This is a genomic window from Amycolatopsis heterodermiae (assembly GCF_034929455.1).
Classification (GTDB): domain Bacteria; phylum Actinomycetota; class Actinomycetes; order Mycobacteriales; family Pseudonocardiaceae; genus Amycolatopsis; species Amycolatopsis heterodermiae.
Genome location: NZ_JAYFSI010000021.1, coordinates 57672 through 115342 on the forward strand (window position 1 = coordinate 57672; position 57671 = coordinate 115342).

Here is a 57671-nt window from a genome sequence, read left to right on the forward strand (position 1 = left end):
GACGGAGTGGCCGATCAGGAAGTCCGGGACCACACCCCACGACTCGACGAGCCGGTAAAGCGCGACCTCCAGGGCGAACAGCGCGGGTTGCGCGTTCCCGGTGTCGTTCAGCGCGGCAGCGTCGTCGCCGAAGACGACGTCGCGGACGCCGGGCAGCAGCGCGCAGACCTCGTCGAAGGCCGCGGCGAACGCCGGGTACGCGTCGTACAGCTCACGGCCCATGCCGAGCCGCTGGGACCCCTGGCCGGTGAAGGCGACGGCGAGCTGCCCGCCGGTCGCTTCGCCGGTGGTGGCGCCGTCCGCGATCGCGGTCAGCCCGGCCCGCAGCTGCGTGAGGTCCGTCCCGGTGACGACGGCGCGGTGGCCGAACGTCGCGCGGGTGGCGGCCAGGGACCAGCCGATGCCGGCCGGGTCGCCGTCGACGTCCAGCAGCGCGCGGGCCTGGGCGCGCAGGGCCGCCTCGGTGTGTCCGGAAAGGACCCACGGCACCACCGGGACGTCGGGTACGTCCACTGTGGACTTGTCGACGGCGGGCGCCTGCTCCAGCAGGACGTGGGCGTTGGTGCCGCTGATGCCGAACGACGAGACACCGGCGCGGCGGTTCTCACCGTCCCAGGCGCGGGCGGCGGTCAGCAGCTCGACGGTGCCGGGCGACCAGTCGACCTGGGGGCTCGGCGCGTCGATGTGCAGGCTGGCGGGCAGGACGCCGTGCTGCAGGGCCAGGACCATCTTGACGATCCCGGCGACACCGGCGGCGGCCTGGGTGTGGCCGATGTTCGACTTGACCGACCCGAGCAGCAGCGGGCCGCGTTCGCCGCGGTCGCGGCCGTAGGTGGCCTGCAGGGCCTGGACCTCGATCGGGTCGCCGAGGGTCGTGCCGGTGCCGTGCGCCTCGACGACGTCGACGTCCTTCGTGGACAGTCGCGCGTCGGCCAGCGCCTGGCGGATCACGCGTTGCTGGGACGGGCCGTTGGGCGCGGTGAGGCCGTTGGACGCGCCGTCCTGGTTGACCGCGGTGCCGCGGACGACCGCGAGGACCGGGTGGCCGTGGCGCTGAGCGTCGGAAAGCCGTTCCAGCACGAGCATGCCGGCGCCCTCGCCCCACGCGGTGCCGTCCGAGGAGGCCGCAAACGCTTTCACCAGGCCGTCGCGGGCGAGGCCGCGCTGGCGGGAGAACTCGATGAACGCGTCCGGGCTCGCCATCACCGTGGCCCCACCGGACAACGCGAGGTCGCACTCGCCGGCTCGCAGCGCGCGGACGGCGAGGTGCAGCGTGACCAGCGACGCCGAGCACGCCGTGTCGACGGTGACCGAAGGGCCTTCCAGGCCGAGGACGTAGGAGATCCGTCCGGAAAGGACACTGCCGGAGATGCCGGTGCCGAGGTACCCCTCGACGCCTTCGACGCCCTTGGGCAGGTCGCGGCCGTAGTCCTGGCCGTTGGTGCCGACGTACACCCCCGCGCGGCTGCCGCCCAGCGACGCGGGATTGATCCCGCTGCGCTCCAGGGCCTCCCACGTCGTCTCCAGCAGGAGGCGCTGCTGCGGGTCCATCGAGACGGCTTCGCGCGGCGAGATGCCGAAGAACTCGGGGTCGAACTCGCCGGCGCCGTCGACGAACCCGCCGCGGTCGACGTAGCTGGTGCCGAGGTGGTCCGGGTCCGGGTCGACGAGCGCGCCGACGTCCCAGCCGCGGTCGCCGGGGAACCCGGTGATGCCGTGGTCCCCGGCGGTCAGCATCGCCCAGAACTGTTCCGGGGAGCGGACGCCGCCGGGGAACCGGCAGCCCATCCCGACGATCGCGATCGGCTCCGCCGCGCGTTCTTCCAGCGAGGCGAGGCGGCCGCGCGTGCGCTGCAGCTCACCGGTGACTCGCGTCAGGTAGTCGCGAAGCTTGTCGTTCTCACCCACGGTGTCCCCACTCATGTCAGGCGCCGAGTTGCTGGTCGATGAAGGCGAAGAGCTCGTCGTCCGAAGACGGCTTGAAGTCCGGCCGCGCCAGGTCCGCCAGGCGCGTGAGCGCCCGGGCGTGCTCTTCGCTGTCCGCGCCGAGGCGGCTCAGTGCGGCTTCGAGCGTGTCGAGCAGGCCGTCGACGTCGTCGTCCGCGCCCCCGGCCAGCTCCTGCCAGAGGTAGGCGGCGAGGGCCTGCGGTGTCGGGTGGTCGAAGACGAGCGTCGCGGGCACGGCCAGGCCGGTCGCGGCGTCGAGGCGGTTGCGCAGCTCGACGGCGGTCAGCGAGTCGAAGCCCAGCTCGGTGAACGCGCGGTCCGCACCGATCTTGCTCACGTCCGGGTGGCCGAGCACCCGCGCGACGGTCTCGCGGGCGAGCTGGAGCAGCAGCCGTCGCTGTTCGGGCTCGATCAGCCCGGTCAGCTGGGCCCGCAGATCGGGTGTTTCCTGGTGTTTCGTTTCCGGGCGCGGCAGCTCGGCGAGCGCCGGAGCCGGCCGGAAGTCCTCGAAGAACGTCGGCCAGTCGATGTCGGCGACGGTGACCGTGACGTCGTCGGCGGCGATCGCCCGGACGAACTCCTCCGCACCGGCCTCGGGGGTCATCGGGCGGAGGCCCTTGTGGTGGACGTTCTCCGCCATGCCGCCTTCGGCCCACGGGCCCCAGGCGATCGACACCGCCGGGACCCCCTCCTCGCGCCACTGCGCGGCGAGGGCGTCGAGTTCCGCGTTGGCGGCGGCGTAGGCGGCCTGGCCGCCGTTGCCGAGGACGCCGGCCACCGAGGAGAACAGGACGAAGGCGTCGAGGTCGCTGGTGAGGTCGCGCAGGTTCCGGGCGGCGGTCACCTTGGGCCGGGCGACGGCTGCGAAGCGCTCCGGGGTGGCGTCGTCGAGGAGGGCGTCGTCGAGGATGCCCGCGGTGTGGACGACGACGCGGAGGTCTTCGGTCTGGGAGACCACTGTGGACAGTGCGGCTTTGTCCGCCGCGTCGCAGGCGTGGATGGTGACTTTGACGCCCAGCCGTTCGCGCAGTTCTGCCGCACCCGGCGCGTCTTCGCCGCGGCGGGACAGCAGAACGAGGTGCTCGGCTCCGGCGCGGGCGAGGCGTTCGGCCACGATCGCGCCGAGGGCGCCGGTGCCGCCGGTGATCAGGGCGGTGCCGCTGGTGGTCCATTCCCTGGTGGGCGCGGGCTTCGCCGGGACGAACCGGCGGGCGAAGATCTGGCCGTCGCGGATGGCGACCTCGTCTTCCGGGCCGCCGAGGACGTCCGGCAGGCGGGTGACGTCTGCCTTTTGGTGCAGAGTGACGCAGCCGCCCCAGCGTCGGGGCTGTTCGATCGCCGCGACCCGGCCGACGGCGGCGACGCCGGGGTCGGTGGTGGCGCACCAGACCTTCGCCGGGGTCGCCCGGAGGATTTCGGCGAGGCCGGCGGCGTCCGCGGGGAAAGCGAGGATCGGGCCGTGCTCCGGGATCTCGGTCACGAGTGGCGCGTTCAGGGCTTTTGCGGCGGCTTCGGCCCACTCGTGACGTTCCGGCGCGTAGACCGTCCAGTCGGCTTCGGGTGTCGCCGCGGGTTCGATCGGGCGCCAGACCACCTCGTACCGCCGGGCCGGGGGCGTACTGCGGTCCGCGGCGGCGAGCCAGAAGCGGTCCCGCCGGAACGGATAGGTCGGCAAGTCGACACGGGCGGCGCCGGTGCCCGCGAAGATCGCGGCCCAGTCGAGCCGGACCCCGGCGGTGAAGAGCCGGGCCCGGGCCAGGTCAGCCGCCGCCGCTTCGTCTTGATCTTTCCGTTGTGTGGCAATGAAAGTCGCGTCGGTGACGCAGTCGGCGCCGAGGGCGGACAGGGAGGCGTCCGGCCCGAGCTCGAGGAACCGCCGGACGCCGCGTTCGCGCAGGCTGCGGACGCCGTCTGCGAACCGGACGGTGTCGCGCACCTGCCGGACCCAGTACGCCGGGTCGGTGACGTCCCCGGCGGCGAGCGGGATCCGCGGCTCGGCGTAGGTGACGCTCTCGGCGACCTCGCGGAAGTCGTCGAGCATGCCGTCCATGAGGGCGGAGTGGAAGGCGTGGCTGACGGCGAGGCGCTTGGCACGACGGTCCGGGAAGCCCTCGACCACCTTGGTGACGGCGGCTTCCTCGCCGGAGAGCACGACGGACGTGGGCCCGTTGACCGCGGCGATGCTCACCCCGGCGGGCAGGTCCAGCTCGTCTTCGGTCGCCTGCAACGCGACCATCGCTCCCCCGGCGGGCAGCGCCTGCATCAGGCGTCCACGGGCGGCGACCAGGCGGGCGGCGTCGTCGAGCGACCAGACGCCGGCGAGGTACGCGGCGGCGAGTTCCCCGATGGAGTGGCCGAGCAGGAAGTCCGGCTCGACGCCCCAGGAGCGGACCAGTTCGGCCATGGCCACCTCGAAGGCGAACAGCGCGGGCTGCGCGACCTCGGTGCGGTCGATCATCGCCTTATCACCGCAGGCCAGGACGTCGGTGAGCCGGAAGCCAGTGTGCACGTCCAGCCGCTCGGCGACCCGGGTGAAGGCCGCGCCGAAGACCGGGAACGCCGCGGCGAGTTCGGTGCCCATCGCGAGCCGCTGGGCGCCTTGGCCGGTGCAGAGGAAGGCGAGCTTGCCGCTGGTCGCGCGCCCGGTGACCACGCTCGGTGCGGCTTCCCCGGCGGCCAGGGCTTCGAGCCCGGTCTTGAGATCCCCGGTGACGGCCGCGCGGAACGGCAGCGCGGCGCGGCTGGTGGCAAGGGACCAGGCGATGTCGACCGGGTCGGCTTCGGTCCGGAGCAGGCGGGCCGCCAGCTCGGGCAGGGCGGCTTCATCGCGGGCGGAGAGCACCCACGGAACCCGCACGGCCGGACCCTCGACCTGCGGCGCCCCGGCGTGCGTGCTCAACCCGGCGGAGGATTTGGGCGATCCCGGCGCAGCCACCTCGGCGCGAGTTCCGGACGACTGCGCCCCGGCGACCAGGTCGGCGGAGGTCCGCGGCGCCCCGGCCGGTGCGGGCACCTCGGCGGAGGTCCGCCGCGACCCGGCGAGGGATTCGGCCGAGCCCGGCGCGGGCACCTGGGCCGAGGTTCCGGGCGACTGCGCCCCGGCGACCGGGGCGGCGGAGGCGTGCCGCCATCCGGCCGGGGCGAGCACCTCGGCGGGGGCCTGGCGCAGCACCACGTGGGCGTTCGTCCCGCTGATGCCGAACGACGACACCGCCGCCGCGCGGGGGCGGTCCACCGTAGGCCACGGCCTGTGCGACGTCAGCAGCTCCACCGCGCCCGAGTCCCAGGCCACGTGCGGGGACGGCTCGTCGGCGTGCAGGGTGCGGGGCAATTCTCCCCGGCGCAGGGCCTCGACCATCTTGATGATCCCCGCCACCCCCGCCGCCGCCTGGGTGTGGCCGACGTTCGACTTGACCGAGCCCAGGTACAGCGGCACCGTGCGGTCGCGGCCATAGGTCGCCAGGAGGGTGTCCGCCTCGATCGGGTCGCCCAGGCGGGTGCCGGTGCCGTGGGCCTCGACGACGTCGATGTCCGATGTGGACAGTCCGGCGCTCGCCAGTGCGGCGCGGATCACCCGTTGCTGGGACGGGCCGTTCGGTGCGGTGAGGCCGTTGGACGCGCCGTCCGAGTTGACCGCCGAACCCTGGACCACCGCCAGGACGCGGTGGCCGTGGGCGATGGCGTCCGACAGCTTCTCCAGCAGTAGGACGCCCGCGCCCTCGCCCCAGCCGGTGCCGTCGGCGCCTGCACCGAAGGACTTGCAGCGGCCGTCCGGGGCGAGGCCGCGCTGGCGGGAGAACTCGACGAACGTGTCCGGGACGGCCATCACCGTCGCGCCGCCGGCCAGGGCGAGCGTGCACTCCCCCGCCCGCAGCGCCTGCGCGGCCAAGTGCACCGCCACCAGCGACGACGAGCACGCCGTGTCGACCGAGACGGCCGGGCCCTCGAAGCCGAAGCTGTAGGCGACGCGGCCGGAGAGCACACTGCCGGCCGTGCCGGTGCCGAGGAAGCCTTCTACGCCTTCGGGCAGCTCACCCGCGCCGGAACCGTAGTCGTGGTACATGATCCCGGCGAACACGCCGGTGGCGCTGCCCTTCAACGCCGAGGCGTCGAGACCCGCCCGTTCGATCGCTTCCCAGCTGATCTGCAGCAGCAGCCGCTGCTGCGGGTCCATGGCGAGGGCCTCGCGCGGCGAGATGCCGAAGAACTCGGGGTCGAACTCGGCGGCGTCGTGGAGGAAGCCGCCTTCGCGCGCGTAGGACGTGCCGGGGTGGTCGGGGTCGGGGTGGAACAGCTCGGCGAGGTTCCAGCCGCGGTCGGCGGGGAACTCGGACACGGCGTCGCGGCCGTCGGCCACGAGGTCCCACAGCCGTTCGGGCGAGTCGGCCCCACCGGGGTACCGGCACCCCATGCCGATGATCGCGACCGGTTCGCGCGCGGCGTCGGCGAGTTCCCGGTTGCGCGCGGCCAGCCTGCTGTTCTCCTTGACCGATTCCCGCAGTGCGGCAACCAGTTCCTCGGGTGTCGCCATCAGATTCTCCGGACCGGACGAGACGGGCGAAGCTCGGGCATGCCCCCCATCCTGGGCGCGCCGCCGTCCTCCCCCGCGCGCCCTTCACCACGCCCCGGTAACCCGGCACCCACTCCCCCCGAACGCAGAAGTCCGTGAAGGCCACATCGAGGGACTCTGAGTCCCTCGATGTGGCCTTCACGGACCTTCGAGGTGGGGCGTCAGTCGCGGGAGGTGGACATCGCGCGGCTGATGAGGTCACCGACGTCCAGGTCGTCGATCGCGTCCTCGGACGCCGGTTCGGGGGTGTCGTCGGTGAGGCGGAGCAGCGCCTCCAGGACGCCCAGTTCGCGGAGCCGGTCCAGGGAAGCGCCGGCCAGGGCGCGTCGGAGGCGGGCCTCGTCGGGGACGACCACCTCCGGGAACAGCAGGGTGGCGAGGTGGGACGCCAGGGCCGCCGGGGTCGGGTGGTCGAACACCACCGTCGCGCCCAGGGGACGGCCGGCCGCGGCCGCCAGGCGGTTGCGCAGCTCCACCGACGTCAGGGAGTCGAACCCGAGGTCGGTGAACGCGTGCTCCGGGTCGATCTCGGACGCCGTCGCGAAGCCGAGCACCTGGGCCGTGTGGGTCAGCACCAGCTCCGGCAACGCTTCGCGGGTGAGCACCGGAGCCGCACCGCTGGAGACGGCCCGGCGCACCGGCAGCCGGACCAGGCCGGTGAGCAGCGCGGGCAGCACGCCCGCCCGGGCCTGGTCGCGCAGGCCGGCCAGGTCGAGCTTGACCGGCACCGACACCGGGCCGGGCGCGAGGTCGAACAGCACCGCGCCCTCGTCGGGGGACAGCGCGCCGAAGCCGTCGCGGCGCATCCGGTCGACGAGCGCCTGGTCCAGCACCCCGCCCATGCCCTCGGCCGCCCACATCCCGTAGGCCAGCGACCGCGCGGGCAGGCCGTCGGCGTGCCGCTGCTCGGCCAGCGCGTCGAGGTAGGCGTTGGCCGCGGCGTAGTTGCCCTGGCCCGGCCCGCCGAGCACCCCGGACACCGACGAGACCAGCACGAACTCCGTCAGCGGCCGGTCCAGCGTCAGCTCGTGCAGGTGCCGCGCGCCGTCCGCCTTCGGGCCCAGCACGCGGTCCAGCCGCTCTGGGGTCAGGGCGGTGACGACGCCGTCGTCGAGGACGCCGGCCGCGTGCACGATCCCCGACAGGCCGGGAATGCCGTCCACCAGCGCGGCCACGGCGTCCCGGTCGGCGACGTCGCACGCCTCCACCCGCACCTCGGCGCCCAGCTCACGCAGCCGCAGCGCCAGCTCCTCCGCGCCAGGCGCGGCGAGGCCGCGGCGGCTCGTGAGCACGAGGCTTTCGACGCCGTGTTCGGTGACGAGCCGTTCGGCCAGCTTGGCCCCGACCCCGCCGGTGCCGCCGGTGACCAGCACCGTCCCCGCCGGTTCCCAGTTCGGCTTGCGGCCGGGTTCGGTCTTGACCAGCCGCGGCACCTCGGCCCGGCCGTCGCGGACCCGGACGCGGGGTTCCCCGGTGGCCAGCGCGAGGTCCACATCGGACACTTCGCCGTCCAGCAGCACGAACCGGCCGGGGTTCTCGGCCTGCGCCGAGCGGACGAGCCCGGTGGCGGCCGCGTCGCCGAGCCCACCCCCGGTCACGACGACCAGACGCGAGCCGGAGAACCGCGGCTCGGTGAGGAACCGCTGCAGGACGCCGAGCACCGCGTGCACCCCGGACGCCGGCAGGACGACCACCGGCGGCACCGGCTCGGTCACCTCGTCCCAGCGCGCCCACACGACCGGCGACGCGGGCGGCGGTTCGACGGCGACGTGCTCGACCCGGAACAGCGACCGGTCTTCCCCGGCCCGGAGTTGCTCGCCGGTGACCGCGCGGACGACCAGCGACCCGACCGACAGCACCGGCGCCCCGGCGAGGTCGGTCAGCTCGACCGCGACCTCGCCGGGCCCGGTGAACCGCAGCCGCGCGCGGACCGCCGTGGCGCCGCTCGCGTGCAGGCTGACGTCGCTCCAGCTGAACGGCAGCGCGCCCGCCTCCTCGCCCGCGCCGAGGAACATGCCGTGCAGCGCGGCGTCGAACAGCGCGGGGTGCAGGCCGAAGCGGGCCGCGTCGTCGTGGGCCTCCTCCGGCAGCGCGATCTCGGCGTAGCGGTCTTCGCCGTGCCGCCAGGCCGCGCGCAGGCCCTGGAACAGCGGGCCGTAGGCGAACCCGCGGTCGGCGAGGTCGTCGTAGAACGAGCCGAGGTCGATCGGCTCGAGCCCGTCCGGCCAGGCGAACCCGGTGACCGGCGGGGCGGCCTCGGCCAGCAGGCCGGACGCGTTCAGTTCCCACTCCTCACCGGGGATCCGCGAGTGCACGGTGACCGCCGCGGCGGCGCTGACCGCGACCTGCAGCTCGACCGGCCCGGATTCGGGGATGACGACGGGCGCGTGCAGGGTCAGCTCGACCAGCCGCGGCCGCCCGGCTTCGTCCCCGGCCCGGACGGCCAGTTCGGCCAGCGCCGCGCCCGGCAACAGGACGGTGTCGTGCACGGTGTGCCCGGCCAGCCACGGATGACTGGCCAGGGACAACCGTCCGGTGAGGACGGTGCCGTCGCCTTCGGCCAGCGACAGCCCGGCAGCGAGCAGCGGGTGGTCCGAGGTCTCCAGCCCGGCCGAGGTGAGATCCCCGGTGGACGAGGGTTCGAGCCAGAAGTGCCTGCGCTGGAACGGATACGTGGGCAGGTCGAGCCGTCGTGCGCCCGGGAGGACGCCGCCCCAGTCGATCGGGACGCCCTGGACGTGCAAAGTCGCGAGCGCCGTCATCGCCGTTGTCGCTTCGTCGCGTCCCTTGCGCAGCAAAGGAACGCCCTCGGTGAGCGCGGACAGCACCGCGTCGGGGCCGAGTTCGAGGAACTTGGTGACACCGTAGCCGCGCAACGTCTCCACCGCCGCGGCGAACCGGACGGTCTCCCGCACGTGCGTCACCCAGTACTCCGGGTCGGTGAAGTCCGCGGTCTCGCTCACCGTCGACACGATCGGGATCCGCGGCTCGGCGAAGGTCAGTTCCCGCACCACCGCCGCGAAGTCGTCGAGCATCAGCTCCATCAGGACCGAGTGGAACGCGTGCGACACGTCGAGGCGCTTGGTCTTCCGTCCGGGGAACCGGTCCGCGACCGCGAGCGTCGGGCCTTCGACACCGGAGAGCACCACGGAGTTCTCGTCGTTGACCGCGGCCAGCGAGACCTCATCGGACAGGTACCCGGCGACCTCGGCTTCGGACGCCTGCACCGCGACCATGATGCCGCCCTCGGGCAGCGCCTGCATCAGCCGGCCCCGCGCCTCGACGAGTTTCGCCGCGTCCGGCAACGAGAGCACGCCGGCGACGTGCGCGGCGGCGATCTCGCCGATGGAATGGCCCGCCAGGAAATCGGGCCGGACACCCCACGACTCGACCAGCCGGAACAGCGCGACCTCCAGGGCGAAGATCGCGGGCTGCGCGAACTGCGTGCGCGCGAGGTCGCCGCTCTCCGGCAGCACCGCGGCCACCTCGTCGTAGGCCGCGGCGAACACCGGGAACTTCTCGTACAACGAGAGTCCCATGCCGGGTCGCTGGGAACCCTGGCCGGTGAACAGGAACGCCAGCTTGCCCGGCTGGGCCCGCCCGACGATCCCCTGCCCCTCGGCGACGGCTTCCAGCCCGGCTCGCAGCTCGGACGCGTTCGCGCCGACGACCGCGGCCCGGCGCTCGTGCACCGTCCGGGTCGTGGCCAGGGAGAAGGCGACGTCACGCGGGTCGGCGTCCAGCTCCAGGAGCGCGCGAGCGCGGTCGGCCAGGGCCTGGTCGGTCTTGGCCGAGACCACCCACGGCACGACCCCGGGCGCAGCCGGTTCGGCCGGAGCGGGCCCCGGGACCTGCTCCAGGACGACGTGCGCGTTGGTCCCGCTGATCCCGAACGACGACACCCCCGCGCGGCGCGGGCGGCCGCTGCCGGGCCACGGCCGCGGCTCGGTCAGCAGCTCGACGGCACCCGCGTCCCAGTCGACCTCGGCCGACCGCTCCGCGGCGTGCAGGCTGCGGGGCAGCACCCCGCGGCGCATCGCCTCGACCATCTTGATGATCCCGGCGACCCCGGCGGCGGCCTGGGTGTGGCCGAGGTTCGACTTGACCGAGCCGAACCACAGCGGTTCGTCGCGCTCGTCGCCGTAGGTCGCGATGAGCGCCTGCGCCTCGATCGGGTCGCCGAGGCGGGTGCCGGTGCCGTGCGCCTCGACGGCGTCGATGTCCGATGTGGACAGACCGGCGTCGGCCAGGGCGGCGCGGATCACCCGTTGCTGCGATGGGCCGTTCGGGGCGGTGAGGCCGTTGGACGCGCCGTCCTGGTTCACGGCGGAACCGCGGACCACGGCCAGCACCGGATGCCCGTTGCGGCGGGCGTCGGAGAGCCGTTCCAGCACGAGCACGCCGGCGCCTTCGGACCAGCCGGTGCCGTCGGCGTCGTCCGAGAACGACTTGCAGCGGCCGTCCGGGGACAGGCCGCGCTGGCGGGAGAAGTCGAGGAACGTCTCCGGCGTCGCCATCACGGTGACGCCGCCCGCGAGGGCCATCGTGCACTCCCCCGCCCGCAGCGAGCGGGCGGCGAGGTGCAGCGCGACCAGCGAAGACGAGCACGCCGTGTCGACGGACACCGCCGGGCCCTCCAGGCCCAGCGTGTAAGCGACCCGACCGGACAGGACACTGGCGGACGTGCCGGTGCCGAGGAATCCCGCGACGCTGTCGGGCACGCTCGCCAGTTTCGCCGCGTAGTCGTAGTACATGATCCCGGCGAAGACGCCGGTCGCGCTGCCCTTGAGCGACGCCGGGTCGAGCTGGGCGCGTTCCAGGGCCTCCCAGCTGATCTCGAGGAGCAGGCGCTGCTGCGGGTCCATCGCGAGGGCTTCGCGCGGCGAGATGCCGAAGAACTCGGGGTCGAACTCGCCCGCGTCGTGCAGGAAGCCGCCGTGGCGGGTGTAGGTCTTGCCGGGCAGGCCGGGTTCGGGGTCGTAGATGCCGTCGACGTCCCAGCCGCGCCCGCTCGGGAACGGCGAGATGGCGTCGGTGCCGGCGTCGACGAGGTCCCACAGGTCCTCCGGCGACCGGACACCGCCGGGGTAACGGCAGCTCATCGCGACGATGGCGATCGGTTCGTCGGTCTGCTTGCGCCGGGTCGAGGCGGGGCGGGTTTCCGTTGGCGCGCCGAGCAGTTCGGTGCCGAGGAAGGCGGCGACGGCGGCCGGGCTCGGGTGGTCGAAGACGAGCGTCGCGGGCAGCCGCAGGCCGGTCTCGGCGCCGAGTTCGTTGCGCAGTTCGACGGCGGTCAGCGAGTCGAAGCCGAGTTCGGTGAACGGCCGGGACGCCTCCACGGTGTCCGCGCCCGCCCGGCCGAGCACGGCCGCGACGCGGGCGCGGACCAGGTTGACGAGCAGGGCTTCGCGGTCGGCTTCGGACAGCCCGGCCAGCCGTCCGGCGAGGCCGGTCTCGGTGCGCCGGGCTTCGCGGCGGGTCTTGACGCGGACCAGCCCGCGCAGCAGCGGCGGGACCCCGGCCCTGCGTACGGCCGCGAGGTCGAGGTGCACGGGCACCAGGACCTCACCACCGTCGGCGACGGCGGCGTCGAAGAGCGCGAGGCCGTCGTCCGGGGTGAGGGCGCCGAAGCCGTCGCGGCCGATGCGGTCGCGGTCGGTGCCGGTCAGGGTGGCACCCATGCCGTCCTGCCAGAGGCCCCAGGCGAGCGACTGGGCGGGTTTCCCCTCCCCGCGCCGTTCCCGCGCGAGGGAGTCGAGCGCAGCGTTGGCGGCGGAGTAGGCGGCCTGGCCCGGGGAGCCGAAGACGCCCGCGATCGACGAGAACAGGACGAAGAAGTCGAGGTCGCCGGTGAGGTCGTGCAGCACCCGGGCGGCGGTCGCCTTGGCCCGGAAGACACCGTCGAGCCGTTCGGGGGTGAGCGAGGTGAGGACGCCGTCGTCGAGCACCCCGGCCGCGTGGACGACCCCGGTGACCTGCGGCTCGGCCCGGTCGAGCAAGTCGCGGACCTGCTCGCGGTCGGCGACGTCACAGGCTGCGATACGAACCGCGGCGCCAAGATCAGCCAGCTCGGAGGCCAGCTCGGCGGCCCCGGGCGCGGCCTCACCACGGCGGCTGACCAGCAGCAGGTGCCGGACGTCGTGCGTGGTGACGAGGTGCCGGGCGAGCCGAGCGCCGAGACCGCCGGTACCGCCGGTGATCAGGACGGTTCCGCTGGTGTCCAGTATGGACGGTTGGGCGGCCGCGACGCGAGCCAGGCGTGGGGCGAACAGGGCGCCGTCGTGGGCGTGGACCTCCGGTTCGCCCGTGGCGAGTGCCGCCTCGACGTCTGAATGGGCGCCGCGGAGCAGGACGATGCGGTCCGGGTTCTCCGCCTGCGCCGCCCGGACCAGGCCTTCGACGGCGCCGTCGGCCGGGCCGGTCAGCACGACCAGCGGGTCCGGCTCGTCCGTGGCCAGGAACTCCTGCAGCGCCGCGAGGGTGGCGTCGAGGGAGCCGGCCGCCACGACCGTGGCCGGGGTGGAAGCAGTAACGGCAGAGAGCGGGACCTCCTCGATGCGGTAGAGGCCCTCGAGGGACCGCGTGGTGGTCACCGCGCGGACGCTCAGCCCGCCGATCGACGCCACCGGGGCGCCCGTTCCGTCGGCCAGGTCCAGGGCCAGACCGTCGGCGCTCGGGCGGGCGTGGACCCGCAGCTCCGTCGCGCCGCGGGCGTGGAGCACGACGTCGCGCCACGCGAACGGGATCGAGCCCTGGTCCTCGCCGTGCACGGCGGTGGCCTGCAGCGCCGCGTCGAGCAGGGCCGGGTGGAGGCCGAAGCCGCCGGCCGCGTTCTCGGGCAGGGCCACCTCGGCGAAGATCTCGTCGCCGCGGTGCCAGACCTCGCGCAGCCCCCGGAACATCGGGCCGTACGCGAGGCCGGCCGCCGCGAGACGGTCGTAGGCGTCGTCGAGGGGAACCTCGGTCGCGTCCGGGGGCCACGGGATGTCCACAGTGGACGCCGGGGGCGTGCCGAGGAAGCCGGTGGCGTGGGTGGTCCACGGGTGCTCCGGCCGGCGCGAGTGGATCGACACCGGACGGCGGCCGTGCTCGTCGGCCGCCCCCGCGACGACCTGGACCTCCGGCGCCGAGCCGGGTTCGAGGACCAAGGGCTCCTGCAGGATCAGCTCCTCGATCCCGGTGCAGCCGGCCTCGTCGCCGGCGCGGATGGCCAGCTCGGCGAACGCCGTGCCCGGCACCAGCACCCGGCCCGCGACGACGTGGTCGGCCAGCCACGGGTGCCGGTCGAGGGAGAGCCGGCCGGTGAGCAGGACGCCGTCGTCGGCGGCCACGGACACCGCGGCACCGAGCAGGGGGTGGTCGGCGGCGGCGAGCCCGGCGGACGTGACGTCGGCGTCGCTCTCCTGACCGAGCCAGAAGTGCTCGTGCTGGAAGGCGTAGGTGGGCAGCTCGACGAACCGGCCGCTGCCGCCGAAGTACGTGGCCCAGTCGACGGGCACGCCGTGCGCGTGCAGGGTGCCGAGCGCGGTGACCAGCTGGTGCGGCTCGTCGTGGTCACGCCGCAGCGCGGGCACGGCGACGTCCGCGTCGACCAGGGTGCTCAGCACGGCGTCCGGCCCGAGTTCGAGGAACTTCGTGACGCCCTTCCCGCGCAGCTGGTCCACCGCGCCGGAGAACAGCACGGTCTCCCGGACATGCGTCACCCAGTACTCGGGATCGGTCAGGTTCGCACCTTCGCGGACCGTCGACACGATCGGGATCCGCGGCGCCGAGAAGGTCAATTCCCTTACCACCGAGGCGAAGTCGGCCAGCATCGGCTCCATCAGCACCGAGTGGAACGCGTGCGAGACGTCGAGGCGCTTGGTCTTGCGGTCGGCGAACCGGGCCGCCGCGGCAAGGGTGGCTTCCGCCGCGCCGGAGAGCACCACGGACGTCGGCCCGTTCACCGCGGCCAGCGACACCTCGTCCGACAGCACCTCGCGGACCTCGTCCGCCGATGCCTGCACCGCGACCATCGCGCCGCCTTCGGGCAGCGCCTGCATCAACCGGCCACGCGCCGACACCAGCTTCGCCGCGTCCTCCAGCGACAGGACACCGGCGACGTGCGCCGCCGCGATCTCACCGATCGAATGCCCGGCCAGGAAGTCCGGCCGGACACCCCACGACTCGACCAGCCGGAACAACGCGACTTCCAGGGCGAAGATCGCGGGCTGCGCGAACTCCGTCCGGGACAGGTCCCCGATGTCCGGCAGCAACGCCGACACCTCGTCGTAAGCCGCCGCGAACACCGGAAACGCCTGATACAGCGAAGCGCCCATGCCGACGCGCTGCGAACCCTGCCCGGTGAACAGGAACGCCAGCCCGCCTTCGGTGACCCGGCCGGTCACCCGGTCCGAGCCGACGACGACCGCGCGGTACGGCAACGCGGCCCGGGTCGTCGCCAAGGTGAACCCCACGTCGACCGGCTCCGCGGTGACCGAAGCCAGCCGGGCGAGCTGGCCGGCCAGCGCGGGTTCCGTGGCCGCGGACAGCAGCATCGGGACGACGGCGGGCGGCGCGGGCCGCTCCTCGACCACTTCGGCGGGCGCCTGCTCCAGGACCACGTGCGCGTTGGTCCCGCTGATCCCGAACGACGACACGGCACACCGCCGCGGGCCCTCGGGCCAGTCGGTGCGCTCGGTCAGCAGCGACACGGGCCCACCGGCCCAGTCGACTTCCGTGCTGGGGGTGCCGACGTTCAGCGTCGGCGGCAGGACGCCGTGGCGCATCGCCTCGACCATCTTGATGATCCCGGCGACCCCGGCCGCGGCCTGGGCGTGGCCGAAGTTCGACTTCACCGACCCCAGGAACAGCGGGCGCGAGCGGTCACGGCCGTAGGTGGCCAGCAGGGCCTCGGCCTCGATCGGGTCGCCGAGGCGGGTGCCGGTGCCGTGTGCTTCGATCGCATCGACGTCCGCTGTGGACAGTCGCGCGTCGGCCAGCGCGGCGCGGATCACCCGTTGCTGGGACGGGCCGTTCGGGGCGGTGAGGCCGTTGGACGCGCCGTCGGAGTTGACCGCGGAACCCTTGACCACGGCGAGGATCCGGTGCCCGTTGCGCTGGGCGTCGGACAGCTTCTCCAGCACGAGCATGCCGACGCCCTCGGCCCAGGCGGTGCCGTCGGCGTCGTCGGAGAACGACTTGCACCGGCCGTCCGGCGCCAAGCCGCGCTGGCGCGCGAAGTCGACGAAAATCCCGGGTGACGCCATCAGGTTGACCCCGCCGGCCAGCGCCAGGGTGCACTCCCCCGCGCGCAGACCGCGGACCGCCGCGTGCACCGCGACCAGCGAAGACGAGCACGCCGTGTCGATCGAGACGGCCGGGCCCTCCAGGCCGAGCTGGTAGGCAATCCGTCCGGAGTGGACACTGCAGGTGGTGCCGGTGAGCAGGTAGCCGTCGACGGCGTCGCCCGGGTTGTGCAGGCGCGGCCCGTACTCCTGCGCCGACACTCCGATGTAGACGCCGGTGGGGCTGCCGCGCAGCGCGGCCGGGTCGAGACCGGAACGCTCGACGGCCTCCCAGCCGACCTCCAGCAGCAGCCGCTGCTGCGGCTCCATCGCGAGGGCCTCGCGGGGCGAGATCCCGAAGAACTCGGCGTCGAACCCAGCGGCGCCGGGCAGGAACCCGCCGGTGCGCACGTACGTCGTGCCGCGGTGGTCGGGGTCGTCGTCGAACAAGCCGGAGGTGTCCCAGCCGCGGTCCGCGGGGAACTCGCCGATGCCCTCACGGCCGTTGTCCACCAGGTCCCACAGCGCGGCGGGGGTGTCGGCGCCGCCGGGGAACCGGCAGGCCATGCCGACGATGGCGACCGGTTCGTGCCGGCCGTCCTCGGCGTCACGCAGCCGTTCGCGGGTCCGGTGGAGGTCTCCCGTGACGCGCTTGAGCAGGTCGAGGAGCTTGTCTTGGTCCGCCATCACACACCTTCGCTGTGCTCGTTCTGGGGTCAGAAGATCTCGTCGGCCAGGAAGTCGAAGACCTTGTCGACCGCGGCGTCGAAGAGCAGGTCGTCGAACTTCTCGTCGCCGTCCCCGGCCGCGTAGGCCAGCAGCAGCTTCTTCAGCGGCTTGGCGACCTTCTTGCGGTCGTCCTTGTCGAGCTCGCGCAGGTTCTCGCTCAGCTTCTCGATCTCGCCGAGCACCCGCTTGACGGCCTTCTTGTCCGGCATCAGGAGATCCCCAGCTCGGTGGCCAGGAAGTCGACGACCTCGTCCGCGGTCGCGTCCTCCAGCCGGGAGCTGACACCGGGCGCGGCGAAGCCGTCCAGGAGGGCCCGGAGCCGGGCCGCGATCCGGCCGTCGTCGTCCACTGTGGACAGGCGGGTCTCGAAGCGGTCCAGCTCGGCCAGGAGCGCGTCGGCCGGGTTCACCGACGGGGGCGCCAGCTCGGCGAGGAGGTGCCCGGCCAGCGACGCGACGGTCGGGTGGTCGAACACCGCGGTGGCCGAGAGCCGCAGGCCGGTGACGGTGTTGATGCGGTTGCGCAGCTCCACCGACGTCAGGGAGTCGAACCCGAGGTCCTTGAACGCGCGGGCCGGATCGATCGCGCCGCCGGCCTCGTGGCCGAGGACCGCGGCGGCGTTGTGCCGCACCAGGTCGATCAGCAGGGTCGAGCGTTCCTCGTCGGGCAACGTCGTGAGCCGGTCGCCGAGGTCCGGCCCGGCCGCCGCGGGCCCGGCCGCGCGGCGCGTGGTGACCTTCGCGAGGCCACGCAGGACCGGCGCCACCTCGGTGGTCCGGGCGTGGGCGCGCAGGGCGGCGCGGTCCAGCTCGATCGGCAGGACGGTGGTGAACCCGCCGTCGAGGGCCGCGTCGAACAGCGCGAGCCCGGTCTCCGCGGTCAGCGGCGGCAGGCCTTCGCGGGCCATGCGGTCGACGTCGGTGCCGGCCAGCCCGCTGCCCATGCCCTCACGCCACAGGCCCCACGCGAGCGAGACGGCGGGCAGGCCCTCGTCACGTCGGTGGGCGGCCAGGCCGTCGAGGAAGGTGTTCGCGGCCGCGTAGGACGCCTGGCCGGCGGAGCCGACGATCCCGGACACCGACGAGTACAGCGCGAACAGCGCGAGGTCGTGGCCACGGGTCAGCTCGTGCAGGTGCCAGGCCGCGTCCACCTTGGGGCGCAACACTTTTTCGAGCCGCTCGGGTGTCAACCCGGTCAGGACGCCGTCGTCGAGCACCCCCGCGGTGTGCACGACTCCGGTCAGTTCGACGCCGTCCAGCAGCTCGGCCAGCGCCGCGCGGTCCGTGACGTCACAGGCGACCACCTCGGCGTTCAGCTCGGCGGCCAGCTCCCGCGCACCCGGCGCGTCCAGGCCACGACGGCTGGTCAAGATCAGCTTGCGGACGCCGTGCTCGGCCACGAGGTGCCGGGCGATCAGCGCGCCCAGCCCGCCGGTGCCGCCGGTGATCAGCACCGGCTTGTCCGGGTCGAGCGCTCGTGGCAGCGTGAGCGCGACCTTGCCGATGTGCTTGGCCTGGCTGAGGAATCGGAACGCTTCGGGGGCTTCCCGGACGTCCCAGGTGCGCACGGGCAGCGGGGTGAGCGCGCCGGACGCGAACAGCTCGGTCAGGGCGTCCCAGATCTCCGCCGTCCGCGCCGGGCCCGCGTCGATCAGGTCGAACGCCTGGTAGTGCACCCCTGCAGGCTCGCGGATGTCGGTCTTGCCCATCTCCAGGAACCGGCCGCCCGGCGCCATCGTGCGCAGGGACGCGTCGACGAAGTCGCCGGAAAGCGCGTTCAGGACGACGTCGATGCCGCTGAACCGCTGCTCGAAGTCGAGGGTGCGGGAGGACGCGATGTGGTCGTCGTCGAGCCCGGCCGCGCGCAGGACCTGCTGCTTGCCCTCGCTCGCGGTGCCGAACACCTCGGCGCCGAGGTGGTGCGCGAGCTGCGTCGCGGCCATGCCGACGCCGCCCGCGGCCGAGTGGACCAGGATCGACTCGCCTTGCCGTAGAGCGGCCAGGTCGACCAGGGCGTAGTACGCGGTCAGAAAGACCAGCGGCACGGTGGCGGCCTGCTCGTCGGTCCAGCCGCCGGGGACGCGGGCCAGGAACGGGCGCTCGCCGACGGCAACCGGGCCGATCCCGCCGTGCACCATGCCCATCACGCGGTCACCGGGGGCCAGGTCGGTGACGGCGGTGCCGGTGGCGAGGACCGTCCCGGCGACCTCGCAGCCCAGCGGCCCGGCCTCCCCGGGGTACATGCCCAGGACGTTGAGCACGTCCCGGAAGTTGAGCCCGGCCGCCCGCACGGCGATCCGGACGTCGAGCGGCCCGAGATCCGGCTCCTCTGCTGGGACCAGAGCGAGGTTCTCGACCGTGCCCTCGCCGTCCTTGTCCAGGCGCCACGGGCCGCGCGGTGGGAGGAGCCCGCCTGCTTCGGCGATCCGCGGGACCAGGGGGACGCCGTCGCGGACGGCGACCTGCGGTTCGCCGGTGGCCACGGCCAGCGGGACGTCCTCGAGGTCGCCGTCGACGAGGACGAACCGCCCCTGGTGCTCGGCCTGGGCGCTGCGCACCAGGCCCCAGACCGCCGCGGCCGCCGGGTCGGTGGCGCCGGGTCCGGCCGCGTGTCGCGTGTGGACGACCAAAGTGGACTCGTCGCGGGTCACCCAGTCCTGCAGCACTTCCAGGACCCGGGCGGCCAGGCCGTGCGCCGAGGCGACGGGGTCGCCTTCGGACGTCACCGACAGCACGACGGGGCGCCCGGGGACGACCTCGGGATAGGTCGTGCAAGGCGCGGGTTCCGCGGCCGCGATCGGCGTCCAGTCGAGCGTGAACAGACCCGACGGGACCTCACGGCCGCGGGCAGCGGGGCGGCGGACGACGAGGGACTCGACGCTGAGCACCTCGGCGCCCGCCGGGTCGACGGCGACCAGCGACACCGTGTCGGCCGCGCGGAACGAGATCCGCAGCCGCAGGCTGGTCGCGCCGGTCGCGTGCAGCCGGACACCCGACCAGGAGAACGGCAGTCCCCCGGCGGACTCGGCCGATTCGCGCAGGAACAGGGCGTGCAACCCGGCGTCGAGCAGCGCCGGGTGGATCCCGAAACCGGCCACCTCCCCGGGCAGGGCGACTTCGGCGTGGACGTCGTCGCCGTCGACCCACACGGCTTGCAGGCCGCGGAAGACGCCGTCGTAGGTGAAGCCGGGCAGATCGTCGTAAAAGCCTTCGAGAGAGTGGGCTTCCCCCGGCGGCGGCCACGGGACCGAGGCGGCACTTTCACGTGAAAGTGCCGCGAGGGTGCCGGTCGCGTGGCGGGTCCAGTCGTCGCCGTGCTCCGGGCGGGAGTGGACGGTGACCGCGCGGCGGCCGTCGTCGTCCGGGGGTGTCACCACGACCTGGACCTCGGCCGGGGCCGACAGCACCAGCGGTGCGCCCAGGGTCAGCTCCTCGACGGCCGGGCAGCCGGTCTCGGCGCCGGCGTGCAGGGCCAGCTCCAGGAAACCGGTGCCGGGGAACAGGACGTCGCCGCCGACGACGTGGCCGGCCAGCCACGGCTGGTCGGCCACCGAGAGCCGGGCGGTGAACACCGTGTCGCCGCCGGGGACCGGGACGACGGCGCCGAGCAGCGGGTGCTCGGCGCCGCGCAGGCCGAGGCCACGCGCGTCCTTGCCCGCGCCGGGCGTGAGCCAGTAGCGCGACCGCTGGAACGGGTAGGTGGGCAGGTCGATCCGGCGGCCGCCGGGGGCGAGGGCCGCGAAGTCGACGTCCACACCGCGCACGTAGGCCGTGCCCAAAGCGGTGAGCGCCTCCGGGACTTCCGGGCGGTCGCGGCGCAGGAGCGGCCGGGCGACGCCGTCGTCGACCAGGGCCGAGAGGACACCGTCCGGGCCCAGCTCCAGGTAGGTGCCGCAGCCGGCGTCGCGCAGGACGTCCAGGGCGTCGGCGAACCGGACGGTCGCCTCGACGTGCTCGATCCAGTACTCCGGCGTGTCGTGGCCACCGATTTTGCCGGTGACCGTCGAGACGATCGGGAAGCGCGCCGGGTGGTAGTCGGCGAGGCGGCAGATCCGCGCGAAGTCGTCGAGCATGCCGCGCATGAGCGGCGAGTGGAAGGCGTGGCTGACGTTGAGCCACTTGGTCTTGCCGTCGAAGCCGGCGATCGCCGTCTCCAGGACGTCACCCGCGCCGGACAGCACGACGGCGTCCGCGCTGTTGACCGCGGCGAGCCCGGCGTACCGCTCGTGTCCTTTAAGGAGCGCCAGCGCGGTTTCCTCCGACGCGCGCAGCGAGACCATCGCGCCGCCTTCGGGCAGCTCGCGCATGAGCCGGCCGCGCGCGGTCACCAGCATCGCCGCGTCGGACAGCGAGAGCACCCCGGCCACGTGCGCGGCCGCGAACTCGCCCACCGAATGCCCGCACAGGTACGCCGGGGTCACCCCCCACGACTCCAGCAGCCGGAAGAGGGCAACCTCGACGGCGAACAGCGCGGGCTGGGCGTAGTCGGTGCGGTCCAGCAGCTCCGAGCCGAACACGACGTCACGCAGCGGGGTGTCGAGCTGGACGTCCACGTGCGCGCAGACCTCGTCGAAGGCGTCCGCGTAGACGTCGTAAGTGTCGTAGAGACCGCGGCCCATCGCGATCCGCTGGGCACCCTGGCCGGTGAACAGGTACGCCAGTTCCGTCTGCTGATTGCCGTGGAGGACGCGGTCGTCGAACGCGGCCAGGGCGTCCGCGAGGGCGGCGGAGTCCGGGGCCACGACGAAGGCGCGCTCGGGGAGCGTGGCCCGGGTCGTCGCCAGGGAGAAGGCCAGGTCAGCGGGGTTGCCGTCGAGGGCCGCGAGCTGGGCGGCCTGGGCGCGCAGCGCGTCCGGATCGGCGGCCGAGAAGCCGAGCGCGATCGGGGACGGCGGTGCCGGCTCGGGCTGTTCCGGGGTGACAGCGGGCTCTTCGAGGATGACGTGGGCGTTGGTGCCGGAGATGCCGAACGACGACACCGCGGCCCGGCGCGGCGCCGAACCGCGGGGCCACGGCACCGTCTCGGCGAGCAGTGAGACAGCCCCGGACGTCCAGTCGACGGCCGGTGAAGGATCGGCGCCGTGCAGCGTGCGCGGCAGCCGGTCGTGCTGCAGGGCCATGATCATCTTGATCACGCCCGCCGCGCCCGCGGCCGCCTGCGCGTGCCCGATGTTGGCCTTGATCGACCCCAGCCACAGCGGTTCCGCACGGTCGCGGCCGTAGGTCGCGAGCAGGGCCTGCGCCTCGATCGGATCGCCCAGGGTGGTGCCGGTGCCGTGGGCCTCCACGACGTCCACAGTGGACGCCTCGACCCCGGCGTCGGCCAGCGCCGCACGGATCACTCGCTGCTGCGAGGGGCCGTTCGGGGCGGTCAGGCCGTTGGACGCGCCGTCGGAGTTGACCGCGCTGCCGCGGACCACCGCGAGCACCGGGTGGCCGTGGCGCTCGGCGTCGGACAGCCGTTCCAGGACGAACATCCCGGCGCCCTCGGCCCACGCCGTGCCGTCGGCGGCCGCCGAGAACGGCTTGCAGCGGCCGTCCGGGGCGAGGCCGCGCTGGTTCGAGAAGGCGACGAACGGGCCGGGCGTGCCCAGCACCGCGACGCCGCCGGCCAGGGCGAGCGTGCACTCCCCCGCCCGCAGCGCGCGGACCGCCAGGTGCAGCGCGACCAGCGACCCGGAGCACGCGGTGTCGACGGTGAGCGCCGGCCCCTGCAGGCCGAGGGTGTAGGCGATGCGGCCGGAGACGACGCTGGGCGCGCTGCCGGTGAGCAGGTGCCCGTCGAGGCCCTCGGGCGCGTCGGCCAGGCGGGTGCCGTACTCCTGCGGCTCGGCGCCGACGAACACGCCGGTCGGGCTGCCGGACAGCGTGCCGGCGTCGATCCCGGCGCGTTCCAGGGCCTCCCACGCCGTCTCCAGGACGAGGCGCTGCTGCGGGTCCATGGCCAGGGCTTCCCGCGGTGAGATGCCGAAGAAGCCCGCGTCGAACTCGGCGGCGGCGTGCAGGAACCCGCCGTGGCGCACATAAGTACGGCCCGGGGTGCCCGGGCGGGGGTCGTACAGGCCGTCGACGTCCCAGCCGCGGTCGCGCGGGAACTCCGTGACGACGTCCCGCCCTTCGTCCACAATGGACCAAAGGGCGGCCGGGGAGTGCGCGTCGCCGGGGAAGCGGCAGCCGATGCCGACGATCACGATCGGCTCGCTGTTCACCGGGCCGGCAGCTGCGTCAGCGGGAGAAACCGCGCCGAACAAGCACTCGTCCAGGAAGTCCGCCAGCGCTTCGGGGCCCGGGTGGTCGTAGGCCAGCGTCACCGGCAGGTCGAGCCCGGTTTCGGCGGTCAGCCACGCGTGCAGCCGCACGGCGAGCAGCGAGTCGAAGCCGAGGTCGGCGAACGTGCGCCCGGACGGCGGCGGGCCGTCCAGCACCGCCGCCACGGCCCGGCGCACCAGGGCCAGCAGCGTCCGGCGTCGCTCGGGGCGCGGCCGGCCTTCCAGCCGTCGCAGGGAATCCAGCTCGGTCATGCGCGCACTCGCCACCTCGGGTCGCCCGGCACAGGGAATTCGCTGCTCCAGCTAGCCACAGTGGTGTGTGCACCCGGGGCGGAACTGTTCCACCGGCGGGTAATCGGCCGCCCCGCGAGCCGGTTTCCGCTCCGTGGGCAGGCGGTGGAAAAGGTATCCCGTGGACCGCGACGGAATCGTTAACGTGGCTCTCGGCGAACCGGATTTCAGCGCCGAGACCCGTGGCCGCACGACTGCCGGGACGCACCGGCGACAGCGTAAGGGCGCTCCTCCCCGGGCGTCCGCCGTGCCGGCCGGGGGCCGCCTGCGCGACGCCAGAACTAGTGCCGGAGGTAACGCCGATGACCATGTCTCCCGTCGAAGAACGCCCGCTGCCCGGCCTCCCGGCCGAGGCCGGTTCGGCGAGCATGCTGTGTCCCGACTTCCCGTTCGCCTACGACGACTGGATCCGGCACCCGGCCGGCCTGGGCCGCGTGCCCCGGCACGCGCACGGCACCGAGGTCGCGGTGATCGGCGGCGGCCTGTCCGGGATGGTGGCCGCCTACGAGCTGATGAAGCTCGGCCTGAAGCCGGTGATCTACGAGGCCGAGCAGCTCGGCGGCCGGATGCGCTCGGTGAGCCTGCCCGGGTACCCGGACGCCGTCGCGGAGCTGGGCGCGATGCGCTTCCCGCCGTCGGCCGGCGCGCTGTTCCACTACATCAATAAACTCGGGCTGGAGACGACGCCGTTCCCGAACCCGCTCTCGCCCGCGTCGCCGAGCACGGTGATCAACCTGCACGGCGAGAGCCACTGGGCCCGCACGTCCGCCGATCTACCGTCGGTGTACCGCGAGGTCAACGACGCCTGGACGAAGACGCTGCAGGAGCAGGCCGACCTGTCGCTGATGGAGGACGCCATCCGGCGCCGCGACGTCGGCACCATCAAGGCGCTCTGGAACCACCTGGTCACCAAGTTCGACAACGTGTCGTTCTACGGCTTCCTGACGTCGTCGCCGCTGTTCTCCTCCTTCGAGCACCGCGAGATCTTCGGCCAGGTCGGCTTCGGCTGCGGCGGCTGGGACACCGACTTCCCCAACTCCGCGCTCGAGATCCTGCGGGTGATCTGCACCGACACCAGCGACGAGCACCACCGGATCATCGGCGGCTGCCAGCAGCTGCCGCTCGGCCTGTGGTCCGACGAGCCGGCCGACCTGGAGTACTGGCCGGCCGGGACGTCGCTGGAGTCGCTGCACGGCGGGCAGCCGCACCCGGCGGTCGTCCGGATCGACCGGACCGGCCGCGGGTTCACCATCGAGGACGCCGACCGCGACGTGCGCACCTACCCGGCCGCGATCTTCGCCGCGCAGAACTGGAACCTGCTCTCGGGCATGAAGAGCGACGACGCGCTGCTGCCGCAGAAGGTCTGGACCGCGCTGGAGCGCACGCACTACATGGGCGCGTCCAAGCTGTTCGTCATCACCGACCGGCCGTTCTGGCTCGACCAGGACCCGGAGACCGGGCGGGACGTGATGAGCACGACGCTCACCGACCGCATGCCGCGCGGGGTCTACCTCATCGACAACGGGCCCGACGAGCCCGGCACGATGCTGCTGTCCTACACGTGGAACGACGACTCGCTGAAGGTCGCCTCGCTCACCCCGGACGAGCGGCTCGACGTGATGCTGTCCGCGCTGGGCAAGATCTACCCCGGCGTCGACATCCGCTCGCACATGATCGGCCCGCCGATCGCGATCACCTGGGAGACCCAGCCGCACTTCAAGGGCGCCTTCAAGTCCTGCCTGCCCGGCAGCTACCGCTACCAGCGCCGGCTGTTCACCCAGTTCATGCAGCGCGACGCCGCCGAGCGCCACCGCGGTTTCTTCCTGGCCGGTGACGACGTCGCGTGGATCGCCGGGTTCTCCGAGAGCGCGGTCACCACCGCGCTGAACGCCGTGTGGGGCGTCGTCGAGCACCTCGGCGGCGGCACCCACCCGGACAACCCCGGGCCCGGTGACGTGTTCGACGAGATCGCCCCGGTGAGCCTCGACTGACCAGCGGAAAGGACTTCCCATGTTCGCGAAGATCTATTCCCCCGACGCGGTCACCGGGGGTGAAGCCTTCGAACAGCACGCCCTGCGCGTGGCCGAGGTGCTGCGCGACCGCGGTGTCGGTTCCGGTGACCGGGTGCTGCTCAAGGCCGACAACACCCTGGCCTACCTGACGATCCTCGTCGCGCTGATGCACGCCGGCGCGTCGGTGGTGCTCGTCGACCACATGGAGCACGCCGACCGGACCGCCGAGACGATCGCGGCGTCCGGGGTCGTGCTGGCGGTCGTCGACGACGACGCGCCGCTGCCGCCGGACGCGCCTTCGGCGTTCACCTACGAGATCATGGTCGCCGCCGCCGACCGGACCCCGGCTGACGACCACCTGCGCTTCGACGTCTGGGAGAAGCTGCCGGACAGCCTGGTGATGTGGTCGTCCGGCTCGACCGGCGTCCCCAAGGGCGTCGCGAAGAACGGCGCGCGGTTCCTGAAGAACCTGGAGCGCAACGCCGACCTCGTCGGGCACGTCGCCGACGACGTCCTGCTGCCGCTGCTGCCGTTCAACCACCAGTACGGCCTGTCGATGGTGCTGATCGCGTGGCTGCGCGACTGCTCGCTGGTGATCGCGCCCTACCGGCGTCCCGACCGGGCCCTGCGCCTGGCCGGGCGGGCCGGGACGACGGTCGTCGACGCGACGCCGTCGACCTACCGCAGCCTGTTCAACATCGTCGGCAAGCGCCCGGCCCTGAAGGACGAGTTCTCCCGCGTCCGGATGCTGTGCAGCGGCGCGGCGCCGCTCGAGCCCGCGCTGGTGGCGCAGGGCGTGGAACTGTTCGGCATGCCGCTGCTCGACAGCTACGGCAGCACCGAGATGGGCAACGTCGCCTTCGCCAACATCGAGAACCCCTACGGCTGCGGGCAAATCGTCGACGGCTTGACCCTGGAGGTGCGCGCCGACGACGGCACGGTGCTGCCCGCCGGCGAGGTCGGCGAGCTGCACGTGCTCGACCCGGACCTGATGGAGGGCTACCTCGACGGCGCCGGGCGGGTCGTGCCCGCCGACCGCGGCTGGTACGCCACCGGCGACCTCGGCCGCCTCGACGCGTCGGGGAACCTGTTCCTGGTCGGGCGCAAGCGGGCGGTGCACCGCAACGGGCACACGCTGCACCCGGAGGTGATCGAGCACCGGCTGGCCGAGGAAGGCTGCTCGGCGAAGATCGTCGCGCTGCCCGACCAGCGGCGCGGGTCGAGCCTCGTGTTCGTCGTCCAGGACGACGCCCAGCGCGATCCGCGCTACTGGCGCGACCGGATCTGCGGGGTGCTGCCCCCGGCCGAGCAGCCGAACCGGGTGCTCGTCACCGACCAGTTCCCGTTGAACCGCAACGGGAAACCGGACCGGCAGCGGCTGGAGAAGTTCGCCGCCGCCGAGCAACTCTGAGCTGGGTGTGCATTGTGGACAATTCTGCGGACGCCGTCCTGTTCCCCGGCATGGGCCCGGCCCGTGCCGGGGAGCTGGGCCGGTTCCTCGTCGTCGACCCCCGGGCGCGGCGCCTGCTCGGCATCGCCGAGCGGGCGCTCGGCCGGTCCCTGCTGGACCCGCTCGCCCGCGAGGGTGAGGAGTACACCGAGCACACCCAGATCGCCTTCGCGCTCGCGTCCTTGGCGCTCGCCGAGCGGGCCGAGGCCGAGCACGGCCTGACCCCGGTCGCCGTCGGCGGCGCGAGCTTCGGGGAACGCGCCGCCGTCGTCCGCGGCGGCGCCCTGCCCCTGGACGAGCTGGTGCGGCTCGTCGACGGCGTCGCCCGGCTCGAACGTTCATATTTCGAGACCACGCACCGGGATCTGGTGAGCCAGTTCGTCTACCGCACGCCGGAAGCGGCGCTCGAGGAGATCCTCGACGGGATCGAGCACGAGCGGTCCGGGCGGTTCGACGACGAGGTTCACCTGGTGACGCTGCGGGAGTCCACTTTGGACGAGTTCGTCCGGCGGGTCCGGGCGGCGGGCGGGTACGCGCTCACGACCATGCGGCCCGCGGCGCACGCCCGGGCGCTCGGCGGGCTGCGCGACCGGCTCGCGGAGGAAGTCTTTGGCAGCTTCGGTTTTTCCGACCCAGTGCTGCCGATCGTGTCCGATCAGGACGGAGAGCCGGTCCGGACCGGCGACGAAGCGAAGTCGCTCCTGCTGGAGTCGACGGTCAACGCGGTGCGGCTGCCCGAGCTGGTCCACCGGTTCGCCCGGCTCGGCGTCGGCCGGGTCCTCGTCGCCGGTCCGGACCACCTGCTGCACCGGCTGCCGGGGCTGAAGGCGGCGGTCACCCTGGTGTGCGCCGACGTCAAGGACGTGCTGAAACCGCAGCCCCGGCCGAGGCTGGCGGTGGCGGCGTGAAGGCCCGCGACATCGCCACGATCATGGTGTCCTGCCTGGCGCAGCTGATGGTCGCGATCGACATGACCGTGCTGCACCTGGCCGTGCCGGCGCTGACCACCCAGCTCGGCGCGTCGGCCGAGGAACTGCTGTGGATCGCCGACGTCTACGGGTTCGCCATGGGCGGGCTCCTGGTGACCATGGGCAACCTCGGCGACCGGTTCGGCCGGCGGCGGGTGCTCGTCGTCGGCGTGACGGCGTTCGCCGTCGGGTCGCTGCTGGCCGCCTACGCCCCGACCGCCGAGCTGCTCATCGGCGCCCGCGCGCTGCTCGGCGTCGCCGGCGCGGCCGTGCTGCCGTCCACGACTTCCTTGCTGCGCGCGGTGTTCACGACGCAACGGTCGCGGACCGCGGCCGTCGGGGCGGGGGCCGGGGTGTCGGCGGCCGGGTTCGCGATCGGCCCGATCGTCGGCGGTGTGCTGCTGGACCACTTCTGGTGGGGTTCGGTGTTCCTGGTCAACATCCCGGTGGCCGTGCTGATCCTGGTGGCGGCCCGGCTGGTGCCGGAGTCCCGTTCCGGTGGCCGGCTGCGGCTCGACGCGCTCAGCGTGCTGCTGTCTATCGTCGGGCTGGTCGCGGTGGTGTACGCGCTGAAGGGCGCGTTCTACGCCGGGATCTGGTACCCGGAGGTGCTCGGCGCGTTCGCCGTCGGCGGCGTCTCGCTGTTCTTGTTCGCCCGCCGCCAGCGCCGGCTGACGCAGCCGCTGATCGACCTGGACCTGTTCCGGCGCCGCGGGTTCTCGGCGTCGGTCGGCTCGAACCTGGTGTCGGTGTTCACGATGTCGGCGTTCGCGCTGATCAGCAGCCAGTACTTCCAGCTCGTGCTGGGCTGGAGCCCGCTGCGCTCGGGGCTGGCGTTCGTGCCGGGCGCGGTCGCCGCGCTCGTCGCGGGCGGGATCCTGGCGGCCAAGGCGGTCCGCCGGTTCGGCCGCGCGCCGACCGTCTCGGGCGGGCTCGCCTTGGCGGCGGTGGGGTTCGGGCTGTTCGGCGGGGTGGACACGGATTCGCCGTACGTGCTGGTGCTGGCCGCGCAGGTGGCGTTCGGCGCGGGCGCCGGGCTCACCCTGACGGTCACCGGCGACACGATCCTGGGCACGGTCCCCCGCGACCGCGCGGGCGCGGCGGCCGCGATCTCCGCGACGGCGTACGAACTGGGCGGTTCCCTGGGCATCGCGGTGGTGGGCAGCGTGCTGTCGGCGGTCTACCACGCCGAGCTGGTCCTGCCGTCCGGCGTGCCCCCGGCCCTGGCGGCCCAGGTCCACGAGTCGTTCAGCGCCACGGCGGCGGTGGCGGCGGGCCTCCCGGAGCCGGTCGCGAGCGCCGTCCGGCTGGCGGCGGAGGAGTCGTTCGTCGGCGGCATCCGCACGAGCATGCTGGGCAGCGCGGCGGTGATGACGATCCTGGCGGTGGTCGCGTTGCGCAGCCTGCGCGGAGTCCCGAAGGTGATCGAGACGGACGTCCCGGCCCCCGACCCCGACCCCGCCGCGGAGGCCCGCACCTGAAGTCCGTGAAGGCCACCTTGAGGGACTCTGAGTCCCTCAAGGTGGCCTTCACGGCGTTGGACCGGACCAGCGGCCGGACCATTGCTCGGCGCCGTAGGCCTCGAAACGCTTCACCTCGGTGAAGCCCAGCTTCGCGGCCAGGCGCATCGACGGGGTGTTGGCCGTCTGGGTGACCAGGGTCAGCGGCTCGCCGGGGCGGGCGGCCGCGAACCAGGTGAGGACCGCCGCGCACGCTTCGGTGGCGTAGCCGTGGCCCCACGCCGTCGACAGGAACAGGTAGCCGAGTTCGCGGCGGTCGAGCGTGATCATGCCGATGAACGACCCCTCCCGCTCCACCACGAACAGGCCGAACCGGCGGCCGGGCACCTCGGCGAGCGTGCGCTCCAGCTCGTCACGCGGCTGGGGGCCGCCGATGTAGGTGCCCACCTCCGGTGAGGCGAACAGCTCGACGAACCCCGCGCGGTCGCGGGCCTCGGATGCGCGCAGCACCAGCCGCTCGGTCCGGATCGGGGCGGGTGGCCAGCCGGGTTCGGTCATGACCGGCCAACCTACGACAGGTACTCCCCCGTCAGGATCGCGGCCGCCAGTTCGACGCGGGAGCCGTACCCGATCCGGGAGAACATGCGCGTCAAGCGGCCTTCCACGCTCTTCTCACTGGCGTCCAGCACGACCGCCAGCTGCCGGTTCGTCAACCCCTCGGCGACCAGGATCGCCAGCAGCCGCTCGTTCTCCGACGTCGTCTCCGCGCGTCCCGGGCCCGGGAAGCCGTTGTCCCGCAACAGCTTCCGCAGCCGGGCCCGCCAGAACCACGCGCCCACCTCGCCGTACAGCTCGTACGCCTCGGTGAACGACCGCTCCGGCTCGTGCCCGGCGAGGCCGGCCCACAGGAACGCCATCGCCGTCTCGTACGGGACGTCGCGGCGCTCGCGGGCGATCGCCACCGCGCGGCGGGCGGCGGCCGGGTCGCGGTAGACCGCCGCGCGGGCCAGGTGGTGGCACAGGTGCGCGCGGGCCGTGTCGAGCCGCATCGCCGTGCGCGCCGAGCGGTTGACCCAGTGCTCGGCCTCGCGCCGGTTCTTCCGCAGCAACGCCGAGCGCGCCAGGTCGGCCCACAGGTCTTCGGTGCCCAGGAGGTAGCCGCCGCGGTCGGCGCTGCGCGCGGCCGAGAACAGCAGCTCGTCGGCGCCCTCGTCGTCGCCGAGCTTGCGCAGCACGGTGAACTCCGCGTGGTCGACGACGTGGGACATCGGCAGGTCACGCCCCTCGGCGGCCAGCGACCGGGCCCGCGCCAGCCAGCCCTGCGCGCCGAGGATCCGGATCGCGCCGTGCATCATCATGTTGTGCATCGGCCGGGCCGGGTCGGTGCCCTCCAGCAGCGTCCGGCGGGCCAGCTCCATCGCCTCCGGCCAGTCGCCGCCGAGGTAGCTCAGCGCGAACCGGTCCGGGCCGCTCAGCTGCTCGACGGTGACGCCGGCGTCGAGCATCCGCCGGTGCGTGTGCTGCAGCTCCCCCAGCTGCAGCAGCATGTCCACCTCGAACCGGCGCTGCTCGAACCAGTGGTTGGGCAGGTGCCCCGACCGCCACAGCTCCGGGTGCGCCACCAGCGTGAACAGCTGGGACGAGTCGCCGAGCACGACCCCGCAGCCGGCCAGGAACATCGTGCCGAAGTCCGCGGTCACGGTGTTGCCGCCGCTCCAGACGTCGCGGCCGTTCTCCAGGAGGTCGCGCGCCTCGGGCCAGTGCCCGCTCATCATCAGCGCGAACGCGCGGTTGATCACCGCCAGCCCGGGGTCGTCCGGCAGCACCGGGGACACGCCGGCGGCGATCTCGGCCAGCTCGCCGAGCTCCCCGCGGGCGGTGAGCCCGGTGATGAACACGATCGACAGCTCCTGCGCCTGGGCGGGCGAGAGGTGCGCGACGTGGTCGCGCAGCACCTGCCGGGCGCACTCCCCCGCCTCGGCCTGCCGCAGGTGCAGCGCCCGGGCGCCGCTGAGCAGCAGCAGCGCGCCGGCGCGCTCCTCCGGCGTCGTCACGCGGGACACCGCCGCGCTGAGCCACCGTTCCGCCTTGGCGCCGTCGGTGAGCAGGACGCGGCGGCCGTGCTCCAGCAGCTCCTTCGCCGCGCGCCGGGCGTCGACCAGCGCCCCGGCCTGCGCGACGCGGTCGAGCACGAAGTCGTCGTCGGGCGCGGTGACTTCGCCGTCCCAGACGGCGTTGACCGCCCGCGCGGCCAGGCTGCGCCAGGCGTAGGGCCCGAGCCGGGACAGCAGGGCGTCGCGGACGGCCGGGACGCGGAACCGGACGCCGCCGTCGCGCCGCCGCACCAGGGCGCGCCGCGCGACGAGCCGGTCGAGGGCCGAGGCGACCACGGCCTCGTCCCGGCCGAGGGCGGACGCGGCCAGCGCGGGCGCGTCGGCGCCGAGCGGGGCGAGCACCGCCATCGCCTCGGCCACCTCGCGGACGCCGTCGCCGGCCTCGGTCACCGCGCGCAGCAGCGGGTGGTCCGCGGTGGCGACCGGCGGCTCGACCCAGCCCGCGCGGTAGGCCGTGCGGTCCACGATCCGCATCGCCCCGGCCGCGCGGTAACCGCGCACGAGCGCGGTCAGCGCGGCCGGGTTGCCCCGGGCCGCCGCGTGCAGCTCGCCGGCCAGGTCGGCGTTCGGCCGGGCCGAGACCAGCCCGGCCAGCAGGGATCGCGACTGGGCCAGGGAAAGCGGCCGCAGCAGCCGCAGGCGGGCGCGGCCTTCGGCCTGTAGCCGGGCGAACGTCGCGCGCAGGGCCGCGCCGCCGGGCACGTCGTCACCGGCGCCGAGCCGCAGGGTGGCCACGACGCTCGTCCGCGAGTCCCCCGAGCAGTGGTGCACCAGGGAACCCAGCAGGAAAGCGGTTTCTTCGTCGATCCACTGCGCGTCGTCGACCAGGAGCACCAGCGGGCTCCGGGCGCGCAGCAGCGGGAAGACGGCCTTCGCGACCCTGGCCGCGGTCTCCGGGCTCCGCGGCGGGGCCGTGGCGAGCCGCCCGATCAGGGCCCGCAGCGGCTGCCCCGCCGGGTCGTCCGCCCGGCCCGGCTCGAGCTGGTTGAGCAGCCGGAACACCGCGCCGTAGGGCAGTTCGCGGTCGAGTTCGGCCAGCCGCAGGACGAGCACGGTCGCGGATCCGGCCAGCTCCCCGGCCAGCCGGTCGAGCACCGTGCTGCGGCCGCTGCCCGGCTCGCCCGCGACCACCGTCAGCGGCGCGGTGCCGAGCCACGCGTCGTCGCGCAGGACTCCGACCTCCTCGGCGCGGGCGTCCGCCCGCAGCCCGCTCCCAGCGCCCATGGGACCAGTGGACCAGCTCTGGCACACCCGCTGTTTCTCCCGATCGCTCGACCGGGTGTGCCGGGGCAACAACGATGCCTGAAGGTGACCGGCCGCCGGGGGCCCGCTGGACGAAGCGGACACCCGTTGCCACGCTCGGGGTGAGGGGATGAACCCACCGCCCGTCCGCGCGCGCCGCTGACGCCCGTGCCGGTGCGAGGAGGGAAATGGCAGCGACGGCCGTCTCGAACGCCGGACCGGACGACGCCCACGCGGCCCTCGACCGGCTCCTGTCCGGCCCCGGCGCGGTCTGGGTCGTACAGGGCCCGGCCGGCAGCGGCCGCAGCACGGCGCTGGCCGCGATGGCCCAGCGCGGCCGCCGCTCCGGCGCCGCCGTGCTGCCCGTGCCCGCCGGCACCGAACCGGGCGCCGTCCTGCTCCGGCTGGCGACCCAGCTGGCCGAGCTGATCACCGCGCTGGACCGGACGGAACTGGTCAGCATGCTCAGCGCCGTCGCGTGGCTGCGCACGCGGCTGGACTCCGGCACCGGCGGCGGCCCGCTGACGGTGGCCCACGACCTGGTCACCGTCCTCGCCACGCTCGCCCCGCGCAGCCGGATCGTGCTGCAGTTCGACGACTTCGACCTGGTCCCGCCGGACGTCGCCGCGGTGCTCACCCTGGTCGCCGAAGGCGCCCGCGCGGCCGGGACGGTCACCGTCGCGACCGCGCTCGGCCCGGACGCGGCCGGCAGGCCCGTCCGCAAGCTGCTCGCCATCGCCGACGGCACCGTCGAGCTGCGGCCGCTGACCGACGCCGAGACGACCGGGCTGCTGCCGTCCTGGACGACACCCGCCGGGCGGACGGCGAGCGACCCCGGGCTGGTCACGGCGTTGCGCACCGCGCTCGGCCCGCTGTTCGGCAACCCCGGCACGGTCCGCGCCACCGTCGCCGACCTGCGGGCCCGCGGCCGGCTGGCGGTCGTCGACGAGCACGTCTGCCTGGCCGGCACCGGGCTGCCGATCGTGCTGCCCGCCAGTCACCCGCTGGCCCTGCGGCTGGGGCGGCTCGGGCCGGCCGCCCGGCGGCTGGCCGCCGTCGTCGCGGTGCTGGGCGAGCGGGAGACCCCCTCGATCGACGCGCTGCCCGGGCTCGCGGCGTCGGCCGGGCTGGCGCTGCCGGCCGCCGGGCCCGGCCTGGACGAGCTGGTGCGGGCCGGGATCCTGCACGTCGGCGGCGACGGCGCGGTGGAGTTCACGGTGCCGGCCCTGGCCGACCGCCTGCGGCTGGAGCACGGGGCACGCTGGCGCGACGTGCTGCACCGCGGGATCACCCGGCGGCCTTCCGCCGGTACCGCGGAGATCGCCCGGCACCTGGCCGAGCTGCCGCCGTCACCGGATCCCGAGGCGGCCGCGGTGCTGCTCGCCGAGGCCGCGCGAAAGGACACCGACCTGCCGACGGCCTGCCGCTACCGGGTGACGGCGCTGCGGCTGCTCGATCCGGCGGACGAGCGGTTCCCCGGCGTGCTGCGGGCCCTGCTCACCGGCAGCCTCGCGGCCGGCGGGTACGGCTTGCTCGCCGACGACCTCGCCACCGTCGTCCTGCCGCGGCTCGGCGAAGCCCGGCCGGCCGAGCGCCTGTCGGCGACCACACTCGTGTGCTGGCTGGCCGCCCTCGCGCACGAACAGCGGCTGGTCGAACTCGACGTCGTGCGCCCGCTGGCCGCCCTGGTCACCGGGGCGGGACCGCTGCTCGACGCCGTCCGCGGGGGCGACCGGACGGCGGCCGCTTCGGCCGTCGCGGAGTTCGCACGCGCCTGCGGGGCCGAGGACGACGACCTGCTCTCCCTCGGCGCCGGGATCCTGCTGGGCGCGCTGCCCGGCGACGGCTCCCGGCTGGACTCGGCGTGGCCGGTGCTGGCCGGGGTGCCCCCGCGCGAGGACGTCTCCGAAGCGGCCGACGTCCACGACTCGGTGAGCGTGCTCCAGGTCGTGCTGCCCGGGCGCTACCGGCCGCCGTCGACCGGGTTCACGGCCGGCTGGCACGCCGTCCGGCAGGCCTACCGCGACGGCGAGTGGGACACCGCGCTGTCGCTGGCGCGGCAGCTCGAAGGCGAGCGCCCCTGGTGGGAACCACCGCGGCGGCACCGGTTCGCGAGTATGCTCGCCGCCGAGATCTGCGCCCAGCGCGACGAGCCGGACCGGGCCGCGGACTGGTTGCGGCGCCTGCCTTTCCAGACGTCGGCGGGGGCCTACGTCGCGTGGGTCCGTTGCCGGCTACGCCTTTCCGCGGGCCAGCACGCCGAGGCCGTGGAACGGGGTTGGCAGGACTACGTGGCCTGCCGCGAACGCGGGGTGCGCGCGGGCCTGGAACGCTTGCTGGCGCGGCTGTTGCGGGCCGCGCGGGAGCAGGCCGACGCGCCGGCCGCGGACCGGGTGCTGGCCGAGCTGGAGGGCCTCGCCGTCCGCCGCCCGACGGCTTCGGTGCGGGAAGCCTCCCTGGTGTACGGCGGTCTCGTGCGCGGCGACCTGGAGTCCGTGCGGGCGGGCGTCGAGCTGGCCCGCCGGTCCGGCGACGCGTTCCGGGTCGCCGAGGCCTGCGCGGCGTTCGGGGAGCTGAGCCCGGTGCCCGGGCCGTGGCTGCTGGAAGCGCACCGGACGCTGAAGCGGCTGGAGGCCGCCGCGACGCTGGCCTCGGTCGAGGACCTGCTGGACCGCCGCCGGATCACGGTCCCGCCGGACCGGGCGGACCGCGCCGGGCTCGACCCGCTGGAGCGTCACATCGCCGGCCTGGTCGCGAGCGGCCGCACGAACCGCCAGATCGCGGCGGCGCTGAGGGTGAGCGAGAAGCGCGTCGAGGCGCGGCTGACGTCGTTGTTCGAGCGCACGGGCTGCCAGTCCCGGGTGGAGCTGGCCGCCGCCTGGCTGCAGGGCCGCCTGGGCACCGCCGCCGCGGTCTGACGGCCCGCGGCTCAGCCCGCGCGGTGGCCGCGCATCGCCGCGGCCAGTTGCGCCCGGCCCGAGATGCCCAGCTTGCGGTACGAGCTGGTCAGGTGCTTCTCCACCGCCCGCACCGTGACCTCCAGCAGCTCCGCGATGTCCCGGTTGCGGCGCCCCGACACCGCCAGCTCCACCACCCGCTGCTCGGTCGCCGTCAGCGGGCCGCCGTCGGACGAGTCGGACGGTTCCGCGGCGGAGCCGGACAGCCAGTGCGCGCCGCACGCCGCCGCCAGGCGGCGGCCTTCCTCGAGGTGCTCCGGCGCGTCCGGGCCGGTGTCGCGTTCGCCGAGCAGGATCAGCGTGCGGGCCAGTTCGAGCCGGTCGCCCGAGCGGGCCAGCGCTTCCGCGGCCTCGCGCAGCAGCGGCACCGCGTCCTCGTCGCGGTCGAGCAGGGTCGCGCGCACGCGCAAAGCACGTCCCACGGCGGCCGGCGCGCCCCAGGCCAGGGCCCGCGACGCTTCGTCCAGCGCGACCGCCTCGGCCCGCACGGGATCGTCGGTCGCCGCCAGCAGCAACGCTATCCGGCCGCGCAGGGGCAGCAGGACGCCGTTGACGCGCCCGGAGCGTTCCAGCTGGTGCGCGCAGTCCAGGAAGTACTCCGTGGCGGCCGTGTGGTTGGCCTCGGTCAGCGCCAGCGCGCCGTGGGCCAGCGACCGCAGCCACGGCTCGTGCTCCGGCTCCAGGTGGTCGACGACCAGCCGCGCCAGCGCCGGATCCCGTTGCTCCACGGCGATTTCGGCCAGCACGCGCATCGCCGTCGACGTGATGCCGATCCGGCTGGGCCCGGCCGAGGCCAGCACCGCCTGCGCCCGCTCGCGGGCCGTGCCCAGCTGGCCCGACGCGGCGGCGACCACGGCCTGTCCCGTCCACGCGACCAGCGTCGGCAGGTCCGGGTCGGCGGCCGGCCCGCAGGCCGCGGCGAGCCACGACTCGACACCTTCGAGCGCGTCGGCGGCCACCAGCACCAGCACCGTGAGCGGCAGGGTGGTGTACATCTGGTTCGGCGAACCGGGTTCCCGTTCCAGCACCTGCCGCGCGATGTCCACAATGGACTCCCGCGGCGCGGCGTCGGCGACGGTCGCCAGGTACAGCAGGACCGCCACCAGCTCCCGCTGGGCCGGCGACCCGTGCGCCGGCGCGTCGCCCAGCTCGGCCAGCCGCTTCGCCGCTTCGGCCCCCGTTCCGGGCACGCCCCGCTCCGCGTACCGCAGCCGGGCCTCCAGCCGCAACGCCGCTTCGGCCGCGTCCGGCCCCGGGTCGCTGCGCAGCTGCGCGAGCACCTGCCGGACCTGGCGGACGTCGGGGGCGAACCGGGCCCCGGTCACCACCGGCAGCAGGCCGAGCGCGAACGCCCGGTCGGCCGGGTCCCGCAGCAGGCCCAGCGCCTGGTGCAGGTGCCGGTGCGCGGCGGCCAGGTCGTACCCGCGTTCGACGGCGGCGAGGTCGACCAGCAGCTCCGCGCGGTCGGCGCCCGGGTGGGCCAGGGCGTGGCGCAGGTACTGCGCGGCGGTGCGCGGCTCGGCCTTCGTCAGCGCGGCACCCGCCGCGGTCCGCAGCACCTCCGCGGCCCAGGGCTCGGGTTCGGCGACGGTCGCCAGCAGCTGCCGCCCGATCTGCTCGACGGGACGCCCGTACCGGTAGAAGACGTTGGCCGCGCGCAGGTGCAGCCGGTCCTGCTCCCCCGCGGTCAGCTGGTCGGCGACGAGGTCGCCGACCATCGCGCCGGCGAACCGCAGCAACCCGCCCGCCGGGTCCTCGACGAGCCCGAGGCGCCGCAGCGCCCGCGCCACCGCGTCGAAGTCCGGCAGGTCGAGGCCGGCCACCTCGGCGACGACGTCGGCCTCGGTCGCCTCGCCGAGCGCGGCCATCGCGTTCGCCACCGCACCGACGGCGGGCGGCTGCGCACGCAGGCACCGGGTCAGCCGGGCCGCGGCGGGTGAGGGCCGCAGGGCGGCGAGATCGGCGGCGGCCGCGGCGATCGGGTGCAGCCCGTGCCCGAGCATGGTGTTGACCAGCGCGTCCAGCAGCATCGGCGAACCGCCGGTGCGGGTGTGGCAGGCGTCGGTGAACGCGTCCTCGGGCGGGACGCCGCAGCGCGCGGCCAGGTAGGCCCGCACGCCGCCGGCCGAGAGCGGGGTGGCGTGCACCGTGCGCGCCGCGGTGTGGGCGATGTCCTTGACCACGACGTCGTCCGCGGCGTCGTCGCCCTCCAGCAGCGTCGCCACGACGAGGACCCGCAGCCCGCCCATCCGGTTGGCCAGGTAGGCGAGCCACCGCAGCGACGCCGCGTCCGCCCACTGCAGGTCGTCGACGAGCAGCGCCACCGGGCCGGTGTCGTGGACGACCTCGGTGAACAGCTCCAGCAGCTCGTGCAGCACGAGGTGCGCGCGCCGCGGGTCGGGCGGCGCGGGCGGGTATTCGAGGTCGGGCCGCACTTCGGCGGGCAGCTCGCGGCGCCGCCCGGCCTCCAGCAGCGGTTCCAGCAGCAGCCAGACGACGCCGTGCGCGACCTGGCGCTCCAGCGGCGTCGCCACAGCCCTCACGACACGCAAGCCGCGCGCCGCGGCCTCTTCACCCGCCGCGTGCAGCAGGGCGGAGCGGCCGGTGCCGAGCCCGCCGCGGACGACGACGAACTCCCCCGCGCCGCCGCGCACCCGGGCGACGGCGGCGGCGAGCGCGGCCAGCTGGTCCGCGCGCTCGATCATCATGACGACGGATCAGAGCTCCTTGTCCAGCGCGGCGAACAGCTCGCGCAGCTCGGTCCGCCCGGTCACCTCGAGCTGCCGGTAGATCGCGGTCAGCCGCAGCTCGACCGCGCGCTTGCTGATCCCGAGCTCGGCCGCCAGCTCGGCGTTGGACGCGTCGGCCAGCACGCGGCGCACGAGGTCGGCCGCCTTCGGGGAGAGCGCGCGCCAGCGCCGGGACGCCGTGCGGTGCGACGTCAGCGGCCGGGGCCGCTCGGAAAGGCGTTTGCCGAGGTCGGCGAGGCGGGCGGTCGCCCAGCCGAGCTGGTAGGCCGTGGCCAGCCGCTCGGCCTCGCGCAGCAGGCGCGCGACGCCGCCGGTCTGGCCGCGGTTGAGCTGCGCGGCGGCGAGCAGCAGCTGCGCCTCGACGTAGAGCACGCGGGCCGGGGACTGCTGGAGCGCGTTGACCGCCTGGGTCAGCCGGAACACGGCGTCCTCGGACCGGACCGCGACCCCGGCGCCCAGGTGGGTCCGCCCGATCGCGGTGCGCGTGCCCCACGCCTGCGCCAGCTGCCACTCCTCGCTGATCATCGCGGCGGCGGTGTGCTCGTCGCCGAGGGCCTGGGCCGCGATCGCGACGTGCGAGCGCCACGGCACCAGGCCGGGGTTCGTCCAGCCGACGGCGTTCATCCGCCGGCCGCACTCCTGGAACAGGCCCAGCGCCCGCTGGTGGCGTTTCAGGTCGAGCTCCAGCAGCCCGCGCATGAACAGCAGGTACGGCGAGGAGAACCGCAGGCTGCCGTCGCCGGCCGTCGCGTCGACGGCGCACTGGGCGGCCGCGAGGTCCCCGCGGGTGAGCGCGGCGGCGATCGCGACGGTGCCGAGCGACCCGGCCACGGTCGGCGGCCAGCCGCCCGGCGGACCGGCCGCGGTGGCCTCGGCCAGCGCCTCTTCGGCGTCCTGGACCCGGCCGCGCTGCAGGTGGATCCAGGCGCGGCCGGTCAGCGCCAGCGCGACGGGCACCCTGGCCCCGGCCGCGCTGGCGTCGGCCAGCACCCCGTCGTAGACGGAAAGGGCCTCCAGGACGTCGTCGGTCTGGGCGAGGGTGGCGGCCAGCGCGAGCCGCGGCGAGTACAGGGAAATCCGCTCGTGCGGCGACTCGCAGGCCCGGCGGGCCAGGCGCCGGGCCGCCTTGGCGTCCCGGCAGGCCGTCGTCGTCAGCCACGACGCGGCGGCCGCCTGCGCCGGGCTCATCGCGGCCGGATCGACGTCCGCCGCGGCCGGGATGCCGAGGGTGGCGGCGCCGCTGCCGGCGCCTTCGGCCAGCCAGTGCAGCGCCGCGAGGTCCGCGCGGTCGCGGTCGCCGAGCGCCGCGCCGCTCAGGCCGGCCAGCTCGCGCAGCGCGTCGTCCTTGGCGCCCCGCTGCATCATCAGGTCCACTGCGGACAGTCGCGTTCGGACAGAGTCGCCGTCGGCCGACACCCGGGTCGCGCGGGCCAGCCGCAGGTCCCCGGTGAAGTGGCACGACGACGCCTCGACCGTCTCGAGCTCGAGACGCAGCCGCGCCGACGTCCCGGCGGCCACCGGTTCGGCCAGCGCCCGGCGGTAGTAGCGGGCCGCGCCGGCGTGGTCACCGACCTCGCGGCGGCGCAACGCGGCCGCCCGCAACGTCTCCAGCGCCCAGGCCTCGCCGACCGGCTCCGAGCCGAGCAGCAGCCCGGCGACGTCCTCCTCGGGCGCGGCCCGGCGGTGCCCGAGCTCGGCGGCGCGGCGGCGCGTCGCGGCCCGCTCGGCCGGGCCGGTCGCGGCCAGCACCCAGGTGACCACCTGGGGGTTCATCGGCTCGGCCGGGTCGGTGCCGACCAGGCCGGAGTCGGCCAGCACGCGCAGCGCGCGGCTCAGCGGCATGCCGAGCGGGCCGGCGAGCGGCCGCAGGTAGGCCTCGTCGAGGGTGCCGACCGCGGCGATCGTCCGCACCAGCGCGGCGAGGTCGGCGGGCAGCCGGGCGAGCAGGTCGAGCACGACGTCACGCCGGACGTCCGCGGTGATCGCGTCGATCTCCGGCCCGGGGCCGGCGGCCGCGCGGGCGAGCACCTCGGTCAGCAGCGCGGGGTTGCCGCGCGTGGCCTGGTACACCTCGGTGACGGGCGGGCGCGGCGCCGGCCCGGCGTGCACCACCCGCCGGACGGCGGCCTCGCTCAGCGGCCGCAGCCGCACGACGTGCCGGTTCTCCCAGGGCAGGCCCCCCACCGGCTCCTCGCCGTCGGACCCGGCCGCCCCGGAGTGGGCGGCGAGCAGCAGCACGGGATCGTGCCCGCGACGCCGCTGCAGCGCGGCCAGCCAAGCGGCGGACTCCTCGTCGGCGAGAGTGAGATCGTCGACGACGAGCAGGACGGGCCGCCGCCGCGCCGATTCCAGAAGCCGCTGGCAGAGCAGTTCGTGCAGCACGGGCAGATCGGGCCCGCCTTCGAGCGCGGCGCGCAGCCACGGGAGGTCCGCCAGCTCCGGCACGGGGGTGAGCAGCTGGGAGAGCAGGCCGTAGGGCAGGTCGGCTTCGGTGGCCGACCCGCGAGCGGCGAACACCTGCAGCCCTCGTTCGGCGGCCCGCGCGGCGATTTCGCCGAGCAACGCGGTCCGCCCGCTCCCAGCGGGGCCGAGGACCAGGGCGGACCCGGCGCGGCCGAGTTCGAGGTCCCCGAGGAGATCGGTGAGGAGCCGCAGCTCGGTTTCCCGTTCGACGAGCAGATCACCACCGTCGGCTTCGAACCGCCGCACGGCGCTCACCGGACGGCTCCGAGCCACGAACCCTCGGTCCGCAAGGCAAGCGGGCGTACCGACCGTCCTCCGAGAACGGGCACGTTGCCAGAAAAACGTTCTGCGGCAAGGAAAGCGTCACCGGGTGCCGTGGTCATCGGACACCGCCGAGCACACCCGGGCGGCCGTCATCCGTCTGGTCGAGCGCCGCCGCCAGCTCGGCGCGGCCCGTGATGCGCAGCTTGCGGTACACGCTCGTCAGGTGGGTCTCCACCGTCCGGACCGTCACGAACAGCCGCTCCGCGATGACCCGGTTGCTTACCCCGCGGCCGGCGAGCCCCGCCGTGAGGCGCTCGGCCGGGCTCAGCGTCGCCACCGGCTTCACCTGGCTTGGGATGCCTGCCTCGGCCGCCGTCTGCTGGGCGCGGTGGAGCAGCCGGCGGTCGCCGCTGCGGAGGCTCAGCTCCGCTGCGCGTCGCAGGCGGGCGCGGGCCGCCGCCGTATCCCCCGCCTCGACCAGCGCGCGGCCGAGCTGGAACTCCGCCAGCGCTTCCTCCAGGCGGGCCGGCGAGCCGGCCAGGATGGCGGCCGCTTCCTCGAGCAGGCCTATCCGGTCGTCGCCGGGGGTGGCGACCGCCGTGGCGAGGCGGGCCATGCCGACCGCGCGCGGGGTGCCCCAGCGCAGCGCCGGGCCGGTGCCGTCGGCGGCCAGGTCGGCCGCGGCGTCATACTGCCCGTCGTCGGCCAGCAGGCACGCGGCCTCGAACCACCACGGCGCCAGCAGCGGGTTACCGATGCCGACCTCGTCCAGGCTTTCCCCACATCGGCGGAACAACGCCAGCGCCGCGTCGAGGTCCCCGGACGCCCAGTGGACCCGCGCGTCGACGAGCTGGAACCACGGCCGCATCACCGTGTGCTCCCACAGCTGCGGCGAGTCCGCTTCCCGCAGCAGCTCCGCCGCCTTCGCGGTGTCGCCCTGCTGCGCGACGACCGTAGCGAGGGCGATCCGCGGCACGACGCCGCCGGTGCGGCCGTCGGCGCGGCGGCCGAGCGCGTAGGCCTGCCCGGCGTCCGCGGCCGCCGCGGTGAGGTCGCCGCACCAGTGCCCGAGCAGGCCGCGGAAGGCCAGGTACTCGCTGCGCTGGGCCGGGACCAGCTCGATCACGCGGCTCAGCTCGTCGCGCGCCACGTCGACCTCGTCGGCCAGCAGCAACGCCAGGACGGTCGCGCTGACCGCCGAGTCGTCGGCGATCGGGTCGTACCCGCGGATCGCGCGGATCGCCCACTCGGCCGACTGCCGCGAACGGGCGCCGTCGAGCGCGGCGACGACGGCGCAGACCGCCAGGTGCCCGGCGTCGACGACGTCGTCCCCGGGACGCAGCCGGGCGCCGAGTTTCGGCAGGCTCTCGCGGTCCTCGATGCCGACCAGGCACAGCAACGCCTCGAGGGACACCCGCAGCTGGGGATCCGACTCCGCGCCGAGCTCGGAGAGAGCGCTTTCCAGCACGGTCACCGCGGCGGCGCACCGCCGGGCGACCAGCGCCAGCCGGCCCAGCTTCACCGCGGTGCGGGCCCGCTCGGCCGGGTCCCGCTGCAGGTCGAGGGCCCGCAGCAGCAGGTCGAACCCGCCGGCCGGCTCGAGCAGCGCGACGGTCTCGGCGAGCTGGACGGCCAGCCCGGCGTCGGACGGACGGGCGGCGGCCGCGGGCCGCAGGTAGCGCACCGCGTCCCAGGGCGCGCCCCGGTCGCAGGCGCTGCGCGCGGCGTCGCGCAGCAGGTCGCCCATCCACGGTTCCAGCGCGTCGAGTTCGAGCAGCTGCTCGGCCACCTCTTCCGGGGACCCGGCGGCGTCGCTCAGCAGGGTCGCGGCGGCGCGGCGCAGCCGGCTCAGCTCGGCGGGATCGACGGCGCCGAGCAGGCCGTCGCGCACCGGGTCGTGCCGGAAGGCGAGGCCCTCGGGCGCCAGGATGTGCTGGCTGCGCAGCACTTCCACGGCGGTCTCGGCGGTGCGCACCGGCACTTCGGCCAGCCGCGCGACCATCCACAGGTCCTGGCCGCCGAGCACCGCGACGGCCGTCGCGACGGTCCGGGCGTAGCCGGGGACGCCGGCGAACAACGAGCGGATCAGCGCCGACCCGGCCGCGGACCCGGCCACCGGCGCCACACCGGCCGCGACCTTGCGCAGCTCGTCGAGCATCTCCCGCAGCAGCAACGGGTTCCCGCCGGACTGCTCGACGCAGTGCCGCACGAACCGCTCCCCCGGCTCCGAGCCGACGGCCTCGCGCGCCAGCGCGGCGACCGCCGAGGTGGGCAGCGGGCCGAGGTCGAGGACTTCGGTGCCGTACCAGGATTCGAGGTCGGAGAGCCGCTCGGCCGCGCCGGCCGGGCCGTCGGCGGCCGACCGGACCAGGATCATCCGCAGCGGCAGCCGGGTGGCGCGGCGGGCGAGCAGGCTGAGCCACCGCAGGGTCGGCTCGTCGCACCACTGGACGTCGTCGACGGCGAACACGATCCCGGGTTTCCCGGCCGCCCAGGCGGCGAAGTCCTCGTACCACGCGGCGAACGCGTCCGGTTCGGGTTCCGGGTCCGCGACCGGGGCGCCGGCTTCGCGCAGCGCGGCGAGCAGGCCCCGGGACGCCGCGGCGGCGTCACCGGCCACGCCCGCGCTCCGGCAGACGACGGTGTCCGAGCGGGCGGCCAGTGCGGCGTCGAGCAGGCTGGTCTTGCCGATGCCGGCCCGGCCGCGCAGGACGACGACGGAGCTTTCCCGGGGTGCGCCGGCGCTCAGGCGTGCGGCGAGCCAGCTCAGCTCGGCGTCGCGTCCGGCCGGCGTCCGCCCGGCTGTCCCGGCGTCCCGGTCTGCCATCCCGTTTCCCCGTCCTCCCATCGGACCCGTTCCCGTCACACAGAGCGAACAGTCCTTCACGTGCTTCCATCTCATCGCGTGATCGTCTTACCGAATAGAGCGACCACACCCGGCAGGGGTTATCCCTCACTACCGGGATCCCCGTGCTCATCTGAGCAGTACGGTGGGTGCCGAAGGAGATGCGAAGTCGGGCATGAATGGGGCTTTCACCAGCGGTTTTGCCCCAAAGGCCACGAAGCAGGGACAGGTTGTCCGCTCAAATGTGCACTTGGGGCGACACAACGTCGTTGCGTAACCACCCGGGAGGACCACGGTGACGGCCCGGCGGGCCGGAACCGGTTACGAGGACCGCACCGTGACCATGCGGGAGCTTCACCGCACGGCCACTTCCGCGTCATGATCGGCGGCGGCGTCAGCTCGCGCGGCGGCACTCCGGCACCCGCGGCGGCCACGCCGTGGAGTCGAGCAGCCCGGAGGCGAAGGCCCGCGAAATCAGCTCGACGCGGTTGCGTGACTTGAACTTCCGCTGCAGGCGGGCGACGTGGTAGTCGATCCCCTGGCGGCTCAGGTAGAACTTGTCGGCCATCTCCAGGCTGGACATGCCGCTCGCGATGCCCTGCAGGATCTTGGCTTCGATGCCGGTGACCGAGCCGGCGAGCTCCGCGCGGGCCCCGGCGAGGCCCGCCGGGGCCGTCTCCGGCAGCACGGTCAGCAGGATCGCCGCACCGGGCGCCCGCATCCGGCCGGCCACGATGGTCACGCGGTCGGCGCCGGCCGGCACCAGGCCGCTGACGCTGCCGCGAAAGCGCTGCTCACGCCCTTCGGCGACGCGGTTCAGCCGCTCGCGCAGGTAGTCCGGGCCGGTGGCGACGAGCTCGGGGAACGACTCGCCGAGCACCTCGGCCGGGCGGCGGCCGAGCCAGCGGAAGAAAGCGGCGTTGCCCCCGCCGAGCCGCAGCCCGGCGCCGAGCGCGGCCAGCGGCATGTCCGCGCTTTCCACGAAGTCGCCGATGATTCCGGTTCGTGCGTCACGGGCCGCGTCCAGCGTGCGCGGGCCGATCGGGGAAATGGTTCGGATGCCGGCCATGGAAAGCCCCCTTCTTCCTGAGCTTTGCGTGTCCACCAATGCTCGTCCCCTGATGAGGACACGGCAGACACTACGAAGGGGTTATCAGCACGGTCAACGAATTCCGGGTGAGTGGAAGAGAAGTTCGTGGCCACCGAACCCGCCTTGCGGGACGGGCCGCACCGAAGGTTCGGTATCGACGGTCCCGCAGGAAAATCCCCTGGTCAGCGACCCGATCCCGGCACCGGCGGGACCGTACCCCGCCCCCACGGGGCGAATTCCGCACCGCGCACCGGCGAACAATTCGCGAACGGCCCGGAGGGGAGTTCGGGCAACCGCGTTGCCCGTTTACCCGGGCCGCACGGCGCGTTTCCCTTGTCAAGATAGCACCAAAACTCCCGGTTCTTGACCTGAACTTAAGGTTGATTCGGTTTGCTGTTCCGTGCTAAAGCGCTCAGGTGACACGGTTCGCGCGAAAGAACCTTTGGTGAACCTTAAGCCCGGCACGTCCGGCACGGTGCCAACGGGCGGTCGGCTCCCGCGAACAGCCTCGCCCACGCCCGGACTGAAGGTCATCTCCCATCGTGGGCAGCTCCGAACGCAAGAAGCTCCGCGGCGCTCGATGCGCCGCGGAGCAACCAGCTTCACCGGCAGGGCCCGCGAGGAGCCCCTCCCGATCACCTTCAGACCGTTCTCCCGGCTAGCCACCGGCTTCTTCACCCGACCGCGAGCTGTCACCGGAGAACTGCTACCTCTTCGGGCTGTTCTCCCGGCCCGCGACCGGCTCCACACCGGCCGCGAACCTCGACGAAGAACCACTTCAGGCCGTTCTTCCGGCCCGCGGACCGGCTTCACACCGGCTGCGAACCTCAGCGAAGAACCACACCGCTTCAAGCCGTTCTCCCGGCTCGCCACCGACATCACACCGGCCGCGAAACTCAGCGAAGAACCACTACCCCTTCAGGCTGTTCTCCCAGCTCACCACCGACATCACACCCGCCGCGAACCCGACGAAGAACCACTACCCCTTCGGGCCGTTCTCCGGGCTCGCCGCCAGCTTCACACCGGCCACGAACCTCGACGAAGAACCACTACCCCTTCAAGCCGTTCTCCCGGCCCGCCACCGACATCACACCAGCCGCGAAACTCAGCGAAGAACCACTACCGCTTCGGGGTGTTCTCCGGGCTCGCCGCCGGCTTCTTCGTGCCGTTGTCCGGGGCGGCCGTCGGCTTCGCCGGGGGCTTGGCTGCGCCGACCGCCGGCTTCGGCGGGGTCACCGGGGGCTTCGGTGCGGTGCTCGGCGGGGTCGCGACCGGTGTCACCGGCGGCTTCGGCGCCTCCTGGGGAGTGGCCGCGTGGCCGTTCACCCGGGCCACCGCTTCTTCCTTCGGCGTCGCACCCTCGAACTTGTCCTGCTCGACCAGCGGGTTGGTGCGCTTGGCCCGCAGGATGACCGCCACCCCGGCACCGACGACCGCCACGGCCACCAGCCACGGCCAGCGCGGCTTGCGGTCGCGCTCGCCCTTGGCCGCGCTCTTCGCTTCGGCCAGCGCCGCCGTCAGGTCCTTCTTCGCCGTCGCCACCGTCTTGCGGCGCTTGCGGCTCGAATCGCCCGTCGAGCTCACCACGGCCGCGACCGCTTCCGCGGCCTTGCGGCCCGGGTCGCGCATCTTCGCCGCGCGGGCCAGGACCTCGTCGCGCGCGGCGACGGAGTTCACCCGCAGCTCGCGGCGGGACGCCCGCGTGCCCTTGTCCCAGTCCTTCGTGGCCTTGCGGCCCACCGCCGCGAGCTCGTCGGCTCCTTCGGCCACCTTCCGGTCGGTGATCTCCACCGCCCGTGCGGCCGCGTCCGCACCCACTCGCGCGGCCTCGACGGCGAGCTCCCGCACGCCGGCCGCCGCCGTCTTCACTCGTTGCCCGACCGCAGCGTCGCCCATGAGCTTCACCTCTCCACTCGTCTCGGCGGGCGTCGCCCGCTTCCTCCCTGGCTACCCAGCCGGAGGCGGTCTCGAACATGCCGCCGGAGACACGAATGTGAAGAATGAAATACGTGTGTGTAAAACCATTCCCTATCATCGAATACATCGACAGGCAATACCGACGTTCGTAGGGCATTCCCGCACACCGGTAACCGGACAGGGAACGGACAATCGGAAGTTCGTTCTTGACCAACCGGCACGCGGTCCCCGTACTGTGGTCCCCGGGTGGCCGCTACCGCGGGATCCCTTTCACACGAACGAAGGAGTCACTCGATGAAGCTGGTTCGTCTCGTCAAGAAAGCGCTCCCCTCGAAGAGCCTGAAGGCCTACGCCTGGTACGGCTGGATCTGATCCACACACCGGATCCGGGCCGGTTCCGGGATCTCCGGAACCGGCCCTCCGTTTCTTCGAAGGAGCGCGAAAAAAGTGGTTATCTCCGCCGGCAACCGGACAAAACACACCGTCTTCGCGCCCCGGATCGACCAGCTGCTGCGGGAGCACCGGGGTGGTGAGCTCTTCCGGCTCGAACCGGACACCATCGGCGTCGCCGACCCCGAGCTGATGAACGCCCTGCTGAAGGCCCGGCCGGCGAACGCCGAGGAACGGCCCACCTTCAAGCCGGTCCTCGGGCGCCGCGTCACCCGGACGGAGTCCGCCGGCCTGATGCAGGCCGTCGGCGCCGACGTCCGGGCCGCGCTCAAGAAGCCCGTGGGCCGCCCCGACCTCACCGGCAAGTGGCCGGCGGTACCCCACGCGCACCTGCGTGACCTGGTGTTCGGCCCCGAAACCCGCCGGTTCCGGACCCTCGTCGACCGGCGGCTGGAGCTGACCCCGAAGCTCACCTGGTCGGCCGTCACCACCGGGTCCGCGGTGCTGCCGCCGTCCCCCGAGGGCCGGGAGCTGTCCACCCTCGCGCGCCACGTCCTCGCGGCGGACGACTTCGCCGAGCGCCGCTTCCGGATGTACCTCTACCGCCGCGTCGCGGCGCCCATCTGCTTCACCGTCGCCGCCCTGGTCACCAACGCGGTCTGGCTCGGCGCGCCGTTCGCCGACGACGTCCCGAACGAGCACGTCATCAACGAGGCCCTCCGGCTGCTGCCGCCGTCGTGGAACATCCTGCGCGTCCGCTCACCCGAGTACACCGAGGTCGACGCGCGCATCACCCCCGGCGACGACCTCCTGCTGCTGCCGATCGTCAGCCACCGCTCCCCCGCGCTCTGGGACGACCCCGACGAGTTCCACCCGGAGCGCTGGGCGGACCTGGACGCCGACACCCAGCCGGGATACCTGCCGTTCGGCCACGTGAGTGAACGCTGCTGGGGCCGTCACATGGTGTTGCCGCTGGCCAGCCGCCTGCTGGACGTCGTCCGCGCCGAGGGCCTGGCCCCCGACCCGCGGCAGCGCAAGGCCCACGTCGAGCTGGACGGACTGCTGGAGGTGGCCGACCTGAAGGTCGTCCGCCGCTGAACACTTGACACCCGCCGCGGCCCGCGCGCATCCTGATTCGTATCAGGGTTCCTGATATCAGGAGGCGAGCGGATGAGCGCGGACTTCGGCCTGGGCAGCTGGCCGGCGCGGCGAGCACGGATCGACCCCGGCCGCACCGCGTTGACGCAGGCCGGGCGCACCCTCACCTACGCCCAGCTCGCCGACGGCGTCGAGCGGCTGGCCGGGGACCTGACCCGGCGCGGCGTGCGGCCGGGCGACCGGGTCGCCTACCTCGGCGTCAACGACATCAGCGTGTTCGAGACGCTCTTCGCCACCGCCCGCTGCGGCGCGATCTTCGTGCCGCTCAACTATCGGCTCTCCCCCGCCGAGATCCGCTACATGCTCGGCGACAGCGGCGCGTCGGTCCTCGTGCACAGCCCGGACGCCGACGATCTCGTCGCCGCGGCCGGCCCCCACGAGCTCCAGGTCGTGAAGACCGGAGACCTCACCGAAGGACCACCACCCGAACCCGAGGTCGGCCTCGACGACCCCTGCCTGCTGCTCTACACCTCCGGCACCACCGGCCGCCCGAAGGCGGCGGTCCTCACCCACGGCAACCTGACCTGGAACACCGTCAACCAGCTCGCCCACCTGGACGTCCTCGGCACCGACAAGGCCCTCTGCATCGCGCCGCTGTTCCACTGCGTCGGCCTGGGCCAGATCACGCTGCCGACGCTGTTCAAGGGCGGCAGCGTCGAGCCGGTCGCCCGGTTCGACGCCGGGACGATCCTCGCCCGCATCGCCGAAGCCGGGATCACGAGCTTCTCCGCCGTCCCCACGATGCTCGAGATGATGTGCCGCCACGAAACGTGGGCGGCCACCGACCTCGGCTCGCTGACCTGCGTGCTCTACGGCGGCTCACCGGTGGCCGAACGCGTCGCGCGGGCGTGGCTCGACCGCGGCGTCCGGCTGCTGCAGGGCTACGGCATGACCGAGGCCTCCCCCGGCGTCTTCATGGCCACCCACGACGGCACGCTCGACCACCCCGTCGCCGCCGGGGTGCCGCACTTCTTCACCGACGTCGCCGCCGACGGCGTCAGACCGCTGAGCGCCGAGCCCGCCGAGCTGCTCGTCCGGGGCCCGCACGTCTTCACCGGCTACTGGAACCGGCCCGAGGAGACGGCGGCGAGCTTCGTCGACGAGCGGTGGTTCCGCACCGGGGACGTCGTCCGCGTCGAGGACGACGGCTGGGCCCACATCGTCGACCGGGTCAAGGACCTGATCATCTCCGGCGGCGAGAACGTCTACCCCGCCGAGATCGAGGCGATCGCCGTCCAGCTCGACGCCGTCGACGCGTGCGCCGTGGTCGGCGTGCCGGACGAGCGCTGGGGCGAGGTCGGCGCGGCCTACGTCGTGGCCCGCGACGGCGCGGAGCCGGACGAAGCCGCGTTCCGCGCGCACCTGGAACAGCACCTGGCGCGCTACAAGGTGCCGAAGTACGTCCGGTTCGTCGACGCGCTGCCGCGCAACGCCACCGGCAAGATCCGCCGCGTCGAGCTGCGCAAGCAAGCCGCCCAAACCTACGGAGCCCGATGATCGGCACACTGGACCTCGAACTGCACGACTACGTCGCCGTGCTGCGGCTGTCGCGGCCGAAGAAGCGCAATGCGCTCGACGACGCCACCGTCCTGGGCCTCGAGACGTTCTTCGGCAACCCGCCGGCTGGGGTGAAAGCCGTCGTGCTCGACGCCGAGGGCGACCACTTCTCCGCCGGGCTCGACCTGTCGGAACTCACCGAGCGGGACGCGTTCGAGGGCCTGCAGCACTCGATGATGTGGCACCGCGCGTTCGAGCGGATCGAACGCGGGCGCGTGCCGGTCGTCGCGGTGCTCAAGGGCGCGGTCATCGGCGGCGGCCTCGAACTCGCGTCGGCCACGCACATCCGGGTCGCCGAGCCGACGGCGTTCTACGCGCTGCCGGAGGGCCAGCGCGGGCTGTTCGTCGGTGGTGGCGGTTCGGTGCGAGTGCCGCGGCTGATCGGCGCCCACCGGATGACCGATTTGATGCTCACCGGCCGCGTCCTCGACGCCGGCGAGGGCCACGCCGCCGGGCTGTCGCACTACCTCGTCGGGCCGGGTGAGGGCCTGGAGCACGCGCTCGGCCTGGCCCGCAAGATCGCCGCGACGTCGCCGATCACGACGTTCGCGGTGCTGCAGGCGCTGCCGCGCATCGCCGAGGCCAACCCGGCCGAGGGGTACCTGCTGGAGGCGCTGATGGCGGCCGTCGCCAGCGGCAGCACCGAGGCCCAGGACCGGATGCGGGCGTTCCTGGACAAGCGTGCGGCGAAGGTCGCCCGGTGACGCCCCTGCGGCCCGTCGCCGACGACGTCCGCGACACCACGGAAATCGGCCGTTACCTCGGCTGGCTGAGCACCCGGCGCGGCCTCGACTTCGACGGCTACGCGAGCCTGCACCGCTGGTCGGTGACCGATCTCGACGGCTTCTGGTCGTCGATCCGCGACTACTTCGGGGTCCGCTTCCACACGCCCGAGACCGCGGTCGTCCCCGACCCGCGGATGCCGGGCACCGAATGGTTTCCGGGCGCCACGCTCAACTACGCCGAACACGCACTCGGCCACCGGCCGGACGACGAGGTCGCGGTGATCGCCTATTCGCAGACCCGCGAGCGCGTCGAGCTGACCTGGGCGCAGCTTCGCGACCAAGTCTCGAAAGCCCGCGCCGGTCTCAGGCGGCTGGGAGTCGGACGCGGCGACCGCGTTGTCGCCTACCTGCCCAACATTCCCGAGACCGTCGTCGCGTACCTCGCCACGGCCAGCCTCGGCGCCGTCTGGGCGTCGTGCGCGCCGGAATTCGGGGCCCGCGCGGTGATCGACCGGTTCGGGCAGGTCGAGCCGAAGGTGCTGCTGACCGTCTCGGGGTACCGGTACGGCACCAAGGACGTCGATCGCGGTAGTGAAGTCGCGGAGATCGTGGCCGGGCTGCCGACCCTCGAGCACGTCGTCCACGTCGCGTACGGCGACGACGCCAGTGGCTGGACCGAGCTGCTCGGCAACCCGGGTGAGCCGGGCTTCGAGCCGGTCGGGTTCGCGCACCCGCTGTGCGTCCTGTTTTCTTCCGGTACCACGGGAAAACCGAAGCCGATCGTGCACGGCCACGGCGGGCTGCTGCTGGAGCACCTCAAGAACCACGGCCTCAGCTGGGACCTGCGCCCCGGCGACCGGATGCTGTGGTTCTCCACCACCGCCTGGATGATGTGGAACGCGCTCCTGTCGGGGCTGCTGACCGGCGCGTCCATCGTCCTGGTCGACGGCAACCCGCTGCACCCGGACCTCGCCTGGCAGTGGCGGCTCGCCGCGGAAACCCGCGCGACGCTGATGGGCGCCAGCCCGGGTTTCCTGATGGCGTGCCGGAAAGCGGGTCTCGACCCGGCGGCGGACCTCGATCTGTCGGCGTTGCGCCAGATCGGCTCGGCGGGCAGCCCGCTGCCCGCCGAGGGCTACCGGTGGGTGGCCGAGCGGTTCCCCGGCGTCCTGCTCAACGTCGGCAGCGGCGGCACCGACGTCTGCAGCGGGATCGTCCAGGGCAGTCCCCTGCAACCGGTGCGGGCCGGGGAGATCTCGGGGCCCTGTCTCGGCGTCGACGCGAAGGCGTTCGACTCCCGCGGCGAGCCGGTCGTCGGCGAGCTGGGTGAGCTGGTGATCACCGCGCCGATGCCGTCGATGCCGGTGGGGTTCTGGGGCGACCGGCCGGTCACCGACCCGGATTCTCGTTACCGCGCAACGTACTTCGCCGACTACCCCGGCGTCTGGCGGCACGGCGACTGGGTGCGGTTCTCGCCGGACGGCGGCTGCGTCATCGCCGGCCGCTCGGACGCCACCCTCAACCGCGGCGGCGTCCGGCTGGGCACGGCCGAGTTCTACACGGTCGTCGAGGAGCTGCCGGAGGTCGACGACTCCCTCGTGGTGCACCTGGAGGACCCGGCGGGCGGCAACGGCGACCTGCGGCTCTACGTCGTGCTGCACGACGGCGCTCTGGACGACGACCTGCGCCACCGCATCAAGAGCGTCTTGAAGAGCGCGCTGTCGCCGCGGCACGTGCCGGACGAGATCACCGCCGTCCCGGTGATCCCCCGCAACCGCACCGGGAAGAAACTGGAGCTGCCCGTGAAGAAAATCCTCCTCGGCGCTCGCCCCGAAGACGTCGTCGGCCGCGACGTCCTGGCCGATCCGACGGCCCTCGACCCCTTCCAGGCGCGCGCATGAGCACCGTCGCGGTCGTCGGCACCGGCGTGATCGGCGCGAGCTGGACCGCGCTCTTCCTCGCGAACGGCCTCGACGTCGTGGCCACCGATCCGGCCCCGGGCGCCGAAGAACGGTTGCGCGGCGCTCTCGAAGGCACACCGACCGATCGCCTGCGGTTCGTCGCCGACGCCGGTGAAGCGGCCGCCCACGCGGACTTCGTGCAGGAGAACGGCCCGGAGCGCGAGGACGTCAAGCACGCGCTGTTCGCCGTCCTCGACGAGGCCGCGCGGCCGGAAGTCGTCCTGGCGAGCAGCTCGTCCGGGCTGCTGCCCAGCGTCATCGCCCGCGGCTGCCCGCGCCACCCCGAGCGGGTCGTGATCGGGCACCCGTTCAACCCGCCGCACCTGATCCCGCTCGTCGAGGTCGTGCCCGGCCGCGACACCGCGCCCGAGGTCGTCGACCGGGCGGTGGCGTTCTACACCTCGGTCGGCAAACGCCCGATCCGGCTGTCGCGGGAGGTCCCCGGCCACATCGCGAACCGGCTCCAGGCCGCGCTGTGGCAGGAGGCGTATTCGCTGGTCGAACGCGGGGTCGCGACGGTCGCCGACATCGACACGGCCATCGCGTACGGGCCCGGGCTGCGCTGGGCGGTGCTCGGCCCGTTCGTCAACCAGCACCTCTCCGGCGGCCCCGGCGGGCTGGCGCACGTCCTGCGGCACCTCGGCCCGCCGACCGAGGAGTGGTGGCGTGACCTCGGCCAGGTGCACCTGACGCCGGAGCTCGCCGAGACGCTCGTCGCCGGGGTCGACGCCGAACTCGCCGAAACCGGCCAAGCCCGCCTCGTCGCCGCCCGCGACGCCGTCCTCGCCCAGCTGCTGGCCGCCAAGGCCGCGCAGCCCGACCTGCCCTGACGCTCGGGAGAACCTCGTGGACCTTTCCGCACTGACCGCCATCGACGTCCACACCCACGTCGAGCAGGACGGCCACGGCTGTTTCGCGCTGGACCAGGAGCTGCTCGACGCGTCGGCGAAGTACTTCCGCGCCGACCAGGACCGGACGCCGACGGTGACCGCGATCGCCGAGCACTACCGCGCGCGAAACATGGCCGCGGTCGTGTTCACCGTCGAGGCGCCGGCCGCGACCGGGCACCCCGCGCTGTCGAGCGAGGAGATCGCCGACGCGGCCGCCGCGCACCCGGACGTCCTCATCCCGTTCGGCTCGGTCGACCCGCACTCGGGCAAGGCCGCCGTGCACCGGGCGCGCCGGCTCGTCGCCGAGCACGGCGTCCGCGGCTTCAAGTTCCACCCGAGCCTGCAGGGCTTCGAGCCGAACGACCCGCGCTTCTACCCGCTGTACGAGGCGATCGGCGAGCTCGGCGTCCCGGCGCTGTTCCACACCGGCCAGACCGGGATCGGCGCGGGCCTGCCCGGCGGGCGCGGCATCAAGCTGCGCTACTCGAACCCGATGCTGCTCGACGACGTCGCGGCGGACTTCCCGCACCTGACGATCATCCTGGCCCACCCGTCGGTGCCGTGGCAGGACGAGGCGATCTCGGTGGCGACGCACAAGGCGAACGTCTACATCGACCTGTCCGGCTGGTCCCCCAAGTACTTCCCGCCCCAGCTGGTCCGCGCGGCGAACACCCTGCTGAAGCGCAAGGTCCTGTTCGGCTCGGACTTCCCGGTCATCACCCCGGACCGCTGGCTGGCGGACTTCGCCGAGCTGGACATCAAGGACGAGGTCCGGCCCCTGATCCTGAAGGACAACGCGATCCGGATGCTCGGCCTGTCCTGAGCCACGCTCAGGCGGAGAGCGCCATCGAGCTGCAGGGCTCGGAGTAGGTCCACGCAGTAACCCAGAACGACCTTTGTTCGACAACACAACGCAGACACTCGGTTCGACATGCAAAGCTTAAGCTGTTTGAAAGCATCTCAACCAGGACATACTAGATAAATACGTAAATTTTGGGTGCGCAGCCCAGTGGGCACCCCGAACCCAAGGCAGCCCTCACAAGCAGTCGCTACCACACCAACCATCCGTGTTTGAAATTAATTTTGCACGACTGAGCCAAAGCGAGAAGTAGGCAACCTTCTTAATTGCATTGCGAAGGAAGTGCCGACATTGAAGTCCGCGGGTTTTGCAACCAATTAAACAGGCAAAAATCTCAGGACCGCCGAATTATCTTCAAACGAAAGCCGCGCTCCGTCGAGATGCTAAGAGTTTTATCGACAGGCGCTCCAGCCGGATAATCGATACCGGGATAAATAATAATGAATGCTCTCTCAAGTTGTTGGCGCCACAACCAGAGGGAGCGTTAACAGATACGTCCACCCATCAAAACGGCAAGTGGGGCCACAGCAAGCACGATATCGATAACTTCGAATGGCTTTAGGCTCGATACCTGCACACTTGGCAAGATGCTTGCGAGAGGTGTTCAACCAGATTGAACACCTAAGGAAGATTGTCAATAAATTGACCAGTTTCTGCCCCATTCAGATAACTCTACGGTCTCGTTGAAGCACCGATCGAGTGATCGTACCCTCGAGCCATGGACCAAACGACCAAGTGTTGATATCGATCCAAGATGACCGAAGACCTCATAGAATCTGGCGATCCCACCACCTTATCGCCAACACGAAAGATGAGTCTGTATCGGATGTACCCATCGGATTCTCTCCTAGAACTTGCGGCACCGAAGATACTCGAAGATACTCATGAAACGTTCACCCGCCGTGAAGTTCGGGTCGGGCCAAATTCAGGATTGCTCATTTCCGGTGAGTCTCCAGCGGACGCAGTGGACTGGGTGCCAGCCATCAAATCGTTGACCGGAGTCGATCTCGGATTCACCAGCACGACCGCATCCGCGGCTATATTCTTGCGAATCGATGACGTCAACTACGCCCTGACGTTTGGCCACGGATGGCGATACTTGCGGGATAGCAAGCTAGACCGCGAGTTTGGACTCGACGTAGCAGTTCGACTACTGGACCCCGATGAGATCCGTCGCATCACGCGATGGGCACTCAGCGCCAAGGCGAGGGTTGACCAGAACATGGTCCCTGGCGGCCAGGGCCTGTGGGCATTCGGCCTGCGGGAGCATGCGGAACTGGTGCGCAAGCTGAGCGGCAAAGTCCATGGTGACGTGACGGTGGACCTGTCATACGTCCGGCGGCGTGGCACCTACCGCAACTTCCGGCTCAGCCTGGAGTGTGGCGACGGCGTCCAGCTTCCGCTGGGCATCCAGGGGGAATCCCTGACCTCGGACTTGCGGGAGCTGACCCAGGTTGTCGCTCAAATGAAGGTGCGGGACCGACTGGAGCCCTTGCAGTGGGTGCGCCGACTTGCCCCCGGCCACGACCTGCACGACATACTCGACTCGACAGCAGCCGACCTGCTGGCACAGCCGGACACAAACCGAGGCGAGGTCGGCATCGCCTACCCAGCGAAATACTATGATGGTCCTGACGTGCAGGTCTATCGAGGGCACGTCGGAAGCACCCAGATCGACACTCACGACCTCGGCATCGACAATCTTCGCTCTGGTCTCCAGGGCCGCTCCCCCGAAGACCAGCTTCGGACTCTGCGTTCCAGCACCATCGACGGTCTCGACGAGAACGGTCACTCACTCGGCGGAAACGTCAGTGCGCTCCACTGGATGGCCGCCGAGATCATCGACCCCGAGTGCCGCTACATCCTCCTCGACGGCGACTGGTACCGATTGGGCGACAAGTACTTGCAACACGTGGACCGGATCGTCGCTGACGCGTTCGCGAATACTCCAACGTGGACACTCCCACTTTGGAACGCAGCACCGCTAAATGCCAAGACCAACTCAGTACATGAACGCGACTACAACACGTACGTCCCAACTGTGGACAACCGATTCCTATGCCTTGACCGCAAGCTGCTCAGGACCAGGGTTCACCCCCTAGGCTTTGAGACTTGTGATCTGCTCGGGCCCGGCAATGTTCTCATCCACGTAAAGAAGGTCAGTAGCGAAACCGGCTCCTCTGTACTCAGCCACCTGTTCGCGCAGGGACTCGTGGCAGCCGAGAGTCTCAGCGACCCAGCAACTTGGACAGAGTTTCTTCAACTGGTCAGAGACAAAGACCCCGCCAGAGCCGATACACTCGGCAGCCGGCCAGATGGACTGGTTTACGCGATCCACCGCTCTGACAAACCGCTCTTACCGGATACCTTGTTCACATTTGCACGGTCGGCCCTGGTCTCGGCCGCAATCTCGCTAGCATCGGCCAACATTCCTCTGCAGATCAGCGTGATCCCATAGATGCGAACCCGAGAATCCCCAGACGACACCTCAAGACTATTCAACAACCGCGCACTATTTGATCGACATGCTCGACCTCAAACGGCCCGCACCCGAACAAAGTCATCTACGGCCTCGCAATCCAGATTCACACCCACAGAACCGAGCGGATATAGGATATGAGATACTCGCTTTTTATCCATATCGATCCGTCTCACGAGACTCAACAAAGGTAATGCTTGGCGCAGCGACGACAAATTTACACACTGTCATACCTACGGCGACCTCGGCCGGCGAATCCACCGCAGCCGTTCCCCCGTCTCACGTAGATTGCGCGCCGGGGCCACCGTGTCTTCCAGCCGCGGGGCCCGCGGCGAGCAGCTCCAGACTACCGTCCGCCGACGTGCTCGACAGCGAGGCATGGGCATCGATCTCGTCGAAGGTGCAGCGCCCGCCCGGCTAGGCAAGATTCACTCATTCGCTAGAACTCTCGTCGGATGGGTAGCCGAGACCCAGAGCCTTGGCCAAGCGGGCTGGCAAGGTCCTTGGTTTGATGTCCGGATTCCTCGGCTCGATCGACGCCACCGGGATCGCGGCATGCGTGTCTGCAGCCGGGCTCGGGATTTACCGTAGGAAAGCTTCCCGACAAGTACCGACTACCGCCCGACGATGACGACACCCCCGACAGCGCAGGACAAGGATGTCTTGGCTGATGCCCCCACGAGTTAACAGCAATCTGGCTGGACGGATACCTGGGCGGCATCATGGCAGACAACGCCGGATCATTGAAGGTCCCGCAGAAGGCGTGCTTCACGGTCGTCGGCACCGCGGCAGCCCGCGACGCGGAAAGCGAGGAGACGATCCTGCGTTTTGGCTAGGCCCGCGGGTCGACGTGGATCTTCGGACCTGGCCCCGCCGGGTGCTCCCCGGCCAGGACCGTGCCGACCTCGTCGAGGCCGACCGTGGCCGCGACCAGGGGCCGGGGGTCCACCGCGCCGCTCGCGTACGCCGTGATCGTGTCCGCCAGGCCCGGGGACGCCGAGAGGATGCCGACCGCCGTCACGTCCTTCAAGACCAGTGAGCGGGAGTCG

At 73.0% G+C, this 57671-nt stretch carries 26 protein-coding genes (2 of these 26 cut by a window edge); 13 read left to right on the forward strand and 13 right to left on the reverse strand.

The window, feature by feature from the left end; all coding sequences use genetic code 11:
* The 5 genes from VA596_RS47620 to VA596_RS47640 all read right to left on the reverse strand — a co-directional run.
* Nucleotides 1-1908: the beginning of an SDR family NAD(P)-dependent oxidoreductase gene (locus tag VA596_RS47620; protein ID WP_323337138.1), read on the reverse strand. Its footprint begins 19827 nt before the window's first position; the window shows 1908 of its 21735 coding nt (coding positions 1-1908); the start codon lies at nt 1906-1908; its stop codon lies beyond the left edge, outside the window.
* Between the two features lie 16 nt (nt 1909-1924).
* Nucleotides 1925-6481, reverse strand: a complete 4557-nt coding sequence (locus tag VA596_RS47625) for a type I polyketide synthase (RefSeq protein WP_410171998.1) — start codon at nt 6479-6481, stop codon at nt 1925-1927.
* 197 nt (nt 6482-6678) lie between these two features.
* Nucleotides 6679-16473 (reverse strand): SDR family NAD(P)-dependent oxidoreductase, encoded by a 9795-nt coding sequence (locus VA596_RS47630; RefSeq protein WP_410171997.1) that lies wholly within the window; start codon nt 16471-16473, stop codon nt 6679-6681.
* 26 nt (nt 16474-16499) lie between these two features.
* Entirely contained in the window at nt 16500-16721 is a 222-nt protein-coding gene (locus VA596_RS47635) for a hypothetical protein (RefSeq protein WP_323337143.1), read from the reverse strand.
* Entirely contained in the window at nt 16721-23032 is a 6312-nt protein-coding gene (locus VA596_RS47640; protein ID WP_323337145.1) for an SDR family NAD(P)-dependent oxidoreductase, read from the reverse strand. The genes VA596_RS47635 and VA596_RS47640 overlap by 1 nt, the downstream gene beginning before the upstream one ends.
* A gap of 341 nt (nt 23033-23373) precedes the next feature.
* Between VA596_RS47640 and VA596_RS47645 the strand changes: the two genes are divergently transcribed.
* The 4 genes from VA596_RS47645 to VA596_RS47660 are packed head-to-tail and all read left to right on the forward strand — an operon-like array spanning nt 23374 to nt 28982.
* On the forward strand, nt 23374-25062 hold the full coding sequence (locus tag VA596_RS47645) for a flavin monoamine oxidase family protein (protein WP_323337147.1): 1689 nt from the start codon (nt 23374-23376) through the stop codon (nt 25060-25062).
* A 19-nt stretch (nt 25063-25081) separates the two neighbouring features.
* A complete protein-coding gene (locus tag VA596_RS47650; RefSeq protein ID WP_323337148.1) occupies nt 25082-26494 on the forward strand; it encodes a class I adenylate-forming enzyme family protein in 1413 nt (470 codons plus the stop codon).
* A 14-nt stretch (nt 26495-26508) separates the two neighbouring features.
* Nucleotides 26509-27441: an ACP S-malonyltransferase gene (locus VA596_RS47655; protein WP_323337150.1), complete on the forward strand. Its 933-nt coding sequence runs from the start codon at nt 26509-26511 to the stop codon at nt 27439-27441.
* A 23-nt stretch (nt 27442-27464) separates the two neighbouring features.
* On the forward strand, nt 27465-28982 hold the full coding sequence (locus VA596_RS47660) for an MFS transporter (RefSeq protein ID WP_323337212.1): 1518 nt from the start codon (nt 27465-27467) through the stop codon (nt 28980-28982).
* Between the two features lie 48 nt (nt 28983-29030).
* Here VA596_RS47660 and VA596_RS47665 read toward each other — a convergent pair whose 3' ends face one another.
* Complete coding sequence (locus tag VA596_RS47665) at nt 29031-29519, reverse strand: GNAT family N-acetyltransferase (RefSeq protein WP_323337152.1); 489 nt, start codon at nt 29517-29519, stop codon at nt 29031-29033.
* A gap of 11 nt (nt 29520-29530) precedes the next feature.
* Nucleotides 29531-32299 carry an AAA family ATPase gene (locus VA596_RS47670; RefSeq protein ID WP_323337154.1) on the reverse strand — a complete coding sequence of 923 codons (2769 nt, stop codon included), beginning with the start codon at nt 32297-32299 and terminating at the stop codon, nt 29531-29533.
* Nucleotides 32300-32505: 206 nt separating this feature from the next.
* Between VA596_RS47670 and VA596_RS47675 the strand changes: the two genes are divergently transcribed.
* Nucleotides 32506-35235 (forward strand): helix-turn-helix transcriptional regulator, encoded by a 2730-nt coding sequence (locus tag VA596_RS47675; protein WP_323337156.1) that lies wholly within the window; start codon nt 32506-32508, stop codon nt 35233-35235.
* Between the two features lie 11 nt (nt 35236-35246).
* Here the strand turns inward: VA596_RS47675 and VA596_RS47680 are convergent, their stop codons facing one another.
* The 5 genes from VA596_RS47680 to VA596_RS47700 form a co-directional block, all read right to left on the reverse strand.
* Complete coding sequence (locus tag VA596_RS47680; RefSeq protein WP_323337158.1) at nt 35247-37982, reverse strand: AAA family ATPase; 2736 nt, start codon at nt 37980-37982, stop codon at nt 35247-35249.
* Nucleotides 37983-37991: 9 nt separating this feature from the next.
* Complete coding sequence (locus VA596_RS47685) at nt 37992-40742, reverse strand: AAA family ATPase (protein ID WP_323337160.1); 2751 nt, start codon at nt 40740-40742, stop codon at nt 37992-37994.
* Nucleotides 40743-40866: 124 nt separating this feature from the next.
* Nucleotides 40867-43578 (reverse strand): helix-turn-helix transcriptional regulator, encoded by a 2712-nt coding sequence (locus VA596_RS47690; RefSeq protein ID WP_323337162.1) that lies wholly within the window; start codon nt 43576-43578, stop codon nt 40867-40869.
* Nucleotides 43579-43990: 412 nt separating this feature from the next.
* A complete protein-coding gene (locus VA596_RS47695; protein ID WP_323337164.1) occupies nt 43991-44665 on the reverse strand; it encodes a helix-turn-helix transcriptional regulator in 675 nt (224 codons plus the stop codon).
* A gap of 1140 nt (nt 44666-45805) precedes the next feature.
* Nucleotides 45806-46582 (reverse strand): hypothetical protein, encoded by a 777-nt coding sequence (locus VA596_RS47700; protein ID WP_323337166.1) that lies wholly within the window; start codon nt 46580-46582, stop codon nt 45806-45808.
* Between the two features lie 315 nt (nt 46583-46897).
* Between VA596_RS47700 and VA596_RS50790 the strand changes: the two genes are divergently transcribed.
* The 8 genes from VA596_RS50790 to VA596_RS47735 all read left to right on the forward strand — a co-directional run bounded on the left by VA596_RS50790 (nt 46898) and on the right by VA596_RS47735 (nt 56601).
* Complete coding sequence (locus VA596_RS50790) at nt 46898-46975, forward strand: tryptorubin family RiPP precursor (protein ID WP_410171999.1); 78 nt, start codon at nt 46898-46900, stop codon at nt 46973-46975.
* Nucleotides 46976-47050: 75 nt separating this feature from the next.
* Nucleotides 47051-48091, forward strand: coding sequence for a cytochrome P450 (locus tag VA596_RS47705; RefSeq protein ID WP_323337168.1), 1041 nt, complete (start codon nt 47051-47053; stop codon nt 48089-48091).
* Between the two features lie 72 nt (nt 48092-48163).
* Nucleotides 48164-49648 (forward strand): acyl-CoA synthetase, encoded by a 1485-nt coding sequence (locus VA596_RS47710; protein ID WP_323337170.1) that lies wholly within the window; start codon nt 48164-48166, stop codon nt 49646-49648.
* Nucleotides 49645-50412 (forward strand): crotonase/enoyl-CoA hydratase family protein, encoded by a 768-nt coding sequence (locus VA596_RS47715; RefSeq protein WP_323337172.1) that lies wholly within the window; start codon nt 49645-49647, stop codon nt 50410-50412. The genes VA596_RS47710 and VA596_RS47715 overlap by 4 nt, the downstream gene beginning before the upstream one ends.
* Entirely contained in the window at nt 50409-52334 is a 1926-nt protein-coding gene (locus VA596_RS47720) for an acetoacetate--CoA ligase (protein WP_323337173.1), read from the forward strand. Before VA596_RS47715 ends, VA596_RS47720 begins: the two co-directional genes overlap by 4 nt.
* Nucleotides 52331-53224, forward strand: coding sequence for a 3-hydroxyacyl-CoA dehydrogenase NAD-binding domain-containing protein (locus tag VA596_RS47725; RefSeq protein WP_323337175.1), 894 nt, complete (start codon nt 52331-52333; stop codon nt 53222-53224). Before VA596_RS47720 ends, VA596_RS47725 begins: the two co-directional genes overlap by 4 nt.
* Nucleotides 53225-53240: 16 nt before the next feature.
* Nucleotides 53241-54107 carry a 4-hydroxyphenyl-beta-ketoacyl-CoA hydrolase gene (gene couO / locus VA596_RS47730; RefSeq protein WP_323337177.1) on the forward strand — a complete coding sequence of 289 codons (867 nt, stop codon included), beginning with the start codon at nt 53241-53243 and terminating at the stop codon, nt 54105-54107.
* 790 nt (nt 54108-54897) lie between these two features.
* Entirely contained in the window at nt 54898-56601 is a 1704-nt protein-coding gene (locus VA596_RS47735; protein ID WP_323337179.1) for a DUF6119 family protein, read from the forward strand.
* Nucleotides 56602-57454: 853 nt separating this feature from the next.
* Here the strand turns inward: VA596_RS47735 and VA596_RS47740 are convergent.
* Nucleotides 57455-57671, reverse strand: the 3' end of a protein-coding gene (locus VA596_RS47740; protein ID WP_323337214.1) for a zinc-dependent alcohol dehydrogenase. It continues 791 nt past the right edge of the window; the window shows 217 of its 1008 coding nt (coding positions 792-1008); the start codon falls outside the window, past its right edge — the gene reads right to left on this strand; the stop codon is at nt 57455-57457.

What these genes read in the sequence shown, in the direction of transcription:
- VA596_RS47660 (WP_323337212.1), top strand. Translation starts at nt 27,465, where the DNA reads ATGGTGTCCTGCCTGGCGCAGCTGATGGTCGCGATCGACATGACCGTG.
- VA596_RS47680 (WP_323337158.1), bottom strand. Translation starts at nt 37,982, where the DNA reads ATGATGATCGAGCGCGCGGACCAGCTGGCCGCGCTCGCCGCCGCCGTC.
- VA596_RS47735 (WP_323337179.1), top strand. Translation starts at nt 54,898, where the DNA reads ATGACCGAAGACCTCATAGAATCTGGCGATCCCACCACCTTATCGCCA.
- VA596_RS47665 (WP_323337152.1), bottom strand. Translation starts at nt 29,519, where the DNA reads ATGACCGAACCCGGCTGGCCACCCGCCCCGATCCGGACCGAGCGGCTG.
- VA596_RS47700 (WP_323337166.1), bottom strand. Translation starts at nt 46,582, where the DNA reads ATGGGCGACGCTGCGGTCGGGCAACGAGTGAAGACGGCGGCGGCCGGC.
- VA596_RS47670 (WP_323337154.1), bottom strand. Translation starts at nt 32,299, where the DNA reads ATGGGCGCTGGGAGCGGGCTGCGGGCGGACGCCCGCGCCGAGGAGGTC.
- VA596_RS47635 (WP_323337143.1), bottom strand. Translation starts at nt 16,721, where the DNA reads ATGCCGGACAAGAAGGCCGTCAAGCGGGTGCTCGGCGAGATCGAGAAG.
- VA596_RS47645 (WP_323337147.1), top strand. Translation starts at nt 23,374, where the DNA reads ATGACCATGTCTCCCGTCGAAGAACGCCCGCTGCCCGGCCTCCCGGCC.
- VA596_RS47725 (WP_323337175.1), top strand. Translation starts at nt 52,331, where the DNA reads ATGAGCACCGTCGCGGTCGTCGGCACCGGCGTGATCGGCGCGAGCTGG.
- VA596_RS50790 (WP_410171999.1), top strand. Translation starts at nt 46,898, where the DNA reads ATGAAGCTGGTTCGTCTCGTCAAGAAAGCGCTCCCCTCGAAGAGCCTG.
- VA596_RS47675 (WP_323337156.1), top strand. Translation starts at nt 32,506, where the DNA reads ATGGCAGCGACGGCCGTCTCGAACGCCGGACCGGACGACGCCCACGCG.
- VA596_RS47640 (WP_323337145.1), bottom strand. Translation starts at nt 23,032, where the DNA reads ATGACCGAGCTGGATTCCCTGCGACGGCTGGAAGGCCGGCCGCGCCCC.
- VA596_RS47650 (WP_323337148.1), top strand. Translation starts at nt 25,082, where the DNA reads ATGTTCGCGAAGATCTATTCCCCCGACGCGGTCACCGGGGGTGAAGCC.
- VA596_RS47695 (WP_323337164.1), bottom strand. Translation starts at nt 44,665, where the DNA reads ATGGCCGGCATCCGAACCATTTCCCCGATCGGCCCGCGCACGCTGGAC.
- VA596_RS47690 (WP_323337162.1), bottom strand. Translation starts at nt 43,578, where the DNA reads ATGGCAGACCGGGACGCCGGGACAGCCGGGCGGACGCCGGCCGGACGC.
- VA596_RS47710 (WP_323337170.1), top strand. Translation starts at nt 48,164, where the DNA reads ATGAGCGCGGACTTCGGCCTGGGCAGCTGGCCGGCGCGGCGAGCACGG.
- VA596_RS47715 (WP_323337172.1), top strand. Translation starts at nt 49,645, where the DNA reads ATGATCGGCACACTGGACCTCGAACTGCACGACTACGTCGCCGTGCTG.